This is a genomic window from Methylobacterium sp. WL119 (assembly GCF_008039875.1).
In the GTDB taxonomy this organism is placed as follows: domain Bacteria; phylum Pseudomonadota; class Alphaproteobacteria; order Rhizobiales; family Beijerinckiaceae; genus Methylobacterium.
This window is the reverse complement of the sequence record NZ_VRUU01000032.1, coordinates 1-47,726: the sequence shown is the minus strand read 5'-3', so window position 1 is coordinate 47,726 and position 47,726 is coordinate 1. Positions and strand designations below refer to the sequence as shown.

Below are 47,726 nucleotides of genomic sequence, written 5' to 3'. Positions count from 1 at the left end.
CTTGAGCCTCATGGTCGGCGATAAACGATGAAGGGGCCCGATCGGGCCCCTTCATCGTTCAAGCTGCGGCCGCCATTGGCCTGGTTTTACTCCGCCACAGCGGCCTGGAATTGGTCCGCCCTTTACACCCCGGCGATCACTGCGATCGCGGTGCCGTCCACGCCTATCCGCTCGACCACGCCATCGAGACCCTCACCCAATGCCGTGTCGCCAAGATCCCGCGTGCGACGTATCTCGACCTGCTCGGGCAGCATCCCCGGCTGGCACTCGCGCTGCAGCGCGCGAAGCTTGTCGAGGAGGCGATGGCGCGCGAGTGGATCGCCAGTCTCGGCATGCGCTCGAGCATCGAGCGCATGGCGCATCTCCTGTGCGAGTTGATGGAGCGGCTCGGATCGATCGGGCAGGCATCGGACGGCCACTACGACCTGCCGCTGACACAGGTCGATCTCGCGGACGCTCTCGGTCTGTCGAGCGTGCACGTCAACCGTTCGATCCAGTTCCTACGCCGGGATGGACTGATCGCGCTGAACAGGCGTCATCTGCAGATCCTTGCACCCCGACGGCTGTATGAGCTCGCGGAGTTCGAAGCCGCGTACCTTTCGCATTCGCCGCTCGTCACCGGCCGGCCCACCGGTGGCCCGGTCGCTCCATACGAGCCGGGCCATCGAGCTTATTCGTGAGGCTTGTCGGCGGGCTGCACGCCGGCGGCCGATGCGATGAGAACCGCTTCCGGCAAGGTGCGCGCGCCCAACGCCTCCATGACCCGGGCGCGATAGATCTCCACCGTCCGCGGGCTCAAGCCCATGGAGCGGGCGATGGTTTTGTTGGTGCCGCCCGCAAGCAAGCCCTCGAGCACGGCATGCTCTCGTCGCGACAGCGCTGCGATGCGAGCCCGCGCTTCGTCGCGCGCATCCGTGCGTTCCTCCGTGACGCGGATTCCGGCCAGTGCCGTCCTGACCGCGAACGAGAGCGCCTCCGGCACCCAGGGCACTTCGAGAAAATCGACGGCACCCGCCTTCATGACGCGCACCCCCAGGCCGATGTCTCCACCACTCCGGCCGATCGCCACGATGGGCAGGTGCGAACGCGAGGATCTGAGCGCGTTCGCTACGGCCAGATCGTCGACATCCGTCAGGTCGATCACGACGCAGCCCGGCAGGAGAGCGCCCGCTACGCTGAGGAAGGCTTCGCCGTTCGCAAAGGCCCGGACCTCGTATCCATCGGCTTGCAAAGTGCCGACAAGGTCGTGTCGCGTGTGGTCCTTGGGTGCAATCACGTAGACGCGCGAACCGACGTCGGCCGTGATGTCCTGGGCGATGCCGCCTGCAAACCGTATGTGCCCGTCGATGTTCGGTATGGGGAAGAAGGTATCACGGATGCGTCGGACGGCGTGGTCCGATGCGCGCACGATGCGGTACTTCAGGACCGTCATCTCCCCACCGCCGGCCCGCTCCAGTCCCCGTGCTGCTCCGTCGCGATCCTCGGGATGAACGCTGGCGAGCCAGCTCGCGACATCTTTCATGCTCTCGATGGGCATGCCCCAGACTTGCGAGAAAGCCGGGCTGAGGTAGTCGAGCTGCCCGCTTTCGAGATCGGCGAGCCAGAGCACGTTCGTCGAGTGCTCGGCGAAGCGCCGGAACCGTTCCTCGCTGATCCGCAGATCGGTCTCTGCGCGCTTCTCTCGATCGACGTCCTGCACCACGACGATGGCGCCGTTGATCGCGTCATCGACATCGTTGAACGGCGCTGCGCTGACACGCGTCCAGCACTCCCGACCATCCGGGGCCGTGTAGATGAAATCGAGTCCGGGAACGACGGTCTCACCGCGCAGGGCTCGGCTCCCCGGATATTCCGCCGGCGTCATCCGTCGTCCATCCGGTGCGTAGGCCCGCCAACGCTCGCTCGATTTGGGATCCGCGGAGGGTATCCATTCGAGCGCGTAGCGCCCGAGTGCGCGGTTCGCCAACATGATGCTGCCGTCCTGCTTCACGAGGCCGACCCCGATCGGCAGTTGCGCCAGCGTCGCCGAAAGCCGGTGCTCGCTTTCCAAAAGTGCCGCCTCGGCACGCATCTGATCCGTGATGTCGACGACCGTACCAATGAACGACACCGGCCGACCGTCCTCGAACCCGGTCCGGCCATGCGTCGAGACCCAGCGCTCGACGCCGTCGCGGATGCCGATGACGCGATACTTGATGTGGTAGACACCGTCGCCGGTCGGGTCCGTGCAGCGCGCCACCGCCGCCTCGACGTTTAGGCGATCGTCCGGGTGGATGGCGGAGAGCCAGATCTCCTCATCGACAGGCGCATCCGACGGCAGTCCCCACACCGCCTTGAGGCGCGCATCCCAATCGAGCGCTCCGGTTCGTGGATCCCAGGAGTAGGGCGAGAGCTCGACGAGGTCGATGGCGGACTGAAGCCGTGTTTCGCTGGCGCGCAGGCGCGCTTCGGTCAGCTTCCGGGCGGAGATATCCAGGCCGGTCACCGCCGCACCGATGAAGATCCCGCGCTCGTCGTAGAGCGCGAAGGCACGGCATTGAATCGTCGTTCCGACATCGTCGCTCAAAGGGCGAGACCGAACCTCCCCCTCCCAATCTCCGTCCCGCGCCAGCATCGGCAGCGCCACGTCTCGGATCACGGCTTGGTCGAGCGGATGGAACAGGTCGGGAATCGCGATGTTCGAAACGTCGCTGTCGGGTCGAAGGCCGACCATCTCGCGAGCGGCCTCGTTGAGAAAGGTCAGCTTCAGGTCCGTGTCCGCGATGCCGATGAACATGCGCGACTGCCGGACGAGCGCGGCGAACAAAGTATCGAGCCGCGGTGCCCCCCCCGGACGGTCCAGGTATCCATCAGCACCCGTCGGGTGCGCAGTCGGCTCGTCGGTTGCTCTATTTAGCTTCTGCTGGGCCACCCTCGCGTCAGCCTTTTCGAGGCCGGCGGGCCAAAGGGCGAGGGACTTTCCGCAATCCCCGAAAGCCACGCCGGGCAGCTCTCCATCTGCGCGGTTTCTAGGGTATATTCATCCTCCAGTAAAGAAAAAACACAACTCAATCTTGAGTGCAAATTCCTTGTGCGCAACTTAAATGCACTCCCGAGTGATCGAATGCTAAGAATTTAACTTATGTTATTTAGGATAGAATGTCTCGATATTTGTCTCTGTCCTCGCGTAATCTTCGATCGCCTTCTTGCCTTTGCGCCGATCCCGTTCATCCCGTCCACCGGCGCAACAGCCGTAGCGGAGCGGGCTTGTCGGCTCCGGCGTCTGGAACCGGGGGCTGTCATCGAGCGAGGTTTCGCAGCTTTCGGAATGCGCGCTCGTCTGGGTTCCTGCGCCGTACCTGCAAGGCAAGCGTGGGTCCGAAATGCGAAATGGGAAATGCGGGCGCACCGACCGTCCGCCGCCCGATGCCGGTGCTGCGTCCTTTCGTGGCGCTTCCGGCCAGCGTGCGGGCTCGATTGACGTCAGATCGATCGACCACGATCCGTGGCTTCGAGACCGCCGGTCAGCTCACGCCTGGAGTCGACGACCGGAGTGCAGGTGCATCGGGCATGCTCATCGCACGTCAAGCTCGCGCTGGAGATAAGGCCCGGTTCGACTCGCCTCGTTCGCTGCCACAACCTCGGGCGGCCCGCTCGCCACGATCATGCCGCCGTCGGCGCCCGCGCCAGGTCCCAGATCGATCACCCAATCCGCCTGTGCGACCACGCGCATGTCGTGCTCGACCACCACGACGGTGTTGCCCCCGTCGACGAGCGCGTTCAGCTGACCCAGCAGGCGATCTACGTCGGTCGGGTGCAGGCCGGTCGTCGGCTCGTCGAGCACATAGAGCGTGGCGCCACGCTGGCCGCGCTGAAGTTCGGTGGCCAGTTTGATGCGCTGGGCTTCGCCTCCCGAAAGCTCCGTCGCCGGCTGGCCGAGACGCAGGTAGCCCAGACCGATGTCGTCCAGCACCGTCAGGGACCGCAGGACCGGCGCCTCCTCTGCGAAGACCTCGCATGCCCGGGCCACGGTCAGCCCCAGCACGTCGGCGATGGAGAGGCCATGCCACCGCACCTCGAGGGTCTTGGGCGCGTACCGCGCCCCATGACATGTCGGGCACGGCGCGTAGACGCTCGGCATGAACATGAGCTCCACGCTGACGAAGCCTTCGCCCTCGCAGGTGGGACATCGGCCCTTGGCGACGTTGAAGGAGAAGCGCCCCGCGTCATAGCGACGGCGGCGCGCCTCGGGCGTCGCCGCGAATAGCCGGCGCACATGATCGAACAGGCCGGTATAGGTGGCGAGGTTCGAGCGCGGCGTGCGGCCGATCGGCCGTTGGTCGACTTTGACGAGCCGGTGAACCGCCTCCATCCCCGTCGCGACGCGCCCGTTCGTCCGGGCCGGCATGTCCTCAATCGGCGACGCGTCCGCGTCTTCGGCCGTCATCGCCTGCTCGAGCCGCTCGCCGACCAGTTCGATCAGTGCTTGACTGACCAGACTCGACTTTCCCGAGCCCGAGAGGCCGGTCACGGCGGTGAAGCAGCCGAGCGGGAAGGCGGCGTCGAGATCATGCACGGTATTGCGCGTCACGCCCTCGAGGCGCAGCCAGGCCGAGGCGGCCCTCCGCGGCCGAGCGAGAAGCGTGTGGCCGCCGAACAAGTGCAGCCTCGTTCGCGACGCCTTCACGGACGCCAGGCCGGCCGGCGGACCGCTATAGAGGATCTCGCCGCCATGCTCGCCCGCGTCGGGACCGACGTCCACCAGCCAGTCGGCGCGCCGCATCGTCTCCAGGTCGTGCTCGACCACGAACAGCGAGTTGCCCGCGGCTTTGAGGTCGTCCAGTGCCTCGACCAACGCCACGCCGTCCGCGGGGTGGAGGCCGGCCGACGGCTCGTCGAGCACGTAGACGACCCCGAGAGCTGCGAGCGCAACTGAGTGGCGAGGCGCAGTCGCTGCAGCTCGCCCGACGACAGTGTCGTGGTGATGCGGTCCAGCGACAGGTAGCCGAGCCCGAGCCGGGTCAGCACGCCAATTCGGTCGAGGAGGTCGGCGATGAGACGTTGCGCGGCCAGACGCTTCTCGATCGAGAGGTTCGGCGTGCCTCGCACGTCCGGCGGACCGGCATGCGCCGATCCGCCTGCCGCAACCCGCTCCGCTGCCGCCGCTCGCACGGTGGAGCGTCCCAGCCTATGGCCGGTGCAGCCAGCCTCCTCGGGGATCGTCCCAATGGAGAGGGGGTAGAGAACATCGGCGAGCCGTGTGATCGGCATCGCCGCGAGGACACCGAGGTCGTGCCCCGCCACTGTGACGGACAAGGCCTCGCGCTTGAGGCGCTTCCCCTCACAGGTCGGGCACGGCTCGCTGACCAGGTACTGCGCCGCTCTTCGGCGCATGAGCGCGCTCTGAGAGTTGGCGAAGGTGTGCAGGACGTGTCGTCGAGCGCCGGTGAAGGTGCCTTGATAGTCCGGCTCCCGCTTGCGCTTCAGGGCCTGCCGCGTCTCCTCCGGGCTCAGGCCAGCGTAGACGGGCACCGTCGGATGGTCGTCGGTGAACAGGATCCAGTCACGGTCCGCGCGAGGCAGGTCGCGCCAGGGCACGTCGACGTCGTAACCCAGCGTCACCAGGATATCCCTCAGGTTCTGGCCGCCCCAGGCCTGGGGCCAGGCCGCGACCGCTCGCTCGCGGATCGTCAGCGAGGGGTCCGGCACCATCGTCGCCTCGGTGGCATCGTAGAGGCGGCCGAGCCCATGGCAGCGCGGGCAGGCGCCTTGCGGGGTGTTGGGCGAGAAGTCCTCGGCGTAGAGCATCGGCTGGCCGGGCGGGTAGCTGCCCGCGCGCGAGTAGAGCATGCGCACGAGGCTCGACAGCGTGGTCACGCTGCCGACCGAGGATCGCGAGTTCGGCGTGCCCCGCTGCTGCTGGAGCGCGACGGCGGGCGGCAGGCCCTCGATGGCGTCCACGTCCGGTACGCCGACTTGGTCGATCAGTCGCCGGGCGTAGGGAGCGACCGATTCGAAGTAGCGTCGCTGGGCCTCGGCGTAGATCGTGCCGAAGGCCAACGACGACTTGCCGGACCCCGACACCCCGGTGAACACCACAAGCGCATCGCGTGGGATGTCGACGTCGACGTCCCTGAGGTTGTGCTCGCGCGCGCCGCGGACGGAGACGAACGGAGACGGACTTTGCGATGCCTCGCGAGATGTCGGGGCCGCCGATGCGTCGGGCGCAGGATCCGACGTTTTCGACGAAGAGCCCAGACTTCGCGCGGTGGCGTCCGTCGGCACAGTGATTCTCCTCGCGGTTCCAGGGCCGCCGTCCCTGAGACAGGCCTGAAGTCTGGGGTCGGACAACGCGTCAGGCGGATATAGGGGGCTCTCACGGAGGATCCGAACCAGCTCGGCCCCTGCCGCGCTTCAGGGGCGTCCTGGTCCTGATGGACTCGCACGCTTCCGTGCCGGAACCGATTCCCTCGATGCAGGGCTCCTGCGGAGCAGCCGGCGCGTTACTGAACCTCCGAAGCTCTCACGGGGATCGCGCGCCCGCGGCCTTCGATACCCGATCGATGGGGGAGCGGCTTGTCTCTCCTGCGGGTTTCCATAGCCTCATCCTCGCTCAGTGGATCGCCGACCTCCCCGTCCATCCCAGAAGGAAAGGGTTTCCGAGCGCGCTTTCGATCAGCTGATCGCGGTCTCGCATGCCCCGTCGGGCGGCGTTCACGATCGCCAGGGCGAGTCGACGCCGCGTATCGGCCGCGACATGGTTCCTCGTGGCATCACCGTCCGTGACGAGCATCACGGTCCAAGCCTGATCGAAGGCCTCGCTCATGGCCTGGACCGTGTCAGGGGTGAAGACCGCAGGGCCGAGGGGTATCTGTCCGCTCTCAGGACCGCTCGCGGCCCGACGGTTTCGCTTTGTCGAAGGCTCCCGGCCTGAGGTGGTGCGCATGAGTTCCTCCGCGATCACGGATTCAGAAGGATACGTTCGGTGCGGCCATCGCAATCCGGTCGCGTCCCTGGGGCTTTCACGAACGACCTCCGCCAGGATGTCCCGACAATGCGCGTCGGGCCTGGCGTTGGTCCGAAGCCGCGGCGTCCGTCTGCGGCAGCGGCGAGTTCAGAGTGGGACTGGTCCAGGCCGTTAACTCGCGGCATCGCGTCGGCAGTCTTTCCGGGGCAGCGCGATGGTCTTTGTGTCGGGCGAGCCCGGCCAGCGCGACAGTTCCTGCTCTCGCACGCGCCTCGGCCCACTTCGGTCGCCGGCCATGCGGGAACGCCGAAGCGAGCCGCTGAAGGTTCTCGTCTCCGCTCACGCGGCTCGTGCGTTCCCGCGTGCGCTCGCGAACAGCTCGATCACCGCGCGGTTGAACGCCGGGATGTCGTCGGGTTTCCGGCTGGTGACCAGGTTGCCGTCCACCACGACCTGCTCATCCACCCAGTCCGCGCCTGCGTTCCTGAGATCGGTTCGGAGCGAGGGCCAGGAGGTCAGGCGCCGCCCGCGCGCAGCACCTGCCTCGATGATGGTCCATGGGCCGTGACAGATCGAGGCCACGGTCTTGCCCCCGTCGAAGAAGGCTTTCGCGAACGCGACTGCCGCGGGGATCGCCCGGAGCGTGTCGGGGTTGATGACGCCGCCCGGCAGCAGCAGCGCGTCGTAATCGTCGGGCCGGGCGCCGTTCAGGGACATTCCGACCGGGAACTCGTCGCCCCACTCCGTAAACTTCCAGGCCTTCACCTGGCCGTCCTTGGGCGAGACGATCTGGGTCTCGGCACCGGCTTGGTCGAGCGCCCGGCGCGGCTCGGTCATCTCGACCTGCTCGAAGCCGTCCGTGATCAGGATCGCGACCTTCAGGCCATCGAGTGTGTCAGAAGCCATGTTCGTACCTCCGTCGGATCGGGTTTGCGCGCGATGGGTGCAGCCTCGTGCGGGAGCGACTACCGGCTCCGCCGGATCGACCCATGCGCCGTGAAGACCCGTCCGCCCGTGGACAGGGCGGCCGGCATTGGCATGCGGCGGACGCAACAGCCGCAGCCGACCGGATGGGCAGCCGAGGCCCGGCGCGGGGAAGCCGCGCCCGGCTCGGTGGCCGCGTAGGGGACCCGGCCACCCGAGCTGCTGCTGGCGATGGCCGGTGCGCTGAGGAATGCCCGTGTCGTCCCGGTGCCGCATTCCGGGCACGGGCATGCGTCCAAGAACTGCGCCATGGGCCGCATCGCGGTGAACGGCCCGCACATCTCGCACGCGTATTCGTAGATCGGCATGGCGTCCTCACGCTCGAGCCCGTCCGGCGAGACGGCGGATAAGCCGGGCGAGCCGCTGCCCGCCCGGCCCGGCGGATCACGCGGCCGGCTTGAGGACCACCTTGGTCCAGCCGTCGTCGCGAGCGTCGAAGTGCTGATAGGCGTTCGGTGCCTCACCCAGCGGCAGCTCATGCGAGATGATGAAGGACGGCTTCGCGCGACCGGTCGAGATCAGGTCGCGCAGTTGCCGGTTATAGGCTTTCACGTTGCATTGGCCGGTCCCGATCGTCTGTCCTTTGAACCAGAACAGGCCATGGTCGAAAACGATCTCGCCCTGCTTGTAGAGCGGGTCCTGAGGGGCCGGATCCTGGGGCACAAAGACACCGACCACGCCGATGCCGCCGGTGAACTTCACCGACTTTACGAGGTCGTTCATCGTCATGTTGGGGTGCTCGTGGCCCTCCGGGTCGTGCGCTTGATAGCCGACGCACTCGCAGCCCCGGTCGGCGCCGATGCCGTTCGTCAACTGAAGGACTTGGTCGACCGCGGAGCCCTTGGAATCGTCGATGGGCAGAGCGCCGATCGAGCCTGCGAGGCGCAGGCGGTCGGGATGGCGATCGACGACCATGACCATGCAGGCGCCCTTGATCATCGCCGCGTGGGCCGCCATGAGGCCGACCGGCCCGGCCCCGTAGATGACGATCGACTCGCCCGGACGGAGTCCGGTGAGCTCGGTGGCATGCCAGCCGGTCGGGAAGATGTCGGCCAGCATCACGTAATCGTTCTGCCGCTCCTCGGCGTCCGGCGGCAGCTTCAGGCAATTGTAGTCGCCGTAGGGAACGCGCAGGAGGTCGGCTTGCCCGCCGCGATAGGGGCCCATGTCGGCGAAGCCGTACGCAGCGCCGGCCATGTTCGGTACGACGCTTCGATCCGCCGTGGTCAGGCAAAACGCGCTCAAGCCGCGTTCGCAGTTCTTGCAGAAGCCGCAGCCGATGTTGAACGGGATGGCGACCCAGTCCCCGACCTTCACCCGATCGACGGCGCCCCCCACCTCGGCCACCTGACCGAGGTTCTCGTGCCCGAACACGCCGCCGCGTGGAAAGTCAGTCCGGCCCTCATACATGTGCAGATCGGAGCCGCAGATGTTGGTGCTCGTGATCCGCACCAGCACGTCGGTCGGCCGCTCGACCTGCGCGTCAGGAACGTTCTGCACGGCAACATCGCGCGGGCCATTATAAACGACTGCTCGCATCGCGATCTCCTGACCTGAGTCTTTCGGCACGGGAGGAACAGTAGCTGCTGCCGGCCACCGGACTATCCGGTTGATGCCTACGGTGTTCTCCCTAGCGCGGCATGAGCCTCGATCTCGGAGGCGCACCGTTGAACACAGTCGCCGCCGCTCCCGACGGACGCGTGCGTCCCCGGCACAATCACCCGGTCGGCGCTGCAGCTGGCCACCGCTGGAGTCGGGTGGCAAAGGCGGTAGCAGTCAGCCTCGGTCTATCTTCAGATGACTGACGATCCGAGAGGCCGCGGCATCTGATCGCCGGGCTGAACGAAAGACCTCTCTCCGGCTTACCTCTGCGTCGGTCCGAGGATCGACCGTCCACGCCCCCATGCTCAGGTTCTCCCCCGTTTCTGGGCGGGCGTGGACGACAGGATCAGTGATCGCGACAGGCGATCGGCCTCCGAGGAGGTGCGCGATGACCTCAAAGACAGTCGCGATCCTCTGCGGTGCCGGCTGCGCCTTGATCGGTCCGGCGGTGGCCAGAGCCTTCACCGACGATCCGACGGATCAGCTCACGCTGTCCCTGATCATCGCAGGATCCGTGGTGGTAACGGTCCTGGTGTGCGGGCTTCGATCCTGGGACGATTGATCCGCCGCCTCGGCCTTGTGGCCAAGCAGCAACCTCGCGGAAGCAACTTACCGATTAGCCCGACGGTCCGTCTCGGGACCGATCGTCGGCGCGCGCCTTTGTACCGAACCCCCTGCTTTTTCATCGGCGAGCGCGGACGTCATTGTCATGCGGCACCTTGAGGTGCTGGGTCTGTTGTTCCTGCCGAGCGCACGGACCCGGGAAGAGATTTTACCGAGTGCAGGATCACTGATGCTGGGCCTGCCGAAATAGAGGGATGCTCCGTTGGTTCATGGATAGATCCTCCCGAAGCCTGAGTTGCTCCGCTCGCGCCGACAGCTTCGACCTTGTGGCCGCTCTCGGTCTGATGCGCCTCCAAGCGCCGCGGCTCGTGAGGATCTGATGCTCGGCAGCACGCGGCGCGATTGGTCAACGTGGCTCAATCGCTGTCGACATTTATGGGTTTATTTGAGCATGGGTCGATCGCATCATCGTGCTGCCATGCTTCGCCGGGATGACGCGGCGTCTCGACGTGTGGAACGGCCAGAAGGCGTGACCCCGTCGTACCCTGCGCAGCGGGTCTCCTCAACCGCATCAGCGCGTCCAGCGGGACCGCATCTCGTCGATCACCTGCTGCGGGACCGCGGCGCCCTGAATGACGAAGGGGTTCTTCAGCGGCGTGAGCCTGCCGGCGAGATGGTCCGCCCAATCGGCCCTCACAGCCGGCGCCGTTTCTCAAGCTGGGGCTTACGATCGTAGGCGCGCTCGGTCGCGTCGTCGACCAGATGACCCAAGGCCTCCTCGGCCGACTCCACCTGTGGAACGTGGCTGAGCCGGCCCAAGTCCGAAAGGCCGCGCGAAGGCCCTGGGTGGTCACGTGCACCCCCATGTGCTCGCGGCAAGGTTCGACCGGGGCGCACCGCGAGGTACAGGTTCGCCCTTTCACCGTGCAGGCCGCGGGGCAGGGTCGTGACCTGCTTGCTGGTGGGTGTGTGGATCGCGGGCAAGGTCCAGCCCGGGCATCAGTGTGCCCAAGCGGATGCCCCAAGCACGACGCGTGTCCTTGGCGGTCCTTACCGACCCCCAAATGACCACGTCGGCTGGACACACGAAGCGACCTCTACGGGTTCGACAACCCGGAGGACCACACACCACCGATCTGCGCAGGTAAATGGCGGAGACGGAGGGATTCGAACCCTCGATACCCATTTCTGGGTATGCTCATTTAGCAAACGAGTGCCTTCAGCCGCTCGGCCACGTCTCCAGCGTCGTCGGCTCTAAGAGGTCGGGCCGGGGCGGTCAAGCGGGTCGCGGGCTTGGCGCGTGGCGGAGGCCCTTCGGCGTTCGTAGTGCTTGGCGATGCGCAGGTGGCGCGAGATCGCGTAGTTCATCGCCGTGAGGAAGCCGTAGACGCCGCGGACGCAGTGGCGGCGGCCGAAATAGGCCTTCAGGAAGTTGCCGGGCAGCTCCACGAACACGCGCCAGCTCGGGATCGCGACGCCGCGGGCTTCGAGGTCGTCGGCCTGCTGGTCGGAGTAGCGGTTGAGCTTGTCGAGCTGGTCGCCGAGCGAGCGCACCGAGAAGTGATGGATCACCCCCTTGAGCCGTCCGGGCTCGACGCCGGGCTCGAGCGCCACGCGGTCGTGGACCGGGGAGGGCGAGTAGCGCCCGCGATCCTTGCGGTAGAGCCGCACCGGCGTCAGGGCGTAGGCCCAGCGATGCGGGCGGCTCTCGCCGGGGAAGATCTCGGCGATGGCGATGCGCCAGGCGGGCGTTTCGGGCTCGCCGGCGGCGAACAAGGCGCGGATGTTGGCGGCGAGGTCGGGCGGCACCACCTCGTCGGCGTCGAGGTTCAGGAGCCAGGCGTGGCGGCACTGGTCCTCGGCGAAGCGCTTCTGCGGGCCGTAGCCCGGCCAGTCGTTGTGGATCACCCGCGCGCCGAGGGAGGCCGCCAGCGCCTGCGTCCCGTCGGTCGAGCCGGAATCGACCACCACCAGGTCGTCGGTCAGGTCGCGCACCGCACGGATCGTCGCGCCGATGCGGTCCGCCTCGTTGCGGGCGATGATGAAGACGGAGATCGGCAGGGTGCTCGTGCCGTTCGGCGGGATCGCGGACACGCGGCTCAAGCCCCGGGCGCCGCGGCGAGCCGCTTGCGCTGGACCTTGCCGTTGGCGGTGCGGGGGAGGGCGTCGAGAAAGCGGATCTCCCGCGGGCGCTTGTAGGCCGCGAGGCGCTCGCCGCACCACGCGATCAGCGCGTCCGCGTCGGGCTCGGCGCCGGGCTGCAGCACGACGAAGCCGCAGATCACCGAGACGTCGGCGCGCACGGCCAGCTCGGCGACCCCGGCTTCGGCGACGGACGGATGCGCGATCAGCGCGCCCTCGACCTCGTTCGGGGAGACGCGGTAGCCCATCGCGTTCATCAGGTCGTCGTTGCGACCCTCGAACCAGAGATAGCCGTCGGCATCGAGCCGGGCGAGGTCGCCGCCGGCGAACCAGTCGCCGCGCAGCACCTGCGCCTCCTCGTCGGGCCTGTTCCAGTAGCCGAGCATCAGGCCGGGCTCGGAGCGGTGGACCGCGAGCAGGCCGGTCTCGCCGCCCGGCACCGGCTCGGGTGCGCCCTCGACCGGCAGGATCGCCACGCGCCGTCCCGGCTGGGGCTTGCCCGGCGAGCCGCGGCGCTGCGCGATCGTCGGCCCGGTCGAGACGTAGGTCGAGATCTCGCTCATGCCGAGCGCCTCGTAGAGCGGCTTTCCCGTCGCCTCGGTCCAGGCGTCGAGCACGTCCGCGGGAAGCGCCTCGCCGGCGGTGCAGCCGTGGCGCAGGCTCGACAGGTCGTGGCTGCCCGGGTCGCCATACTTGAGGATCTGGCGATACAGGCTCGGCACGGCGGCGAAGATCGTGGCGCGATGACGCGCGATCAGCCGGGGCCAGACGGACGGGTCGCGCGGCCCGTTGTACAGCACGGCGGTCGCGCCGACGGACCACGGATCGGTGATGCCGACGCCGAGCGTGTAGGTCCAGTTCATCGTGCCGGCGTGCAGCATCGTGTCGGATTCCGAAAGGCCGAGCCAGTGCTCGAGCATCGGCCGACGGCCGTAGATCGCGCGGTGGGCGTGCAGCACGCCCTTCGGTCGGCTGGTGGTGCCGGAGGTGTAGACCAGGGTCGCCGGGTCGTCGGCGGAGGTGTCCGCGTAGTCGGCGAGCGGCGCTTCGGTCCTCATCGCGGCGATGGCCGCAGCATCGAGGAGGATGCAGTCGCCGAGAGCCGCCGGATCGACCACGCAGCCGCCGCCGACGGCGACCGCCGCCGCACCCGAGTTCTCCATCAGGAAGGCTGCCTCGGCCGGCGTCAGCTGCGGCGACGAGGGGAGGGCGACGAGGCCGGCGGCGAGCGCGGCGAAGTAGACGAGGACGTAGTCGGCCTCGTTGCCCATGCGGATCATCACCCGGTCGCCGCGGCGCAATCCGCGGGCCAAGAGGCCGGCCGCGATCCCGCGGACGGCGCGGTCGGCCTCGGCGAAGGTGAGGGTCTCGACCGCCTCGCCCGCGCCGATGAGGATCAGCGCGGTCTTGTCCGGCCGTGCCCGCACGTTCTCGCCGAGGCAGTAGCGCGCCGCGTTGAAGCGGCTCGGGGGATGGCGGTCGGCGGACACCATGGCGTGGCTCCCGGATGTTGGCACATCGCGGGATGTCCATGGGCGAGGCCGCCGTCAACCACTCCCTGGCGTCATGCCCGGCGCGGCGCGCGGCCTTCCTGCTCCTCGAAGCCCTTCAGCACCTTGTCCAGCGTCAGCGGATAGTCGCGGATGCGGATGCCGGTGGCGTTGTAGACGGCGTTGGCCAAAGCCGCGCCGGCGCCGCAGATGCCGAGCTCGCCCAGCCCTTTGCTCTTGAGCGGGTTGGCCTTGTCGTCGCGCTCGGGCAGGAACACCGCGTCCATCGCAGGAATGTCGGCGTGGACCGGCACGTGATACTCGGCGAGATCGTGGTTGACGTAGGTGGCGGTGCGCGGGTCGATCACCGCATCCTCCATCAGCGCCGCGCCGACGCCGAAGGTCATCCCGCCGATCGCCTGGCTGCGGGCGGTCTTGGCGTTGAGGATGCGGCCGCCGGTGAAGACGCCGAGCATGCGCCTCAGGCGGATCTCGCCGGTGTCGCGGTCGACGCCGACCTCGGCGAAGTGCGCACCGAACGAGTAGTGCGAGAACTTCTCCTTCAGCGCGCCGGGCTTGATCTCGCCCTCCGCCGCGACGCCGCCCGACCCGGCGAGGTCGATCAGGGCTTCGGAGCGGTTGCCTGAGGTGACGCGCCCGTCCGCGAAGACGACGCCGTCCGGGTTGAGGTCGGTCGCCGCCACGAGCTTGTTGCGCAGGTTGTCGCAGGCAACGTAGAGCGCCGAGCCGGCCGAGCCCGCGCCGAACGATCCGCCGGAGCCGGCCGCCGCGGGATAGGCGGTGTCGCCGATCTCGACGCGGATGCGCTCGACTGGGAGCCCCATCATCTCGCCCGCGATCTGGGCGAGGATGGTGTAGGTGCCGGTGCCGATGTCGGTCATCGCCATCCGCACGGTCAGGTATCCGTCGGCGCCGAGCTTCACCGACGCCGAGGACGGCATCAGCGGGTTGAGGCGGGCCGCCGCCGACATGCCCATGCCGACCATCCAATTGCCGTCACGCACCGTGCCGGCCGCCTTGCGGCGGTCCCATCCGAACAGCTTGGCACCCTCGCGCATGCACGGCACGAGCTGGCGCACGGTGAACGGCACCTGCTTCTCCGGGTCCTGCGTCGGCTCGTTGCGGATTCGCAGCTCGATCGGGTCGAGGCCGATCTGCTCGGCGAGCTCGTCCATGGCGCATTCGAAGGCGAGCATGCCGACGGCCTCGCCGGGCGCACGCATCGAGGACGCGATCGGCAGGTCGAGCTTGGCCAGGCGATGGCGCGTGATGCGGTTCGGCGCGGCGTAGAGCGAGCGCGTGACGTTGGCCGAGGTCTCGTAGAACTCGTCGCCCTGTGCCGTGTCGGACCAGGATTCGTGGGACAGGGCCGTCAGCCTTCCGTCGCGGTCGGAGGCCAGCCGGATGCGCTGGATCGTGTCGGTGCGGTGGGTCGCGACGTGGAATTCCTGCTGCCGGGTCAGGGCCACCTTCACGGGGCGCTGGATCGCCTTGGAAGCCAGCGCGGCGAGCGTCGCCTCCGGCATCGGCTGCAGCTTCGAGCCGAAGCCGCCGCCGATGTAATGGCTCACCAGACGCACGTTCTCGACCGGCAGCTTCAGCACCGAAGCGAGCGACTTCTGCCCGCGGTTCAGCATCTGGTTGGCGGTGTAGAGCACGACCTTGTCGCCCTCCCACGAGGCGATCGTCGCGTGCGGCTCCATCTGCGCGTGGATCTGCGTCGGCGTCGTGTACTCGACGTCGAGCTTGACCGGGGCCGCGGCGAAGGCGCCGTCGAAGTCGCCGAGCTTCGAATCCGGGTCGGTCTGCTGCTTCTTCGGCTCGACCGCCTGGGGCAGCGCCGCCCGCAGCGAGGCTTTCGGGGCCCGGACGTCGTAGGCGACCTTCACCAGCTTGGCCGCGGCGCGCGCCTGCTCGAAGGTCTCGGCCACGACGAAGGCCACCGGCTGATCGAAGAACCCGATGTTCGTCCCGGCGAGCTGCGGCCAGACCTGCTCCTTCTTCTCCCCTTGCTCGGGTACGTTCTCGTGGGTCATCACATGAATGACGCCGGGTGCCTTCGCGGCGGCGGCGGTATCGATCGAGCGGATCGTGCCGGCGGCGATCGTCGCGCCGACGATGAAGCCGTAGGCCGGGTTCTTCACCTCTCGGGTCTCGTAGGCATAGGGCGCGCGGCCCATCACCTTGAGGCGGCCGTCGATGCGGTCGATCGGCCGTCCGACGAGGCCGTCGGGCCTGTCGTCGAGCGGCGTCTTCCCGACCGGTTGATTCATCTCCATGGCATTCATCCTGAAAGCGTGGACGGTCAGGTCCGGGTGGCGTCAGTCACCACCGCGCGGAGCGTCCGCCGGGTCAGCGGGATCTTGAAGTCGTTGGTGCCGTAGCCGCGGGCGCCGTCCAGGACCGCATCCGCAGCGTCGTCGGCACTACCGCCCCTGGCGAGCACGGCCTCGGCCGCCTCGACCCGCCACGGCTTGTGCGCGAGGCCGCCGAAGGCCATCCGCGCCTGCGTGATCTTGCCGTCCGCCTTGCCGATGACGGCCGCGATCGAGACCGTGGCGAAGGCGTAGGAGGCGCGGTCGCGCACCTTGCGATACACGTGCAGGCCCTCGACGGGCTTCGGCAGCGTCACGGCCGTGATGATCTCGCCCGGCTGCAGGGCGGTCTCGATCTGCGGGGTGTCGCCCGGCAGGCGGTGGAACTGTGCCATCGGGATCGCGCGGGTCGCGCCGTTCGGCGACAGCGTCTCGACGCTGGCATCGAGGACCCGCATCGCGACATTCATGTCGGAGGGGTTGGTGGCGATGCAGGCATCGCTGGTGCCGAGCACCGCCATGATGCGGTTGAACCCGCCGATCGCCGAGCAGCCCGAGCCGGGCTCGCGCTTGTTGCAGGGTTTCGACGTGTCGTAGAAATAGTAGCACCGCGTGCGCTGGAGCAGGTTTCCAGCGGTCGTGGCCTTGTTGCGCAGCTGCCCCGAAGCGCCCGCGAGCAGGGCCTTGCTCAGCACCGCGTAATCCTTCCGCACCCGCGGGTCGGCGGCGAGATCGGAGTTGCGCACGAGCGCGCCGATGCGCAGGCCGCCCTCCGGCGTGGCCTCGACCTTGTCGAGGGGCAGCCGGTTGACGTCGATCAGGGTCGCCGGCGTCTCGACCTGGAGCTTCATCAGGTCGAGCAGGTTGGTGCCGCCGGCGATGAACTTGGCATTCGGCCGGTCCGCCGCGAGCCGCGCCGCGTCGCGGACGGTGGAAGGCCGCTCGTAGGTGAAGGCTTTCATCGCGCGCGCCTCTAGAGTTCGGTGCCGGCGACGTCGCGGATCGCCGCGACGATGTTCGGGTAGGCGCTGCAGCGGCACAGGTTGCCGCTCATCCGCTCGCGGATCTCGGCATCGGTGAACGCAGCCTTGCCGACGAGGTCTTCGGTGACGTGGCTCGGCCATCCCGCCTTGACTTCCGCCAGCATGCCGACGCTGGAGCAGATCTGGCCCGGCGTGCAGTAGCCGCACTGGAACCCGTCATGCTGAAGGAACGCCGCCTGGATCGGGTGGAGCTGCTCCTCGGTGCCCAAGCCTTCGATCGTGGTGATCGCGTCGCCATCGTGCATCGCGGCGAGCGTCAGGCAGGAATTGATCCGGCGCCCATCCACCAGCACCGTGCACGCGCCGCATTGGCCGTGGTCGCAGCCCTTCTTCGAGCCGTTGAGGTCGAGATGCTCGCGCAGCGCGTCGAGCAGGGTCGTGCGCGTGTCGAGGGTGAGGTCGTGCTCGGTGCCGTTCACCGCCAGGCGGACCGAGAGCATCTGCGGCGCCGGATCGCCCGGTGCGTCCGCGAAGGCCGGCTTTGCCGGCAGGCCGAAGCCGGTGGCGGCCGCCGCGACGGCGCAGCTCTCCATCAGCGTCCGCCGCGTCAGCGCGAAGGCGCCGTCTCGTGTCTTGTCCGTCATGCTCGCTGTCCCGTGCGACCGGTGGTGCCGGCGGCTGTGGTGCGGGCGAAGTGCGTGCCCGCAGGGCGGTATCGCAACGGGAACGCCAGACGGATTGATTCGATCCGTTCCAGACTGCGCCGGATCGGCGCGGTTGGATAAAGAATGTGATTGCGATCGGCGCGCCGTGCGGCGGCATGGTTCGACGACCCGGACGCAGCGCGCTGCCGGCTTCAGGGATCGCTCTCGACCTTGGTGCTGCCGCTCGCGCTCGACGACGCAGGTCGCGCCCGCGAAGGGGCAGGTCGCGCCCGCGAAGGCACGGTCCGCTCAGGCACCGGCGGCGAGGCCGCCTTCGCCGATCGCCGAGAGCGTGAGGTGGTCGGCGCCGACCTCGGCGCCGGTATAGCCGAGCATGTGCGCGAGTTGGTCGCGGGCGCGCCACACGCGGCTCTTCACGGTGCCGATCCGACACTTAAGGATAGTCGCCGCCTCTTCGTACGACACGTTCTCGACGGCGACGAGGATCAGCGCCTCGCGCATCGGCGGCGACAGGCGCCCGAGCGCGGCCTGTACGTCCTGAAGATCGAGGTGGCCGCCCTGCTCGGGCAGGCTCGTCAGGCGCGCGGCGTGATCGCCGTCGCTGTCGGCGACCTCGCGGGCGTGCTTGCGGTGGACGCTGTAGAAGGCGTTGCGCATGATGGTGAACAGCCAGGCGCCGAGGTTGGTCCCGACCTTGAAGCTGCCGCGGCTACGCCAGGCGCGCAGCATCGTGTCCTGCACGAGGTCGTCGGCCGCCGAGGGGTTGCGGGTCAGCGAGATGGCGAAGCTGTGCAGGCTGGTGGCGGCTTCGAGCAGGCCGGCCTTAAACGCCGCGTCGTCGCGCCCCTGCGCGTCGGCAAGAACAACTTCGAGGCGCGCCAGCAGATCGCCGAGATGGGACGGCGGCGGGGCCTGCATCGAGGCGGCATACGTGGTTCGAAGATGCTCACCGAGATGGATGCGGATCGCATCGGACAGTTTCGGCGCCGCGACGGACAGGGAGTCCGAGGAGCCATTGCTGTCTTCCGTGGTGATGAGCATCGTGCCCCGCGCAGCTGGAGTTCCGATGGCGCCTCGGCACCGGCTCGCGATGTCGCGCAATCGATCGGGTGCCGCAGCAACATAGGTTAGCATTGGGCGGTTTCGGCCTGCGGCGATCTAGGCATTGCTGCCTCATCGCGGCGAGGCGTCGGTCCTCCCCCGTCCCGCGCCCTGGTCAAAAATTCCGCATCCCGGACAGGACGACCAACCGCTCGTGCACGAGCCTATCATGCCGGAAGCGCGCGAGGCCCGGACCGGGGCGCCGGCGTTGTGCGACGCATCGCGCCGGGTGCGTCGCAAAACCGTTATGCTCAGTCTCAGCATATCTAGACACGGCGATCCGGCGCGCCTAACTTAGGCGGCACAATGCTCAAACTGAGCATAATGGAGGGCGCCATGGCGTCGACCGCGTTTCCCGTCTCCGCCCCCCGCGCCGTTCCGGCAGGGATGCCGCTGCCCGAGATCTACGCCCGGGTCAGCCGGCACATCCCGGCGATCGAATGGCCGGCGCTCGCCCCCGACATCGAGGCGATCCTCCGCCTCAAGCGCGAGCGCAACGCCGTGATCCTGGCGCACAACTATCAGGCGCCGGAGATCTTCCACACGGTGGCCGACATCGTCGGCGACAGCCTGGCGCTCGCCCGCGAGGCGGTGACGGTGAAGGCCGACGTGATCGTGCTCGCCGGCGTGCACTTCATGGCCGAGACGGCCAAGCTGCTGAACCCGGGCAAGACCGTCCTGATCCCGGACCTCGGCGCCGGCTGCTCGCTCGCCGACTCGATCACCGCCGCCGACGTGCGCGGCCTGCGCGCCAAGTATCCCGGCGTGCCGATCGTGACCTACGTCAACACCTCCGCGGCGGTGAAGGCCGAGTCCGACCTGTGCTGCACCTCCGGCAACGCCGTCGAGGTGATCCGCTCGCTCGGCGTGAAGCGCGTGCTGATGATCCCCGACGAGTTCCTGGCGCAGAACGTCCAGGCGGTGCTGCCCGAGATCGAGATCCTCACCTGGGCCGGGCATTGCGAGGTGCACGAGCGCTTCACGCCCGCCGACATCCGCGAGGTGCGCGAGAGCTATCCCGGCGTCACCGTCATCGCCCACCCGGAATGCCCGCCGGACGTCGTGGCCGAATCCGACTTCTCGGGCTCGACCGCGATGATGATGAACTTCGTCACCGAGAAGCGCCCGGCGCAGGTCGTGCTCGTGACCGAGTGCTCGATGGCCGACAACATCGCGGCCGCGAACCCGGACATCGAGTTCATCAAGCCGTGCAACATGTGCCCGCACATGAAGCGGATGAGCCTGTCGAACATCCGGCACGCCCTGGAGACCCTGACCCACGAGGTCGTCGTCGACCCGGCCTTGGCCGGCCGGGCGCGCGCCGCGGTGGAGCGCATGCTCGCGGTGGGTGCGCGATGAACGCGTTCTCGCGCAACCCCGCCGACCGCGTCGTCGTCGTCGGCGCCGGCGTCGCCGGCCTGAGCGTCGCCCTGCGGCTCGCGCCGCGGCCGGTGACGCTGGTCAGCGCCGCGCCGCTCGGGCTCGGCACCGCCACCGGCTGGGCGCAGGGCGGCATCGCCGCCGCGATCGGCGCCGACGACGCCCCGTCGCTCCATGCCGCCGACACCGAAGCTGCGGGTGCCGGCCTCACCGATCCTGCGGTCGCCCTTCGGGTGGCCGCGGAAGGCCCCCGGCTGATCGACTGGCTGGTCTCGCTCGGCGCGCCGTTCGACCGCGACGCCGACGGTGCTCTGGCGCTCGGCCTGGAGGCGGCTCACGGCCGCCGCCGGATCGTGCGGGCGGGCGGCGACTCCACCGGCGGGCGCGTCCTCGAGACCTTGGTGCGTGCGGTGTTCGCGACGCCCTCCATCGAGGTGGTGACCGCCTCGGTCCACGACCTGCTTCAGGACGAGAACGGGGCGGCGGCCGGCGTCGTGTGCGAGCGCGACGGCGCGCGCTTCCGCATCCGTGCCCGCGCCGTCGTGCTCGCCACGGGCGGGGTCGGCGCGCTCTACGCCTCGACCACGAACCCGCGCGGCGCCACCGGCCGCGGCCTTGCGCTGGCGGCCCGGGCCGGCGCGGTGATGCGCGACCTCGAATTCGTGCAGTTCCACCCGACGGCGATCGCCGTCGGCGCCGACCCGATGCCGCTCGCCACCGAGGCGCTGCGGGGGGAGGGCGCCCGGCTCGTCGACGAGACCGGCGCCGCCGTGATGGCCGGCATCGCCGGCGGCGACCTCGCGCCGCGCGACGTCGTCGCCCGCGGCATCTTCCAGGCCCTGGCGCGGGGCCGCACGGTCTACCTCGACACCCGCGGGGCGCTCGGCGCTTCGATGCCGACGCGCTTCCCCACCGTCGCGGGCCTGTGCGCGACGGCCGGCATCGATCCGGCGCGGCAGGCGATCCCGGTGCGGCCGGCGGCGCACTACCACATGGGCGGCATCCGGGTGGACGGCACCTGCGCGTCGAGCGTTCCCGGCCTCTACGCCAACGGCGAGGTCGCCTCGACCGGCCTGCACGGCGCGAACCGGCTCGCCAGCAACTCGCTGCTCGAGGCGCTGGCCTTCTCCGGCTTCATCGCCGACGCCTTCGACGCGATGCCGCCGGCCGCCGTCCTGCCCGAGATCCGCACCGCGCGCGCATCGAGCGACCTGCCGGCGATCCGGGCGATCATGGAGCGCCATGTCGGCGTGGTCCGCGACGCGGCCGGCCTGCAGATCGCCGTCGACGGCCTGTCGCGCTTGGCCGAAACGGGCTGCGACGCCGCGCTCACCGCCCTGATGATGGCGCAGGCGGCACTCGGGCGCTGCGAGAGCCGCGGCGGCCACTGGCGCAGCGACCATCCGCACGCCGCGCCGGCCCGGCACACCGAGGCGACGCTGCGCAGCCCCGGCGCGGCCCCATCCGAACCCGCGCGCACCGACGAGGCGTTGGCCCGATGAGCGATATCCTGCCCCTGCCGCGGCTCCTCGTGGAGCCGATCGTCCGCGGCGCGCTGCTCGAGGATCTGGGCCGCGCCGGCGACATCACCACCGATGCGATCGTGCCGCCGGACGCACGCCTGGACGGCGTCATCGCCGCCCGCCAGGACGGCGTGATCTCCGGCGTCGACGCCGCGGTGATCGCCTTCGCCCTGATCGATCCGGCGGTGCGGGCCGTGGTCGAGCGCGGCGACGGCGCCCGCGTCGCGCCCGGCGACGTGGTGATCCGGCTGTCAGGGCCGGCCCGCGCGATCCTCACCGCCGAGCGCGTCGCGCTGAACCTGCTCTGCCGGATGTCGGGCGTCGCGACCGCCACGGCAGGGCTCGTCGAGGCGGCGCGGCCGCACGGCAAGGCCTCAATCGTCTGTACCCGCAAGACCACGCCGGGCCTGCGCGCGCTGGAGAAGCACGCGGTGCGCGCCGGCGGCGGCTCGAATCACCGCTTCGGCCTCGACGACGCGGTGTTGATCAAGGACAACCACGTGGCGGTGGCCGGCGGCATCGTCCCGGCGATCGAGGGGGCGCGCGCCCGGGCGGGGCACCTCGTCAAGATCGAGGTCGAGGTCGACACGCTCGACCAGCTGCAGGAGGCGCTTTCGGTCGGCGCCGACGCGGTGCTCCTCGACAACATGAACCCGGAGCAGCTCAACCGGGCGGTGGCGATGATCGACGGGCGTGCGCTTTCGGAAGCCTCGGGCCGGATCACCGCGGCGACCATCGGCGCGGTGGCTGCGTCGGGGGTCGACCTGATCTCCTGCGGCTGGATCACCCACAGCGCCGCAATCATCGATCTCGGCCTCGACGCCGCCTGACCGGAACACCCGGACCGGTAGGTGCCTCACGGCATCAGGCCTTGTGCCGCGACCTTCGGATCGGCATGGGAGGGCCGTCTCGTGGCGAGGCGAGGCGGTCCGGCAGCATCCGGCCCGGAAATCGGGTCGGGGTTCAATGGCGGTCGGCGTATCGGACGACGTGGCGGAACGGGCGGCTTCGGCGGCCGGCGATCCGCCGATTCCCGGCATGCCGCCGCGTCCGGCCCGGCGGCTGCCGACCTGGACCTTCCTGAGGACCGCCGCGACCAACTCGCTCGCGGCCTGCGACGCCGAGCTGTTCGAGCGCCTGATCGTCCCGCGCAACTACTGGAGCCAGCAGGTCCTCTTCGTCAGCGATCCTGACGCGATCCGTCACGTGCTGATCGACCGGTTCGACAACTATCCCCGCGTGACCTCGATCCGCCGCCTGTTCGAGACCGATCTGCGCACCGGCACCCTGGCGAGCGAGGGCGAGGTCTGGCGGCGGCACCGCCGCGTCGCGACGCCGACGATCGATCCGCGCTCGATCCGTCCCGACATCCCGGCGATGCTGGAACTGGCCGGCCGCATCGCCGACGCGGTCGCGGCCGAGGGCTCGACCGCGCCGGTCGATATCGAGCGCTCGGTCGGAAGCCTCTCGACGCTGCTGTGGAACCAGGTGGTCACCGGCGGCGATCCCGCCGGGTTGCCGATCCTGCGCTGGCTCTCGAAGGTGCCGCACAAGCCGCGGCTGATCGACCTGATCCCGAAGCCGCCTTGGCTCGCGGACCGCCTCATCCACCGCCGCCGCGACCCGGCCCTGCCGCTGCTCGACGCCGACCTGCACGCGATGATCGCCGCACGGCGAGGGCCGGACTACGCCGGCCCGCACGACCTGCTGTGGCGCCTCGCCCACGGGCGCGACCGGCAGACCGGCGAAGGCCTGCCGGATGCGGAGGTGCGCGACGAGGCCGCGAGCCTGATCGCCGGCGGCGCGGCCTCCGTGCGAGCGCTGACCTGGATCTGGTACCTCCTCGCCCTGCATCCCGCCGTCGAGGCCCGCTTCCATGCCGAGCTCGACGCGGCGATGCCCGACGGCGTCGCGACCCCCGACGCCCTGGACAAGCTGCCCTATACCCGCCGCGTGCTCGACGAGGTGATGCGGTTGTATCCGCCGATCCCCGCCATCCTGCGGCAGGCCGCGGCGCGAGACGTCGTCGGCGGCCACCGGGTCCGGCGCGGCGCGATCATCGCCGTGATGCCGTGGATCGTGCACCGGCACCGAAAGCTCTGGCGCGATCCCGACCTGTTCGATCCCGAGCGCTTCACGGAAGGCAATGGCGTCGGCCGCCCGCGGCTCGCCTACCTGCCGTTCGCGACCGGCCCGCGGGTCTGCGTCGGGGCATCCTTCGCGCTGACGCAGATGCTGGTCGTGATCGCCGTGCTCGGGCGCCGCTTCCGCTTCCGCCTCGCCTCCGACGCGCCGGTGGTGCCGTTCGGCGCGATCAGCCTGCAGCCGAAGGGCGGCCTGCCGGTGCTGGTCGAGCCGCGCTGAGCCAAGCATCGACCTCCCGAAAAGGAAAAAGCGCGTCCTCGATCTTGAGGAACGCGCTTCGGAAGGTGGCCCGTGGTCTCAGGATACGGGCGAAGATCTCCTATCCGGTGCGGCAGGCATCCGTATCGGGGCATGGCGCCGAATAGACTACAAAGCCCGCGCGATGTCGCGGCCAGGACAGCGCTCGACCGGATGACGATCAGTTCGCGTCACGTCACGGCAGGTCCTCATCTCGATCCCGCCGCACCGTCGCCGTATTCGGCAGCTGCCGGCAAAAGATGTTTCAGCGTTCGTTATCCACAGTGCGCGACCCGGCCACGTTCTCGCTCCGATACGGCAAAGCTGCCACAGTGTTGCCACCGTGTCACGGCGCGACGCGAACCATGGTGCGGCGCGGTTTCAGGCTTGGCTTTGGGCCGTGCTCGTTTACCCCTTGGCGAGACTTGGCACGGCATCGTGCTGAAGCGTCGTCCACCGCGTTCTCCACAATTTTCGCCTGCCTTTTGAGAGGCCTTGATGCGTCGTAACTTCGCCCTGATCGGGCTCGTCTGTGCGGCTGCCGCCTGGGCGGCGCCTGCACTCGCCTACGAGATCGACCCGTTGACCCGTCAGCCGCTGGACAACGCGCTGTCGGTGCGCGTGCGCCCGCAGGCGGTCCAGGCCGTGGCGGTCCCGACGGCCAACGCTTCGCTCAACGCAGCCGACCCGATGGCCTCCGCCGTCCCGCAGATGTCGGCGGTTCCGCGCGAGACCGTGGCCTATAACGGCCCGTACTCGGCCGGCACCATTGTCGTCTCCACCGCCGAGCGCCGCCTGTACTACATCCTCGGCAACGGTGAGGCTCTGCGCTACGGCGTCGGCGTCGGCCGTCCCGGCTTCACCTGGGGCGGCGTGCAGAACATCACGATGAAGAAGGAATGGCCGGATTGGCGCCCGCCGGCGACCATGCTGCGCCGCCGCCCCGACCTGCCGCGCTTCATGAAGGGCGGCATCGAGAACCCGCTCGGCGCCCGCGCGATGTATCTCGGCGGATCGATCTACCGCATCCACGGCTCGAACGAGCCGGAGACCATCGGCACCGCCGTGTCCTCGGGCTGCATCCGCATGGCCAACGAGGACGTGATCGACCTCTACACCCGCGCCAAGGTCGGCACGAAAGTCATCGTCCAGCGCTGATCGGCCGATCGCCGGTCCGGAACGGGACGGTTGCAGAACGAGAAAGGCCGGCGGAGACGCCGGCCTTTCTCGTTTCGCAGGCGGGTTTCAATGGCAGCCGCACCCGCCGCCGCCGCATCCGCCCTTCGCGCCGGCGTCCTTGGGGGAGCCCCCCTTGATCGGGGCGACCTTCGCGGTCTCCCGGTCCAGGCCGCGCTCGGCCAGCTCGCTGAGGTAGGTCGACCAGCGGGCGTCGTACTCGCGGCCGAGCTCGTGCAGGTAGCCCCAGCCGAAGATGCCGGTGTCGTGCATGTCGTCGAAGCCGAGCTTGACCGCGTAGTTGCCGACCGGCTGGATCTCGAGGATCGCGACCGCGCGCTTGCCGCCGATCACCTTGCGCTCGGCCGGCGAGTGGCCCTGCACCTCGGCCGACGGGCTCGACACCCGCAGATACTCCGCCGGCAGCGCGTAGCGCCCACCATCGTCGAAGGCGATGTTGAGCACGCGCTTGTCTCCCGAAAGCCGGATCTCGGTCGGCCAGCGTTCCTCGGTCACGGTCGAACTCCCTTGCAACTTCTGAGGCCGGCGGCGCGTCTGCGTCCCTGCACGCGCTTGCCCACGGGCCTGCGTCCCATCATATGCGCATCCATGCTAGGTTCGTCATCCGATCGCCGCGCGGAAACTGCATCGCCGCCTTCAGAGTCCCGCATGGGCCATCAAAGCCACGTTCAGCCGGCGCCGCTGATCGACCCGTTCCAGCGGGCGATCACCTACCTGCGCATCTCCGTGACCGACCGCTGCGACCTGCGCTGCGTCTACTGCATGTCGGAGGAGATGAACTTCCTGCCCAAGCGCGACCTGCTCACGCTGGAAGAGCTCGACCGGCTCTGCGGGGTGTTCATCGATCGCGGCGTGCGCAAGCTGCGGATCACCGGCGGCGAGCCGCTGGTCCGTCGCGACATCATGCACCTGTTCCGCCGCCTGTCCCGCCATCTCGGCACCGGTGCGCTGGACGAGCTGACGCTCACCACCAACGGCACCCAGCTCGGGCGCTTCGCGGCCGAGCTCGCCGAGCTCGGCATCCGCCGAGTCAACGTCTCGCTCGATACCCTCGACCCGGAGAAGTTCCGCGCGATCACCCGCCGCGGCGACCTGCCCGTGGTGCTCGACGGCATCGCGGCGGCGCGGGCCGCCGGCATCAAGGTGAAGATCAACGCGGTGGCGCTGAAGGGCGTCAACGAGGACGAGATCGCCGACATGATCGCCTGGGCCCACGGCCTCGGCATGGACATGACGCTGATCGAGGTGATGCCGCTGGGCGAGGTCGACGGCGACCGCACCGACCAGTTCCTGCCGCTCTCGGTCGCCCGCGCGCGTCTCGAGCACCGCTACACGATGACGCCGCTGCCCGACCGCACCGGCGGCCCGGCCCGCTACGTCCGCGTCGAGGAGACCGGCGGGCGCCTCGGCTTCATCACGCCGCTGACCCACAATTTCTGCGAGAGCTGCAACCGCGTGCGCCTGACCTGCACCGGCAAGCTCTACATGTGCCTCGGCCAGGAGGACGCCGCGGACCTCCGCGCGGCGCTGCGTGCCTCGCCCGACGACGCGCTCGTGACGGCGGCCGTGGTCGAGGCGATCTCGCGCAAGCCGAAGGGACACGACTTCGTCATCGAGCGCCAGCGCCCGGCCGCGGTCCCGCGTCACATGAGCGTCACCGGCGGCTAGGACCGGCCCGGCCCCTCGATTCTCATCCCCACAACTCTCACGGTGAGGGGGTGAGCGGATATTCGCTTCCGGTATCCCGGCCGGGCGGTCGCCTTCGTCGCGGTGCGGGGAGCGTTTCCCGCCACCGTCCGGACCGCTGCGGTCCTATTCCACGACGATGACGTGGTTCGGCAGCTCGTCCGGGTCGCCGCGGCCGGCCGGCACGTGACGCGCAAGCTCCGCTCCCATACGTTCAACCGCGCGCAGAAGCCCGGCTTCCGCCTCGCCCTCGCGCAAAGCGGTGGTGAGGTCGGCGAGCGTCGCGGTCCAGTGCTCCGCGCCAACGCGATCCAGGATGCCCTGGTCGGCGACGATCTCGGCATGATGCTCGGCCAGCGACAGGTAGAGCAGGATCCCGGTCCGTCCGCGGGTGCGCCCCAGCCCGCGTGACCAGAACGCCCGGCGGGCGGCGTCGCGAGCCCGCGAGCGCCGGACACGACGCGGCGTCAGGGCGACGCGCAGCCGCTCCGACAGGCCCGCCGCGAGGAGGGCCGCCACGAGGGCGGCCTGCGCGAGCAGGATCGCTCCGGTGCTCCAGCTGGTCAGCACCAGCAGCGGCCAGGGCAGGATCAGGCCGGCGACGAGGGCCGCCACGTGGGCGACCGAGCGGTACTGCCCGGCACGGGCCGCCACCATCACCACGATCTCGCCGGCGGTGCCGGCCTCCGCGCGGCCGACGGCTCGCTCGATCCGTGCGCAGGCATCCGGCGTGAGCAGGGGGCTACCAATCACCCGAGGCTCCTCCGCCGCCGGACGAGCCGCCGCCGCCCGAGAACCCGCCCCCATCGGAGAAGCCGCCGCCGAACCCGCCCGAGGTGCCGCCGCTCCAACCGCCGGTCCCCGGCCCGGGAAGAAAAACGATGCCGCCGCCGCGCCCGCGGCCGCCGCGGTTCATCCGCCACGCCACGAACAGGACGAGGAGGAACAGGCCGATGAAGATCGCGACCTGCGCCGGATCGACCTCGTCGGACCGGACCTTCGGCTTGCGCTGCCAGACCTCGGCGTCGCCCGAGAGGATCGAGAGCATGCCGTCGACGCCGGCGGTGATCCCGCCGGCGAAGTCGCCGTCCTTGAAGCGCGGCGTGATCGCGCTCGCGATGATGACGCGGGACAGGGCGTCGGTGAGGGCGCCTTCGAGGCCGTAGCCGACCTCGATGCGGACCTTGCGCTCGGTCGGCGCCACGATCAGCAGGGCGCCGTTGTTGGTCTTCGCCTGACCGATCTTCCACTCCCGGAACAGGCGGTTGGCGTAATCCTCGATCGTGGTGCCCTGAAGGTTCGGCACCGTCGCGACGACGACCTGATCGGAGGTCTTGTCCTCGTAGGCCTTGAGCTTGGCCTCCAGGGTCCCGCGCTGCTCGGGGGTGAGGATCCCGGCGGCGTCGACGACGCGCCCGGTCAGCTTCGGGAAGGTCAGCTCCGCGGCCGCCGCAGCCGTCCACAGCCCGGCGCAGGCCACGAGGGCGAGGACGAGGGGGAAGGCCCTGAGCGCTCCGCGCCGCATGCGCGAGAAATCCCTAGAACTTCACGTTCGGCGCCCGCTCGGAATTGGGCGTTGCCGTGAAAGTCTCCATCGGCTTCGATTCCGGGTAGAACCACGCCGCGATCCAGCGGCCGGGAATGGTGCGGATCTCGGTGTTGTAGGCCTGGACCGTGCCGATGTAGTCGCGCCGCGCCACCGCGATCCGGTTCTCGGTGCCCTCGAGCTGCGACTGCAGCGCCAGGAAGTTCTGGTTCGACTTCAGGTCGGGGTAGGCTTCGACCGTGGCCAGCAGGCGCCCGAGCGCACCGCTGAGCTGGTTCTGCGCGTCCTGGAACTGCTTGAACTTGGCCGGGTCGGTGATCGTCGAGGCGTCGACCTTGACGCTGGTGGCGTTGGCGCGGGCCTCGGTCACCTTGGTCAGGGTGTCCTGCTCCTGCTTGGCGTAGCCCTTCACCGTCTCGACGAGGTTCGGGATCAGGTCGGCCCGGCGCTGGTACTGGTTCTGCACCTCGCTCCAGGAGGATTTCGCCTGCTCCTCCAGGGTGGGCACGCGGTTGATCGCGCCGCAACCGGAGAGGCAGGACGCGAACAGCATCGCGATCAGCGCACCGGCGATGCGGGCGATGATCGGGCTGGTCCGCGGCGTTGCGAAGTCCGCACTCGACGACATGTCCACCACTCCTGCCTGCCTCGTCCGGCCCAGCTTGGCCGTAATCACGCCGACGTGAGATAGGGTGCCGCACCCGCCGGGAGAAGGGCCGCGCCGCGCGTTCGCGATGCGTCGCGCGTTCGTCCGGGCGGAGCCGGTCGAGGTTGACAAGCCGATCGCCGCGGTGCGCTGTGCGCCCCATGGATGACACGCCTCAAGCTGCGGCGGACAAGCCGCGCGTTGCCATCACCTATTGTACCCAGTGCAACTGGCTCCTGCGGGCCGCCTGGATGGCGCAGGAACTGCTCTCGACCTTCCGCGACGACCTCGGCGAGGTCGCGCTGATCCCGGCGAGCGGCGGCGCCTTCTCGATCACCGTCGGCCTCGACACGGTCTGGGAGCGGACCCGCGACGGCGGCTTCCCCGACGTGAAGGCCCTGAAGCAGCGCGTGCGCGACCGGCTCGATCCGGCGCGCGATCTCGGCCATATCGACCGGCCGAGCTCCGATCGGCCGAAGTCCGACCCGTGATGGCGCGATGCTGCAGGATTACGCCGCCCCCGATGACGCCGCGCCCGCCCGCGATCCGGATGCTGCGGTGAGCCCGAGCGAGCTGCCCGCCGCCCGCGGCCGCCGCGGCCCGCGTCCGAGCTGGCTCCGCCGTCGCATCGAGCGGCTCGAGCGGAACGGCGCCTCGACGCAGGTCTACCTCGTCGCGCTGGTGATCGCGCTGATCGGGCCGGGCCTGATCTTCACCGCGATCCTGCTCGCCCGCTACGCCTCCGTCGAGCGTGCGCGCTTCGAGCAGGATGCCCGCGAGAACGTGCGCGGCATCGCCCTGTCGATCGATCGCGACACCGCCGGCCTGGTCTCGGTGCTGCAGACCCTCGCCACCTCGCCGCGCCTGAAGGATGGCGAGTTCGAGGCCTTCGACGCGCAGGCCCGTCTCGTCCGCGAGGCGATCGACCTCGACATCATGCTGCGCCGTCCCGACGGGCAGCAGATCGTCAACACCGGGATCAAGCGCGGCGGCATGCTGCCGATCACCGTGCTGCCGTTCGACAAGGAGATCGCCTCGGGCACCCAGCGGGCGATGGTGACCGGCTACCTTCCCGGGCCGATGCCGGGCGATGCCACCTACGGTGTCGCCGTGCCGGTGATGGTCGGCCCGAACGTCGCCTACATCCTCAGTTTCAGCGCGCCCGTGAGCCGCCTGCAGGCGATCCTCGCCCGCGAGGTTGTCGAGGGCTGGACCACCGGCATCTCCGACCGGCAGGCGCTGGTTCTCGCCCGCCTGCCCGACCCGGGCGCGATCGTCGGACGCCCGCGCCTCGCCAGCCTGCGGCAGATCCAGACCGAGACGCCCGGCGTCTGGCAGGGCAAGGACCGGCAGCACCGCCCGGTCGTCGTGGTGGAGGCGCGCTCGCGCCTCACCGGGTGGACGGTCGGCACAAGCATCCCGCAAACCCTCGTCGACGCGCGGCTGCGCCGCTGGGTCTGGGCCTTCGGCGGGTTCGGCCTTCTCGTCCTGGCGACGTCGTCGGCGCTCGCCGTCGTGCTGTGGTCGCGGGTGTCGCGTCCGCTGCGCCAGCTCGCAGCCTCCGGCCCGGCCCTGTCGCGCGGCGAGGCGATCCCGCGCATCGCCTCGCCGGTGCACGAGATCCGCCGCCTCGGCGACGTGCTCACCGACGCCTCGCTCCGGTTGAAGACCCGCGAGGGCGAGCGCGACCGCGCGCTGGCCGACACCCGCCGTGGGCTCTCGGCGCTGCGGGAGAGCGAGGCGCGCTTCCGCCACATGGCCGATTCCGCGCCGGCGCTGATCTGGATGACGGACGAGGCCGCGACGGTCAGCTTCGTCAACATGCATTTCGAGCACATCTTCGGAATGCCGGCGACGGCGCTGGCCAACGAGGGCTGGCACAAGATCGTCCATCCCGACGACCTCGCCGGCTTCTCGGCCACCTTCACCGACGCCTTCGACGCGCGGAAGCCCTTCCGCACCGAGGTCCGGGTGATCGACCGCGACGGGGCGGTTCGCTGGCTCCGCTGCGAGGGCGTGCCGCGCCTCGACGACGGCGGCACCTTCCTCGGCTACACCGGCTGCAACGTCGACATCACCGATGCGAAGTCCGCCGAGGAGCACCTGCTGCTCCTGATCCACGAGCTGAACCACCGGGTGAAGAACACGCTCGCCACCGTCCAGTCGATCGCCAACCAGTCCCTGCGCAGCCTCGACGGGGCCGAGGCCGATGCGGCCCGAGGCGCCTTCGAGGCGCGGCTCCTGGCGCTCGCCCGCGTCCACGACGTGCTCACCCGCGAGAGCTGGGAGGGGGCAGAGATCGCCACGGTCGTCGCCGACGCGATCCGCCCGCTCGATTCCCCGGAGGTCTCGCGCTTCCGTGTCTCCGGGCCGCCGTTGCGGCTGCCGCCGCGGATCGCGTTGTCGATCGCCATGGCGCTGCACGAGCTAGGCACCAACGCGGTCAAGTACGGTGCGCTCTCGCGCGAAGGCGGCCGCATCGACATCGCCTGGACGCTCCGGCGCGACGACGAGGTCAGCCTCACCCTGCGATGGGTCGAGAGCGGCGGCCCGCCGGTGGCGAAGCCGACGCGCACCGGGTTCGGCTCGCGGCTGATCGAGCGCAGCCTCGCCCGCGAGCTCGCCGGCGAGGTCAATCTCGCCTTCGATCCCGCAGGCGTCGTCTGCACGATCGTGGCGCCGGTTCCGCCGCCCGGCCTGCTCGAGCGCAAGGGCGGCACCGACGTGCCCCGGATCGCGCCGCTGCCGCGATTCGGCTGATGGGGCGGGTGTTTCAGGATGGCCCGACGCAGACTGCACTGAGGTGCCTGCCGGCGTTCCGCGGATAGCGCGCACCGGAAGTCAAATTGGTAGGCGTCCCCCCATCCCAACCAACGCCCTCATCCTGAGGTGCTGCCTCGGCAGCCTCGAAGGAGCCCTCCTGCGATCGCGCGCCCGGCCGGCGGGCTCCTTCGAGGCTACCGGTTCTCGGAAGCGATCAGGATCGAGATGAGGGGTTGGATCGGCGCGCAGGGACATTGCGTGCGACGCAAAACCGCCGCGACCCGAGGGTCGCGGCGGTGGGAATTTGGCCCGATCGTGATGGGTCCGAAACAGCTCAGAACCGGTAGGTGAAGTTTCCCTTGACGGCGTGGTCCTCGGCGCGGGCACCGACCTGCCCGGTGTAGGCGATGCCCAGGGTGGCGGCGGCCGAGACCCGCAGGTCGAGGCCGGCCTCCGCCACGAGGGCGTCGCGGTCGATCGGGATGCCCGCGGTGAGGAAGGCCGGGCCGGTGGCGCCGAAGGCCAGCAGCGCCGTCGGCACCACGTCGCCGAAGGCCCGGCGGTAGCCGAGCAGGCCGTGGGCCGAGACCGGCGCGCCGAGGCCGAGATCGAAGCTCGTCTGCGCCCGTACGCCGGCGGTGGCCGCCCCGAGGTCGTAGTCGCGGGCGAACCCGGTCAGCGCGGCGATCCCGCCGGTCTCGGTGAAGCGGTCGCGGCCGATCGCGACGACGGCGCCGCCGACGAAGGGCTCGATGTAGGAGAGCGCCACCGGGACCGGGGCGGCGTCCTCGCCGACGGGCGGCGCGGCGCCGCCCAGGAAGAGCTTGTAGCCGATCTCGCCGAAACCCTGGATCGTCGAGCCGCCGGTGCGGGCGCTCGGCGTGTCGGCGAAGCCGGCGAACGCCACCGTCCGGGTCAGGCGCGCCGCGTTGTCGGCGTAGACGGCGCCCAGCCGCAGCGAGACCGGCCCGCGCTCGTAGCCGCCGTAGAGGCCGCCGAAGCCGCTCTCGATCGAGCCCGATTGCAGGCGCCCGGCCGTGTCGAGGCTGGTCGCGGTGTAGCCGCCGGCCACGCCGAGGCGGAAGCCGCTCTCGACGCGGACATCGGCGCCGAGCACGAAGCCCGAGGTCTGGCGCGACAGGCTCGCCGCGTTGCCGTCGCTGCGGGCCTGCCCGAAGCTGCCGAAGCCCTGTCCCCAGAGCCCGAACACCCGCGGGTCGAGGGTGCGGACGGCCACCGGCACCGGCGCGGCGCGGCGACCGGGCAGGTCGGCGGCGTAGGCGGCCGGCAGGCGTCCGTAATCGGCGCCCTCCGCGAAGCCGGGGGTGGCGCCCCAGCGCATCCGGTCCAGGATCGCCTCGCGGACGAAGAACGCGGTCTCGAACTCGGCCGAGATCGCGCTGGCATGGATGTCCCCGGTCAGCGCACGGAAGGCTCCGACCGCCTCGGGCGTCGTCAGCCCGATGGTGCGGTCGTAGGCGCCGGTGCCGGGGCCCCCGGCCTGGATCGCGTTGGCGACCGCGCCCTGGTTGCGGGTCTGCGCGATCGTCGCGAACGCGATGTCGTTGCGGGTCAGCGTGAGGTCGACCTCGTTGGCCTGGTAGCGCAGCGTCGGGGAGAGGAAGGCGAAGTTCGCGGTCACGCCCGCGAACTGCCCGGCCACGCCGCCGCCGGCGGTGAGGATCGCGTACTGCGTGCGCGGATCGTAGGTGCCGGGCGCCGCGAGCACCTGCACGGTGCCGCCGGCGAGCGTCGCCGTGCCGGCGACCGCGAGCCGGTCGGACTGGCCGGCGGCGTTGGCCTCGACCTGAAACACCGAGCCGGCCGCGAACGCGGCGTTGCCCGCGACGGTGAGCGTGCCGATGGAGTTGCCCGGCGCCACCGTGCCGCCCGAAAGCGCGCTGATGCCGCCGACCGTGCCGGTGCCGCCGAGCAGGCCGCCGTCGTTGACCGTGACGAGGCCGGCGATCGTGCCGTTGGCGTAGAGCGCGCCGCCGTTGCCGACCGCGACGTTCGTCGCCAGCGCGTCGGCGGCATCCATCCGCAGGGTGCCGGCGACGTTCCCGAAGTAGCTTGCGGCCGAGTACAGGTCGAGACGGCTCCAGTAGCTCAGCGCCGTGCCGTAGAAGGCGGCGAGCGCGTTGGTCTCGGTGTTGACGAGGATCTGGTTGATCGTGCCGGTCTGCAGGTTGCCGTAGAGGCCGCCGTTCGGCGCGATCGTCCTGGCGGCGGTCGTGCTGCCGCCGTAGAGCGGCGCCAGCAGGATCGAGGCGTCGGGGCCGTTGACGGGCGCCGCCTCGCGCGGCGCCTGGGCGAAGGTCAGGGTCGGCAGGCCGTAGGTCAGGCGGGACTGGTACAGCGCCTGGTTGGCGGCGGAGGGCACGTACGGGTTGCTCGCGGTGTTGGCGGCACTCGCCGCGCAGGCCGCGACCGTGTTCCCGCACTGCGCCGCCTCGTAGGCCTGCAGCTCCGCCGCGGCCCGGGTGAACAGGCCCGGCATGTTGATCGCCGTGCCCGTCGTCGCGGCGTTGTTGATGTAGGCCGGGTTGGTGAAGGTCTGGGCGAGGTCGTAGGCCGAGAAGGCGCGCGAGGCGATGATGTCGAGCGGATAATGCACGCCGAGCACGATGCGGTCGTTGGCGTAGTCCGAGGCGCGCAGCAGCATGTTCTGGTACTGCTGCGGCACCAGCATCGCGAGTAGGTAGCCGTCGGTATAGGCGTACTGGGTGTGCCCGCTCGGGAAGGACGGGTTGGTGGCGATGCCGCTCAGCGCCGTCGGGTCGAACACGTTGTAGCGGCTCGCGGCGACCTGGATCGGCCGCGAGGAGCCGTAGACGTCCTGGCCCGCTTGCGTGTTGCGGACGCCGTAGGCGAGGTCGAGGACGCTGTCGAAGCGGTTGGGCAGCGTGCCGGTCGTCCCGGCCGCCCCGGCGGGCGAGCCGGCGGGGATCGTGTAGGGACCGGTGGGCAGGGTGTAGCCGGCCGGCGCCACCGCCGGGATCGGCGGCGCGTTGCCGGAGGGCGCGGTGCTTGGGTTGTTCGCTGCCCCGTTCGCGAAGTAGCTCTTCGCCACGCCGAGGTTGGCGCTGAGCACCGTGTAGGCCTGATTCAGGAGGTTGAAGGTGTTGGTGAGCGGCCCGCTCGTCGCGGTGCTCGCCCGGATGCCGGTCTGGTAGATCGCGCCGAGCTGCGGCCCGAGCCCGCCCACGGGCTGGTAGGGGTTGAGGCCGCCCGGGCTCTGCGCCGCCTGCAGCGGCAGCCCGCCCGCGAGATTGTCGCCCGGCCCGAGATTGACCCGCGTCCCGTCGAGGAGGGTGATCGTCGTCGCGAAGGCGGCGCTTCCGGGCAGCGCCTTGTCGCTGATCGCCCGCTGCTGGTCGGCGACCGAGGCGCCCTGGTTCTGGGCGATGGCCTGCGAGAGGTTGAGCTGCAGCGTCTGCTGCCCGATCGCCGTTCCGTTCAGCGAGAGGAACGGCGCGAGCAGGTTCAGCACGTTGACGTTGGCCGGCGTCGTGTTCGCGGTCTGCGCCTGGACGGCTGCCGGCCCATAGGCCGCAACGACCACCGCGGCGATCGAGACACCCTGCTTGAAGTCCATGATTCGTCCCCTCGTGCCGATCTTCGGCGTTCGGAGAGCAGGACTAGCGAAGTCTACGTCGGAGTCTTCGTCATAATCCAGTCATAATATTGAGAAGTACGTGGGGTTGCTGAAAAGCAACAAGTATTATCATGTGCTGGCTAAATACCTCGGCCCGGAACAAGGCGTCTCGAGGATGACTTTGCCGGCTCGCATCACTGCGACCGGCGCGACGGCGTCAGGCGCAGGCCGGGGGCGGGGCGCTCAAGCAGGACCTCACGGCGGAAGCGGACCAGGCGCGCCGGCCGCCCGGCGGTGCCGCTGGTGACGCCCTCGGTCTCCTCCACCAGCCCCTGCTGCGCCACCAGCCGGCGGAAGTTCTGCTTGTGGAGCTGCGTTCCCGACAGGGCCTCGACGGTGCGCTGAAGCTGGAGCAGCGTGAAGTGCGGCGGCATCAGCTCGAACACCACCGGGCGATACTTGATCTTGCCGCGCAGGCGTCCGATCGCGGTGGCGAGCACCCGGCGATGGTCGAACGCCATCGGCACTCCCGTCGGGTCGCCGGGGCGCGCGGGCCCGGCATTGCCGGCGGCTTCCGGGATCAGCCCCGCCTCGAACAGCAGCTCGTAGCGTTCCAGCACGCGCTCCTCGTTCCAGGTCGCGCCGTTGAGGCCGAAGGTGATGCCGAGGCGGTCCGCGCGCGAGCGCCGGAGCTTGGCATCGGTCGGCGCGCCGGCCCAGGCCAGCAGCTCGGCCTCGATCGCGTCGAGCTCGGGCGGCCGGCCCTTCCGGAAATCCTCGTAGGGCAGGTAGCGGTACCAGTTGCGCCAGGCCGCCTCGGCCAGGCCCGCCGGGCGCTCCTCGCGCACGAGGGCGAGGTAGGCCACCGACAGGGTGTGGACGCCTGCCCTGGCGTCGGCCTGCCGGTCGCGGTCGCCGAAGGTGTAGAGCTGCTCGACGTAGCCCAGGCGCTGGTGGGTCTGGCGCTCGACCCAGGCGCGCAGGCCGCGCTCCAGGGTGGCATGCTCCGACACGAGCGGCCCGGCCGGCAGCCCGTCGCCGCGTCCCGCGGCCTGGTCGGCCACCTGGACGGTCAGCGCCCGCGGCTCGCCCTCGGTGGCGGCGATGATCGCCGCGGCGAGCCCCACGGAGGAGGGGCTGGGCACCGTCCCGGCCGCGCGCAAGTCCGCCGACATCGTCTTTCCCGTCGCCCTGTCCATCGCATGACCCGCCGCCCGAGGCCGAGCGGTCGTCGATGGAGCGGCCGCGCATCGACCTGTCGTTGCTTAAGCCGCAAACGGCCGCAATCCGTCAACGCGGCGCCGACATTCCGGCGGGGATGGCGCCCTCTTGCCTCTGAGGCCGAAAGCGCTTGCTAAGCGGCTCTGCGGTGGCCAGACAGGGCCGAACGCGCCGGGACGACAGCCGGTCGTGAGGAGGCGGGCGATGCAGGCGGGCGGCAGCCTCGGAAACGCGACGACCGGCCGCGCGTCCGGTCCGACGGTCGACCTGCGCCTCTACGGTCTCCTCGACGTCGGCGTCTGCGGCGACGACGGGCCTCGCCTCGCCGACATGGCGGCGGCGGCGGTCGCCGGGGGCTGCACCCTGTTCCAGTATCGCGAGAAGGACATCGCCGACGCCCGAGCCGCGCTCGCCCGCATCCGCGCGATCCATGCGGCCCTCGCCGGCCGCGCGCCGCTGCTGGTCAACGACCGGGTTGACCTCGCGCTGGCCGCGGGTTGCGAGGGCGTGCATCTCGGCCAGTCGGATCTGCACCCGGCCGATGCCCGCCGGCTGCTCGGCGACCGGGCGATCGTCGGGTTGACGCTGAAGACCGGCGCGCAGGCCGACGAGCTCTATCGGCTGCCGGTGGATTACGCCTGCATCGGCGGCGTCTTCGCCACGACCAGCAAGGACAACCCGGATCCGCCGGTCGGCCTCGACGGATTCGCGCGGATCGCGTTCCGCGCCAGGCTCGCCCGCGGCACCGCGGTGCCGGTCGGCGCGATCGCCGGCATCGACGCGAGCAACGCCGCCGCGGTGATCGCCGCCGGCGCCGACGGGATCGCGGTGATCTCGGCCCTGTTCGGGGCGGAGGCGGTCGAGGGCCGGGCGCGCGACCTGCGGGCGCGGGTCGACGCGGCGCTGGTCGAACGGGGAGCCGCCCGATGACGCCGATCGCGCTGGCCATCGCAGGATCGGATTCGGGCGGCGGCGCCGGGATCCAGGCCGATCTCAAGACCTTCTCGGCGCTCGGCGTCTACGGCGCCAGCGCGATCACGGCGCTGACCGCGCAGAACACGCGCGGCGTCCAGGGCATCCACGACGTGCCCGCCGACTTCGTCGCCGCGCAGATCGACAGCGTCTTCTCCGACCTCGCCGTGACGGCGGTGAAGATCGGGATGCTGTCGCAGCCGGCGGTGATCGAGGCCGTGGCCGCGGCGCTCGAGCGCCACGCCATCCCGCGGCGCATCCCGGTGGTGCTCGATCCGGTGATGGTCGCCACCAGCGGCGACCGGTTGATTTCGGACGACGCGGTGATGCTGCTCCGCAGCCGCCTGATGCCGCTCGCCGACCTGATCACCCCGAACCTGCCCGAGGCGGCGAGCCTTCTCGACGAGGCACCGGCCGCCGACGAGAACGGCGCGGCCGCGCAGGCCAGGCGCCTCGTCGCCGCGGGCGCCCACGGCGTGCTGATCAAGGGCGGCCATGCCGCGGGCGACGAGAGCGTCGATCATCTGCTGACCTCGGAGGGGCTGGTGCGGCGCTTCTCGGGCGCACGCCACCCGACGCGCAACACCCACGGCACCGGCTGCACCTTGTCGGCCGCCGTCGCCGCCGGCCTCGCGAAGGGCCTTGGCCTCGAGGCGGCGGTCCGCGCCGCCAAGGCCTACGTCGCCGCCGCGATCGCCGCCGCCGACGACCTCGCGATCGGCGAGGGGCATGGGCCGGTCCACCACTTCTTCGCGATCTGGGCCTGAACGCCGAACCAGCACGCTGCCGCATCCGCGCCGGTCGCCTTGCATCCGCGGGGGGATTGCGTTTGTAGTAGCGCACGTTCGTTCCGATAAACGGAACGCGATGGCGGAATGCGGATGGCTGCGGCAATGCAGGAACAGGCGGAACGGCCGGGTCGGGGCCGGGACATGCTGAGCGGGGCGGCCGTGCTGTCGGGACAGCTCGGCAAGACGATCCAGCGCCTGCGCAAGGCCTACAACCTCTCGCTGTCGGAGCTCGCCGAGCAATCCGGCGTCGCCAAGTCGATCATCAGCCAGATCGAGCGCAACGAGACCAACCCGACGCTGGCGACGATCTGGCGCCTGTCGCAGGCGCTCGACGTCTCGATCGAGCGGGTGCTGGCGGCCAACGACGAGGAGCCCTTCATCGAGAAGTCCTCGCGCGCCGACACGCCGATCCTCGTCTCCGAGGACGGCAAGGTGCGGCTGGCGATCATCGGCTGGGTCAAGACCATTGAGTGGCTGCAATGGTACGAGGTCTCGGCCGACCCGGGCGGGGTGCTCGATTCCGATCCGCACCAGCGCGGCTCGGTCGAATCGCTCTCGGTCTCGGAGGGCTGCTTCGAGGTCGATATCGGCGGCGTCGTTCAGCGCGCGCGGGCCGGCGAGACCCTGCGCTACCGCTGCGACCGCCAGCACGTCGTCCGCTGCACCGGCGACGTGCCGGGCCGCGCGACGATGGTGGTGATCATGAAGGCGGCGGTGATGGAGTGAGCGGCCCGGGCGCTCAGCGCCCGACGTTCACCCAGCGCACCAGGTCCGCGAGCACGGTGCCGAGCGCCTGGTCGAGCGCCCGCGCGCCGTTGCCGGCATCGACCGCGGTGACGGGCACGCGCGCCGTGAAGATCCGGGCCGCGACCACCTTTCCGGTGCCGTCGGCGACCAGCTTGGCCGAGATGTCCACCACCGCCTCGCCGATGCCGGCCGCGATGTCGAAGGCGCGGATCTCGGAGATGAGCTGGTAGTCGGCCACGACCTTGTCGCCGGGGCGCGAGACCGAGCGCAGGCGGCCGGCATTCTCCAGGCTCTGGATGATCCGGGTCTGGATCAGGCGCGGCAGGCGATCGGCCCATTGGCCGCCGCCGAGGAACGAGAGCGAGCCGCCGGCCTCGCGCACGATGATCCGATCGGCCTCGAACGGCTGGATGCCCACCGGCTCCGCGACCACGATCGCGCGCGCGCTCGCGGCCGGGCGGCCGGCGGCTGGCAGCGCCATGAGGTCGAAGGTCAGCGGCGCGGCGCCCCCGCCGCAGCCGCCGAGGATCGGGGCGACGAGCGAGGCGACCAGGGCCAGACCGGTAACGGGACGGAGCATACGCGATACCTGAACGTTCCCGGCCGGGTGGCCGGGAACGGATGGAGCTGTGCCGTTCAAACTATTCGGCCGCATGAAATGTGCCGTGCGGCGAGGCACATCGACCCCGAACAACGCGACTTCAGCGGCCACCGTTGTATTCCGGCAACGACGGCTTGCCGCCGAAGATCACCTGCGAGGGGTCCCGCTCCAGCGTCCGGACCGTGCGGTTCAGGGTGTTGAGCGTGCGTTGCCCGTCGGTCGACAGAGCCTCGACCTCGCGTCGGCCGGTGCCGCTGAGCCGCCCGAAGCTCGTGGCGATGTTGGCGGTGCGCTTGTCGAGGTTCTCGGACAGGGTCCGGAACGCCTTGCCGGCGTCGCGCACCGAGATCGCGGCCTCGCGCACCTGCGTGAAGGTGCTGGCGCCGGCCTCGCCCGAGGCGGATCCGAGGAAGCCCTCGGCGCCCTTCAGCACGGCGTCGATCCGGTCGGCCGAGGCGTTGAGCTTGCCCGCCAGCGACCGGGCGTCGTGCAGGCCGGCCTCGATGTCCGGGCTCGACGTCGCGAGCGCGCTCGAGAACCGGTCGGCGTTGTCGATCACGCGGTTGAGCTTGCTGCCGTCCACCGCCTTCACCAGGCTCGAGACGGCGGGCCCGGCCTCGGCCAGCGTCTTCGAGAAGCTCTCGACGTTGGCGAGCGTGCGGGTGATCGCGCCCTCGTTGCCGGCGACCAGCTTGTCGAGGCGCTGGAGCACGTCGTCGGCCCGCTGCGCGATCTGCTTGGCGGCGGCCATCATGTCCTGGATGTCGGACGAGTCGGCGAAGATCGTCGGCATCTCGCCGTTCGTGCCCGGCGCCAGCGCCGGCGCGTCGGCGTTGCCGCCGTTGAGCGCGATCACCGAGACGCCGGTCAGCATCGCCGAATCGAGGCGCGCGCGGGTGTCGGCGCGCAGGGGCGTCGAGGGGGCCACCTTGATTTCGGCGATGACCCGGCGCGGATCCTGCGGCAGCAGGTGGACGTCCGTCACCTCGCCGACCTTGATGCCGTTGAAGGTCACGCTCGACCCGCGCGACAGCCCGCCGACGCTGCCCGAGAACACGACGCGCACCGCTTGGCTCACTTGCCGCGACGAGCCGCCCGATAGCCACAGCACGAAGCCGAAGCCGACCAGGATCACCCCGAGGGTGAAGGCGCCGATGAGGGCGAAGTTCGCACGGGTCTCCATGATCTCAGGCCTTCCGCCAAGCTGTGGCATTCGTGCGGTGCGCGGGCGCACCCGCGCGGCGCGCCGGCATCCGCCCCCGGTGCGAGCGGTCACGCATGGACGGGGACGCCCGTCCGCATCGGCGCCGCCGGGACGATCGCCCGGGCACGCTTGCCGTGGAAGTACGAGCGCAGCCACGGGTGGTCGTGCGCCAGCATCTCGTCGATCGTGCCGGCGGCGATGATCTGTCCGTCGCCGAGCGCCGCGATGCGGTCGCATGCGGTGTAGAGGCTGTCGAGGTCGTGCGTCACCATGAAGACGGTGAGGCCCAGGGTCTGCTTGAGGGTCGCGACCAGCTCGTCGAACTCGCCGGCGCCGATCGGGTCGAGGCCCGAGGTCGGCTCGTCGAGGAACAGGATCTCGGGGTCGAGCGCGAGCGAGCGGGCCAGCGCCGCGCGCTTGATCATGCCGCCCGACAGTTCCGAGGGCAGCTTGTCGGCGGCATCCGGCTTGAGGCCGACCATCTCGATCTTGAGGCGCGCGAACTCGTCGAGCAGGCGCTCGGACAGGTTCAGGTGCTCGCGCATCGGCATCTGGATGTTCTGCTTCACGGTGAGCGCCGAGAACAGCGCGCCCTGCTGGAACAGCACGCCCCAGCGCTGCTCGACGCCGCGGCGCTCGGCGATGGTGAGGCCGTCCATGTCCTGGCCGAACACCTCGATGGTGCCCGAGCGCTTGGCCACGAGGCCGAGGACCGTGCGGGTCAGGACCGACTTGCCCTGGCCCGACGGGCCGACGAAGCCGAGGATCTCGCCGCGGCGGATGTCGAGGTTCAGGCCCTTCAGGATGGTGCGGTCGCGAAAGCCGACGACGAGGTCGCGGACGCGGATGATCGGTTCGGGTTCGGTCGTCTCGGGCATGGCGTCTGGGTTTCGCACCGGATCCTCAGAAATCGATCGCCGCGAAGAACACCGCGAACAACCCGTCGAGGACGATCACCATGAAGATGGATTTAACGACTGAGGCGGTGACGTGGCGCCCGAGCGATTCCGCCGAGCCCTCCACGGCGAAGCCCTCGATCGTCGCGATGATGCCGATGATCAGCGCCATGAACGGCGCCTTGATCAGCCCGACGAGGACGTGGTGGACGCCGACCGCCGCCTGCAGCCGCGCCAGGAACTGCTCCAGCGTGAGCCCGCCATAGGCCATCGCCGTGAGGCCGCCGCCGGTCAGCGCCGCGAGCGCCGCGATCAGCGTCAGCATCGGCAGCCCGACGACGAGGGCGAGGATGCGCGGAACGATCAGGATCTCGATCGGGTCGAGCCCCATCACGCGCAGGGCGTCGACCTCCTCGCGCATCCGCATCGAGCCGATCTCGGCGGTGAAGGCCGAGCCGGAGCGTCCGGCCACCATGATCGAGGTGAGCAGCACGCCGAGCTCGCGCAGGATCAGGAGCCCGATCAGGTTGACGACGAAGGCCGCCGCCCCGAAGCGCTGGAGCTGGAAGATGCCCTGCTGCGCGACGATGCCGCCGACGAGGAACGAGATCAGGAAGATGATCGGCACGCCGCGGAAGGCGACCTGCTCGATCTGGTTGACGAAGGCCCGGCCGCGGAAGGTCGACGGACGCGACGCCACGCGCAGGCACGCGGCGATCACCTCGCCGAGGAAGGCGAGCCCCGTGATCAGGTCGTGCCCGCCGCGGACCACGCGGCGGCCGAGGCCGTCGAGCATCGCGAAGACCCGGCCCTGGCGCACGGGAGCGGCCGGCTCGGGATCGCGCAGGTGCATCTCGCCGAGCAGGATGCGGTGCTCAGGCCGCACGCCGGCATAGCTTAGGCGCCCGCCGGCCGCCTCGATCTCGCCGCGGGTCCGCTCCAGCACCCAGGCGCCGAGGGTGTCGAGGCGCGCGACGGCGCTCAGGTCGACCATCACGGGGCGGCTCCTGGCCTCGGCGGCGATCCGCGCGGCGGCGGTCTCGACCGCGCCGCCCTGGTCGGCCGTCCAGCGCCCGTCGAGCGCGACGCGTCCGTCGCCCGGCGCGATGGTCGCGCCGGCGGGCTGCCGGTCGAGTCGATGCGTCGGCGTGATGTCGTTGGCCTGCACGAAGCCTGTGTCCCTCGATCGGCGCCGGTCTGCCTGCGCGATATGTTCAGATTAGGGTTGACGGTCCGTATCGTGCCGCACCGCAACCGGAGGCTGCCCGGTGACAGGGCCCCGGGCCGCGGCCCGGCTCGCGGCGGCCGCGGTCAGGGCGAGACCCGCGACCGCGAGCGGCGCCATCGCCAGGAAGACGAGGGGCCCGCCGGCCCGGTAGGCGAAGCCGCTGAGCAGCGTGGCGCCGGCCGCCGCCGTCGCGTTCGCGGCGCTGAGCGTGCCCTGCGCCCGGCCGCGGGCGCCGTCCGGGGCGAAGGCGGAGACGGCGGCCATCGCCCCGAGCTGCGTCGCGCCGAAGGTCAGCCCGTGCAGGGCCTGGAGGCCGACGAGCGCGGGCAAGGTGTCGCCGAGGGCGTACATCCCTACCGCGCGAACCAGCGCCGCCCCGCCGCCGAGGGCGAGATAGCGGAACGGCGTGCGCCACGCGGCCGGCAGGCGGGCGACGCAGGCGAACAGCACGATCTCGGCGACGACCCCGACGCCCCAGAGCGCGCCGACCGTCGCGGTCGAGAAGCCGTGCGCGGTCCAGTGGATGCTGCCGAAGGCGTAGATCGCCGCGTGGCTCGCCTGGATCGCGGCGGCGGCGGCGACGCAGAGCTTGAGGCGCAGCGGCAGCCGTGGACGAAGCCCCCCCGCGTGCTCCGGCGCCGGCGCGGCGACCGAGCGGCTGGTGAACGCCACCGCGCTCGCGATCAGCGCCAGCCCGGTGAGCAGCAGCGGCACCGCGAGGGTTTCGCCCATCGCCGTGAGCAGCGCCCCGCCGGCGAGGTTGGCGATGAGGAACGCCACCGAGCCCGACATCCGGATCCGCGCGTAGTCGAGCCGCGGCTGCCGGCGGACGGCGGCGAGGGTGAGGTAGTCGATGCTCGGAACCAGCGGCGCGCCGGCGACCGCGTTGAGCAGCACGAGGAGCGCCAGCGCAGGCCAGCCGATCCCGGCGCCGGCCGGCATCAGGGCGTAGGTCGCCGCCAGGGCGAGGCTGCCCGTCAGCAGCAGCGCCCGGGCGCCGACGCCGTGATCGATCAGGCTCATCAGCGGTGCGGTGGCGACGATGCGCGTGGCGATCGGCAGGGCGAGCAGCAGCCCGATCACCGAGGCGTCGAGGCCGAGCGCGGCGAGCCAGACCGGCATGAACGGCATCGCGATGCCGATCTCGACGAAGACCACCGCGTAGAGGAGCGACAGGCGGAAACGGCTGGGCTCGAGAGTCGGGGACGCGGCCAAGGTCTCGGATCGATGCAGGGTGGATCGGGACGGGAGCGGCCACCGTAAGCCGCCGTTAAACCGATCCTGTCAAATTGCGCTCTTGCCAGAGTTGCGCCGGAGCCGGGTCTCGTCCCACCGCGCGAGGCTATCGCCTTCGAGGACGCGTATCATGTCCGGTTCCCACTCGCTGACGGCCTTCGAGCCGACCGAGTACGAGGCCATCGAGGCGACCATGAGCGGGAGCGCCCGCGGGCGCTGGTTCCTCGCCGAGTATGCCCGCCGCAACCGCAGCGCCGACACGAACGTGCTGCTCGACGCGATCGCGCGGCTTGAATCCGCGGTTACGGACGGGCACGGCCCGGACGCAGTCAGCCATTTCCGCGGCGACATCATGGAGATGGCGAGCGCGATCAGCCGGACCAAGGCCGAGATCGCGGCGATCACCGATCCCGATCACGACCAGACCCGCCTCGGCATCGCCTCGGAGGCGCTGGACGCGATCGTCCAGGCGACCGAGCGGGCGACCACCGACATCCTCACCGCCGCCGAGCAGGTTCAGGAAAGCGCGTGGTCGCTGCGCGAGCACGGCATCGACGAGGCGGCCTGCGACGCCCTCGACCGCTACGCGACGCAGATCTACACCGCCTGCTCGTTCCAGGACCTCACGGCGCAGCGCACGAGCCGGATCGTGCAGACCTTGCGCTATCTCGAGGAACGCCTGATCGCGATGATGGCGATCTGGGGCGATGCCGGCGCTCCGGTCCCGCCGGCGCCGGGCTACGCGACCTCGCGCCCGGCCCGCGAATCGCGGCCCGAGGACCTCGATCAGAGCGACGTCGACCGCTATCTCGGCATGGACGCGCCGGCGGTGATCGCCGCCGCGCATGCGGCTCTCCGCGCGATCGAACCCGGTGCGGTGCCGCTCCACGACGACATCGTGTTCCTGCCCTCGGCGCCCGAGCCCGAGCCGGAGCCCGAGTCGGCCGCGGAGGCGTCGGATGTCGAGGCCGAGCTGGATTGGGCCGACGATTTCGAGGCGCAGATCGCCTCCGAGGACGACGCCCTCGAGTTCCGGGCTGCCGACGCGAGCCCCTCCGACGTCAGCGCCGAAACGCATCCGCCCGCGGAACGTGCGCTCAGCTTCGCCGAGATCGATGCGCTCAGCGTCGAGGAGAAGCTGGCGCTGTTCTGCTAGGGCTCCGCCGTGCGAGCGAGACCGCCCTCCGATCCGGGACCGCGCCTGCGCCGGCGAACCACGGCGGGGCGACGCGTTCCCCGAACCTCGGGATCGCGCCTCGCGCCGCTTGCGCCCCCGTGAGATCGCCGCCCCTATGGGCCAAAGGGGCGAAGCGACGGAGGCCGGGCGTTGCCGAGGTATCGGAACAAGTCGTTGCCGCCGCCGTACCTGAAGCGGGTCTGGCTGCCCGACGACGCGGTCTACGATCGCGACGCCTATCCCTACTGCATTCCGCTGTTCCGGGAGGGCGGGTTCGAGCTCGCGTTCGATCGTCCGGTGACCATCATCGCCGGCGAGAACGGGGTCGGGAAATCCACCCTGCTGGAGGGCATCGCGGTCCTCGCTGGGTTCGACGAGAGCGGTGGCGGCGCGGGCTACCGCGCCGTCGACAACGCCCGGGCGGCCGAGACCAGCGGCGGCGACCTCGCGCGGGTGCTCCGGGCGAGCTGGCTGCCGAAGGTCGGTCGCGGCTGGTTCTTCCGGGCGGAGAGCTTCTTCTCCGTCGCCCGCTACCTCGACGAGGTCGGCAGCCCCAGCGCGGATTTCCTGTCCTACTCGCATGGCGAGGGCTTCATCCGGTTCTTCGAGGAACGCTGCGCCAAGCCCGGGATCTTCCTCTTCGACGAGCCCGAAGCGGCCCTGTCGCCGAACCGGCAATTCGACTTCCTCAGGCTCCTGAGGCGCATGGAGGCGGGCAACCAGACCCAGGTGCTGATCGTCACGCATTCGCCGATCATCATGGCCCATCCTGGCGCACGGCTGCTGCGGATGAGCCGGCACGGCCTCGAGCCCGTCGCCCTTCAGGACACCGAGCATTTCCGGATCCTGCGGCAGTTCGTGAGCGATCCCGAAGGCATGATCGAGGCGATGACCGACGCGTAGCAACGATCGCGCGGCCGGAACTTGTAGCCAGGACGAAGGGTCGCGCGTTCGCCGCAATGATCCGGCGTTACACCCTCCGCGCATCGCCCGGCGCCTGCGAGAGACCGACGACATCGTGGCCCTTCACCTGCTCAAGCTCTGCGTCGGCCCCGCCTCGATCGACGAGTTGGAGGCGCGTCAATCCCGGTTCCGCGACGAGGCGTTGCGGCTCGGTGCCGATCCGGCGCCGGTCCACACCACACGGATGGTCCCGAAGCGGCGGGCCGAGATCGCCGGGCACGGCTCGATCTACTGGGTGATCAAGGGCACGCTGAGCTGCCGCCAGGCGATCACCGCGATCGACCTCGTCACCGGCGACGACGGCATCGGCCGCTGCCGCCTCGTCCTCGATCCGGCGATCGTCGCGGTGACGCCGCGGCCGTGCCGACCGTTCCAGGGCTGGCGCTACCTGACCCAGCGCGATGCGCCGGGGGACCTCGGCATCGGCGCCGCCGCCGACCTCGCCGCCATGCCCGAGGCCCTGCGCCGCGAGCTGGTCGGTCTCGGGCTCCTGTGATCGGACAAACGAAGGGCGGCCCCGATGGAGCCGCCCTTCTCGCGACTAGCAGGCGTCAGGCGCCCTCGAACCGCCCGCTCGCATGGGCGAGCATCGTGTAGACCTTGCCGGTCTCGGAGGTCAGGTAGGCGTCGGCCCGAGCCGCGTCGCGGTCGTTGCGGGCCACGTCGCCGAGCAGGCGCTCGAACTCGCTGACGTAGCGGTCGACAGTGCGGCGGAACTCGGCGTCGGCACGGTAGCGGCGCTGCATCTCCAGGAAGGTCTGCTTGCCCTGCGGCGTGTAGATCTTGATGTCGAACAGGTTCGGCTCGCCGCGACGATAACGCTCCCACAGGTCGACCGCCGTGCGGTGGTCGATCATCCGCGCGATGTCGGCCGAGATCGTCTCCAGGGCGATCCGACCGGTCTCCACCGCGGCCTTCGACGTGCCCGGGGCAGGGACGGGGGGCTCGGCGACGCCGGCCTCGTCCTCGTCGTCGAGCGAGGCCCGCGTCAGCAGATCGGACAGCCAGCCGCGCTTGTCGCCGGAGGCCGGGCCTGCCGTCGGGCGGACCGGGGACGCGGGACGCGCGGCCGGCGTCTCGGCCCGTGCCGTCGCCACGGGCCGCGCCGGGGCGGCCGGGGCCGCCGGCCGCGCGCCGGACCATCGCGCCGGACGAG

General features: G+C 70.4%; 39 protein-coding genes, 1 tRNA gene and 1 pseudogene. 16 read left to right on the top strand and 25 right to left on the bottom strand.

Going from position 1 to position 47,726, the window contains the following annotated elements:
- The first annotated feature begins 110 nt into the window (after positions 1-110).
- Complete coding sequence (locus FV227_RS13675) at positions 111-680, top strand: Crp/Fnr family transcriptional regulator (protein ID WP_246686545.1); 570 nt, start codon at positions 111-113, stop codon at positions 678-680.
- Here FV227_RS13675 and FV227_RS13670 read toward each other — a convergent pair.
- From FV227_RS13670 to FV227_RS13645, 5 genes and pseudogenes are all read right to left on the bottom strand, one after another.
- A complete protein-coding gene (locus tag FV227_RS13670) occupies positions 671-2,911 on the bottom strand; it encodes a PAS domain S-box protein (protein WP_210249409.1) in 2,241 nt (746 codons plus the stop codon). The genes FV227_RS13675 and FV227_RS13670 overlap by 10 nt on opposite strands.
- 642 nt (positions 2,912-3,553) lie before the next feature.
- Positions 3,554-6,141 (bottom strand): annotated as a pseudogene (locus FV227_RS13665) (excinuclease ABC subunit UvrA); the annotation flags it as partial.
- Positions 6,142-6,592: 451 nt separating this feature from the next.
- Positions 6,593-6,805 (bottom strand): hypothetical protein, encoded by a 213-nt coding sequence (locus FV227_RS13660; protein ID WP_147859179.1) that lies wholly within the window; start codon positions 6,803-6,805, stop codon positions 6,593-6,595.
- A gap of 480 nt (positions 6,806-7,285) precedes the next feature.
- Entirely contained in the window at positions 7,286-7,852 is a 567-nt protein-coding gene (locus FV227_RS13655) for a type 1 glutamine amidotransferase domain-containing protein (protein WP_147859178.1), read from the bottom strand.
- Positions 7,853-8,314: 462 nt separating this feature from the next.
- Positions 8,315-9,469, bottom strand: coding sequence for a glutathione-independent formaldehyde dehydrogenase (locus tag FV227_RS13645; RefSeq protein WP_147859176.1), 1,155 nt, complete (start codon positions 9,467-9,469; stop codon positions 8,315-8,317).
- 451 nt (positions 9,470-9,920) lie between these two features.
- Between FV227_RS13645 and FV227_RS29015 the strand changes: the two genes are divergently transcribed.
- Positions 9,921-10,094 carry a hypothetical protein gene (locus tag FV227_RS29015; RefSeq protein WP_187274795.1) on the top strand — a complete coding sequence of 58 codons (174 nt, stop codon included), beginning with the start codon at positions 9,921-9,923 and terminating at the stop codon, positions 10,092-10,094.
- Between the two features lie 573 nt (positions 10,095-10,667).
- Here FV227_RS29015 and FV227_RS30340 read toward each other — a convergent pair.
- From FV227_RS30340 to FV227_RS13610, 8 genes are all read right to left on the bottom strand, one after another.
- Complete coding sequence (locus tag FV227_RS30340) at positions 10,668-10,793, bottom strand: hypothetical protein (RefSeq protein WP_281406265.1); 126 nt, start codon at positions 10,791-10,793, stop codon at positions 10,668-10,670.
- Between the two features lie 452 nt (positions 10,794-11,245).
- A tRNA-Ser gene (locus FV227_RS13640) sits at positions 11,246-11,337 on the bottom strand.
- Positions 11,338-11,350: 13 nt separating this feature from the next.
- A complete protein-coding gene (locus FV227_RS13635; protein WP_243936472.1) occupies positions 11,351-12,199 on the bottom strand; it encodes a glycosyltransferase family 2 protein in 849 nt (282 codons plus the stop codon).
- Entirely contained in the window at positions 12,196-13,731 is a 1,536-nt protein-coding gene (locus tag FV227_RS13630; protein ID WP_147859175.1) for an AMP-binding protein, read from the bottom strand. The genes FV227_RS13635 and FV227_RS13630 overlap by 4 nt, the downstream gene beginning before the upstream one ends.
- 71 nt (positions 13,732-13,802) lie before the next feature.
- A complete protein-coding gene (locus tag FV227_RS13625) occupies positions 13,803-16,028 on the bottom strand; it encodes a xanthine dehydrogenase family protein molybdopterin-binding subunit (RefSeq protein ID WP_147859174.1) in 2,226 nt (741 codons plus the stop codon).
- A gap of 26 nt (positions 16,029-16,054) precedes the next feature.
- Positions 16,055-17,026 (bottom strand): xanthine dehydrogenase family protein subunit M, encoded by a 972-nt coding sequence (locus tag FV227_RS13620; protein ID WP_147841360.1) that lies wholly within the window; start codon positions 17,024-17,026, stop codon positions 16,055-16,057.
- Positions 17,027-17,037: 11 nt separating this feature from the next.
- A complete protein-coding gene (paoA, locus tag FV227_RS13615; RefSeq protein WP_147859173.1) occupies positions 17,038-17,691 on the bottom strand; it encodes an aldehyde dehydrogenase iron-sulfur subunit PaoA in 654 nt (217 codons plus the stop codon).
- 309 nt (positions 17,692-18,000) lie between these two features.
- Complete coding sequence (locus FV227_RS13610; RefSeq protein ID WP_147724908.1) at positions 18,001-18,753, bottom strand: sigma-70 family RNA polymerase sigma factor; 753 nt, start codon at positions 18,751-18,753, stop codon at positions 18,001-18,003.
- A gap of 396 nt (positions 18,754-19,149) precedes the next feature.
- On the opposite strand from FV227_RS13610, the gene nadA reads away from it, so the two are divergent.
- The 5 genes from nadA (at position 19,150) to FV227_RS13585 (ending at position 25,256) form a co-directional block, all read left to right on the top strand.
- Positions 19,150-20,172: a quinolinate synthase NadA gene (nadA, locus tag FV227_RS13605; RefSeq protein ID WP_147859172.1), complete on the top strand. Its 1,023-nt coding sequence runs from the start codon at positions 19,150-19,152 to the stop codon at positions 20,170-20,172.
- Positions 20,169-21,695: an L-aspartate oxidase gene (locus tag FV227_RS13600; RefSeq protein ID WP_147859171.1), complete on the top strand. Its 1,527-nt coding sequence runs from the start codon at positions 20,169-20,171 to the stop codon at positions 21,693-21,695. The genes nadA and FV227_RS13600 overlap by 4 nt, the downstream gene beginning before the upstream one ends.
- Positions 21,692-22,546, top strand: coding sequence for a carboxylating nicotinate-nucleotide diphosphorylase (gene nadC, locus FV227_RS13595; RefSeq protein ID WP_147859170.1), 855 nt, complete (start codon positions 21,692-21,694; stop codon positions 22,544-22,546). Before FV227_RS13600 ends, nadC begins: the two co-directional genes overlap by 4 nt.
- A gap of 208 nt (positions 22,547-22,754) precedes the next feature.
- Positions 22,755-24,080, top strand: a complete 1,326-nt coding sequence (locus FV227_RS13590; RefSeq protein WP_246686544.1) for a cytochrome P450 — start codon at positions 22,755-22,757, stop codon at positions 24,078-24,080.
- Positions 24,081-24,596: 516 nt separating this feature from the next.
- Entirely contained in the window at positions 24,597-25,256 is a 660-nt protein-coding gene (locus tag FV227_RS13585) for a L,D-transpeptidase (RefSeq protein ID WP_147843841.1), read from the top strand.
- A gap of 87 nt (positions 25,257-25,343) precedes the next feature.
- On the opposite strand, the gene FV227_RS13580 is transcribed toward FV227_RS13585, so the two are convergent.
- The gene (locus tag FV227_RS13580) at positions 25,344-25,790 is read right to left on the bottom strand and encodes a DUF971 domain-containing protein (RefSeq protein WP_147728341.1); all 447 of its coding nucleotides are present in this window, start codon (positions 25,788-25,790) and stop codon (positions 25,344-25,346) included.
- 153 nt (positions 25,791-25,943) lie between these two features.
- On the opposite strand from FV227_RS13580, the gene moaA reads away from it, so the two are divergent.
- Positions 25,944-26,963: a GTP 3',8-cyclase MoaA gene (gene moaA, locus FV227_RS13575; protein WP_147843840.1), complete on the top strand. Its 1,020-nt coding sequence runs from the start codon at positions 25,944-25,946 to the stop codon at positions 26,961-26,963.
- A gap of 144 nt (positions 26,964-27,107) precedes the next feature.
- Here moaA and FV227_RS13570 read toward each other — a convergent pair whose 3' ends face one another.
- Genes FV227_RS13570 through FV227_RS13560 form a run of 3 tightly spaced genes read right to left on the bottom strand, consistent with a single transcriptional unit; the run spans position 27,108 to position 29,080 of the window.
- On the bottom strand, positions 27,108-27,734 hold the full coding sequence (locus FV227_RS13570) for a TPM domain-containing protein (protein WP_246686546.1): 627 nt from the start codon (positions 27,732-27,734) through the stop codon (positions 27,108-27,110).
- Positions 27,724-28,506, bottom strand: a complete 783-nt coding sequence (locus tag FV227_RS13565) for a YgcG family protein (protein WP_147859167.1) — start codon at positions 28,504-28,506, stop codon at positions 27,724-27,726. Before FV227_RS13565 ends, FV227_RS13570 begins: the two co-directional genes overlap by 11 nt.
- 13 nt (positions 28,507-28,519) lie before the next feature.
- A complete protein-coding gene (locus FV227_RS13560) occupies positions 28,520-29,080 on the bottom strand; it encodes a LemA family protein (protein WP_243935605.1) in 561 nt (186 codons plus the stop codon).
- 254 nt (positions 29,081-29,334) lie between these two features.
- Here FV227_RS13560 and FV227_RS13555 point away from each other — a divergent pair, with 254 nt between their 5' ends.
- Both FV227_RS13555 and FV227_RS13550 read left to right on the top strand, forming a co-directional pair.
- Complete coding sequence (locus tag FV227_RS13555; RefSeq protein ID WP_147859165.1) at positions 29,335-29,664, top strand: SelT/SelW/SelH family protein; 330 nt, start codon at positions 29,335-29,337, stop codon at positions 29,662-29,664.
- Between the two features lie 7 nt (positions 29,665-29,671).
- Complete coding sequence (locus FV227_RS13550) at positions 29,672-31,933, top strand: HWE histidine kinase domain-containing protein (RefSeq protein WP_147859164.1); 2,262 nt, start codon at positions 29,672-29,674, stop codon at positions 31,931-31,933.
- Positions 31,934-32,270: 337 nt separating this feature from the next.
- On the opposite strand, the gene FV227_RS30335 is transcribed toward FV227_RS13550, so the two are convergent.
- A complete protein-coding gene (locus FV227_RS30335; protein ID WP_147859163.1) occupies positions 32,271-35,534 on the bottom strand; it encodes an autotransporter domain-containing protein in 3,264 nt (1,087 codons plus the stop codon).
- Positions 35,535-35,728: 194 nt separating this feature from the next.
- Positions 35,729-36,709, bottom strand: coding sequence for a hypothetical protein (locus FV227_RS13540; RefSeq protein ID WP_147859162.1), 981 nt, complete (start codon positions 36,707-36,709; stop codon positions 35,729-35,731).
- A 250-nt stretch (positions 36,710-36,959) separates the two neighbouring features.
- Between FV227_RS13540 and thiE the strand changes: the two genes are divergently transcribed.
- The 3 genes from thiE to FV227_RS13525 all read left to right on the top strand — a co-directional run bounded on the left by thiE (position 36,960) and on the right by FV227_RS13525 (position 39,244).
- Positions 36,960-37,685: a thiamine phosphate synthase gene (thiE, locus tag FV227_RS13535; protein WP_147859161.1), complete on the top strand. Its 726-nt coding sequence runs from the start codon at positions 36,960-36,962 to the stop codon at positions 37,683-37,685.
- Complete coding sequence (gene thiD / locus FV227_RS13530; RefSeq protein ID WP_147859160.1) at positions 37,682-38,494, top strand: bifunctional hydroxymethylpyrimidine kinase/phosphomethylpyrimidine kinase; 813 nt, start codon at positions 37,682-37,684, stop codon at positions 38,492-38,494. The genes thiE and thiD overlap by 4 nt, the downstream gene beginning before the upstream one ends.
- Before the next feature lie 126 nt (positions 38,495-38,620).
- Positions 38,621-39,244 (top strand): XRE family transcriptional regulator, encoded by a 624-nt coding sequence (locus tag FV227_RS13525; RefSeq protein WP_147729642.1) that lies wholly within the window; start codon positions 38,621-38,623, stop codon positions 39,242-39,244.
- Between the two features lie 13 nt (positions 39,245-39,257).
- Here the strand turns inward: FV227_RS13525 and FV227_RS13520 are convergent, their stop codons facing one another.
- The 5 genes from FV227_RS13520 to FV227_RS13500 form a co-directional block, all read right to left on the bottom strand.
- The gene (locus FV227_RS13520) at positions 39,258-39,845 is read right to left on the bottom strand and encodes an ABC-type transport auxiliary lipoprotein family protein (protein ID WP_147859159.1); all 588 of its coding nucleotides are present in this window, start codon (positions 39,843-39,845) and stop codon (positions 39,258-39,260) included.
- 121 nt (positions 39,846-39,966) lie between these two features.
- Complete coding sequence (locus FV227_RS13515; RefSeq protein ID WP_147729241.1) at positions 39,967-41,049, bottom strand: MlaD family protein; 1,083 nt, start codon at positions 41,047-41,049, stop codon at positions 39,967-39,969.
- An 89-nt stretch (positions 41,050-41,138) separates the two neighbouring features.
- Complete coding sequence (locus tag FV227_RS13510; RefSeq protein WP_187274794.1) at positions 41,139-41,948, bottom strand: ABC transporter ATP-binding protein; 810 nt, start codon at positions 41,946-41,948, stop codon at positions 41,139-41,141.
- Positions 41,949-41,973: 25 nt separating this feature from the next.
- Positions 41,974-43,119, bottom strand: a complete 1,146-nt coding sequence (locus tag FV227_RS13505; RefSeq protein ID WP_147859182.1) for an MlaE family lipid ABC transporter permease subunit — start codon at positions 43,117-43,119, stop codon at positions 41,974-41,976.
- A 66-nt stretch (positions 43,120-43,185) separates the two neighbouring features.
- Positions 43,186-44,409 (bottom strand): MFS transporter, encoded by a 1,224-nt coding sequence (locus FV227_RS13500; protein WP_147859158.1) that lies wholly within the window; start codon positions 44,407-44,409, stop codon positions 43,186-43,188.
- A 151-nt stretch (positions 44,410-44,560) separates the two neighbouring features.
- Between FV227_RS13500 and FV227_RS13495 the strand changes: the two genes are divergently transcribed.
- From FV227_RS13495 to FV227_RS13485, 3 genes are all read left to right on the top strand, one after another.
- Positions 44,561-45,586, top strand: coding sequence for a hypothetical protein (locus FV227_RS13495; protein ID WP_147859157.1), 1,026 nt, complete (start codon positions 44,561-44,563; stop codon positions 45,584-45,586).
- Positions 45,587-45,781: 195 nt separating this feature from the next.
- On the top strand, positions 45,782-46,510 hold the full coding sequence (locus tag FV227_RS13490; protein ID WP_246686567.1) for an AAA family ATPase: 729 nt from the start codon (positions 45,782-45,784) through the stop codon (positions 46,508-46,510).
- Between the two features lie 115 nt (positions 46,511-46,625).
- A complete protein-coding gene (locus FV227_RS13485) occupies positions 46,626-47,066 on the top strand; it encodes a DUF1489 domain-containing protein (protein WP_147728889.1) in 441 nt (146 codons plus the stop codon).
- 55 nt (positions 47,067-47,121) lie between these two features.
- On the opposite strand, the gene FV227_RS13480 is transcribed toward FV227_RS13485, so the two are convergent.
- The coding region (locus tag FV227_RS13480; RefSeq protein WP_246688365.1) for a hypothetical protein at positions 47,122-47,726 on the bottom strand (605 nt) is incomplete at its 5' end.

Excerpts from the sequence above, each read along its gene's own strand:
- FV227_RS13660 (WP_147859179.1), bottom strand. The coding sequence starts at position 6,805 with ATGAGCGAGGCCTTCGATCAGGCTTGGACCGTGATGCTCGTCACGGAC.
- FV227_RS13655 (WP_147859178.1), bottom strand. The coding sequence starts at position 7,852 with ATGGCTTCTGACACACTCGATGGCCTGAAGGTCGCGATCCTGATCACG.
- FV227_RS13645 (WP_147859176.1), bottom strand. The coding sequence starts at position 9,469 with ATGCGAGCAGTCGTTTATAATGGCCCGCGCGATGTTGCCGTGCAGAAC.
- FV227_RS29015 (WP_187274795.1), top strand. The coding sequence starts at position 9,921 with ATGACCTCAAAGACAGTCGCGATCCTCTGCGGTGCCGGCTGCGCCTTG.
- FV227_RS13630 (WP_147859175.1), bottom strand. The coding sequence starts at position 13,731 with ATGGTGTCCGCCGACCGCCATCCCCCGAGCCGCTTCAACGCGGCGCGC.
- FV227_RS13625 (WP_147859174.1), bottom strand. The coding sequence starts at position 16,028 with ATGGAGATGAATCAACCGGTCGGGAAGACGCCGCTCGACGACAGGCCC.
- FV227_RS13620 (WP_147841360.1), bottom strand. The coding sequence starts at position 17,026 with ATGAAAGCCTTCACCTACGAGCGGCCTTCCACCGTCCGCGACGCGGCG.
- paoA (WP_147859173.1), bottom strand. The coding sequence starts at position 17,691 with ATGACGGACAAGACACGAGACGGCGCCTTCGCGCTGACGCGGCGGACG.
- FV227_RS13610 (WP_147724908.1), bottom strand. The coding sequence starts at position 18,753 with ATGCTCATCACCACGGAAGACAGCAATGGCTCCTCGGACTCCCTGTCC.
- nadA (WP_147859172.1), top strand. The coding sequence starts at position 19,150 with ATGGCGTCGACCGCGTTTCCCGTCTCCGCCCCCCGCGCCGTTCCGGCA.
- FV227_RS13600 (WP_147859171.1), top strand. The coding sequence starts at position 20,169 with ATGAACGCGTTCTCGCGCAACCCCGCCGACCGCGTCGTCGTCGTCGGC.
- nadC (WP_147859170.1), top strand. The coding sequence starts at position 21,692 with ATGAGCGATATCCTGCCCCTGCCGCGGCTCCTCGTGGAGCCGATCGTC.
- FV227_RS13590 (WP_246686544.1), top strand. The coding sequence starts at position 22,755 with ATGCCGCCGCGTCCGGCCCGGCGGCTGCCGACCTGGACCTTCCTGAGG.
- FV227_RS13585 (WP_147843841.1), top strand. The coding sequence starts at position 24,597 with ATGCGTCGTAACTTCGCCCTGATCGGGCTCGTCTGTGCGGCTGCCGCC.
- moaA (WP_147843840.1), top strand. The coding sequence starts at position 25,944 with ATGGGCCATCAAAGCCACGTTCAGCCGGCGCCGCTGATCGACCCGTTC.
- FV227_RS13565 (WP_147859167.1), bottom strand. The coding sequence starts at position 28,506 with ATGCGGCGCGGAGCGCTCAGGGCCTTCCCCCTCGTCCTCGCCCTCGTG.
- FV227_RS13560 (WP_243935605.1), bottom strand. The coding sequence starts at position 29,080 with ATGCTGTTCGCGTCCTGCCTCTCCGGTTGCGGCGCGATCAACCGCGTG.
- FV227_RS13555 (WP_147859165.1), top strand. The coding sequence starts at position 29,335 with ATGGATGACACGCCTCAAGCTGCGGCGGACAAGCCGCGCGTTGCCATC.
- FV227_RS13550 (WP_147859164.1), top strand. The coding sequence starts at position 29,672 with ATGCTGCAGGATTACGCCGCCCCCGATGACGCCGCGCCCGCCCGCGAT.
- FV227_RS30335 (WP_147859163.1), bottom strand. The coding sequence starts at position 35,534 with ATGGACTTCAAGCAGGGTGTCTCGATCGCCGCGGTGGTCGTTGCGGCC.
- FV227_RS13540 (WP_147859162.1), bottom strand. The coding sequence starts at position 36,709 with ATGTCGGCGGACTTGCGCGCGGCCGGGACGGTGCCCAGCCCCTCCTCC.
- thiE (WP_147859161.1), top strand. The coding sequence starts at position 36,960 with ATGCAGGCGGGCGGCAGCCTCGGAAACGCGACGACCGGCCGCGCGTCC.
- thiD (WP_147859160.1), top strand. The coding sequence starts at position 37,682 with ATGACGCCGATCGCGCTGGCCATCGCAGGATCGGATTCGGGCGGCGGC.
- FV227_RS13525 (WP_147729642.1), top strand. The coding sequence starts at position 38,621 with ATGCAGGAACAGGCGGAACGGCCGGGTCGGGGCCGGGACATGCTGAGC.
- FV227_RS13520 (WP_147859159.1), bottom strand. The coding sequence starts at position 39,845 with ATGCTCCGTCCCGTTACCGGTCTGGCCCTGGTCGCCTCGCTCGTCGCC.
- FV227_RS13515 (WP_147729241.1), bottom strand. The coding sequence starts at position 41,049 with ATGGAGACCCGTGCGAACTTCGCCCTCATCGGCGCCTTCACCCTCGGG.
- FV227_RS13510 (WP_187274794.1), bottom strand. The coding sequence starts at position 41,948 with ATGCCCGAGACGACCGAACCCGAACCGATCATCCGCGTCCGCGACCTC.
- FV227_RS13495 (WP_147859157.1), top strand. The coding sequence starts at position 44,561 with ATGTCCGGTTCCCACTCGCTGACGGCCTTCGAGCCGACCGAGTACGAG.